52 protein-coding genes and 1 pseudogene (1 of these 53 running past the window's edge) are annotated in these 55,760 nt (G+C 72.2%); 33 read left to right on the top strand and 20 right to left on the bottom strand.

Annotated features, from left to right (window positions below):
* The 4 genes from ACFCV8_RS07800 to ACFCV8_RS07785 all read left to right on the top strand — a co-directional run.
* Nucleotides 1-763 carry the 3' portion of an ABC transporter ATP-binding protein gene (locus tag ACFCV8_RS07800; protein WP_376684381.1) on the top strand. Its footprint begins 188 nt before the window's first position, so 763 of the gene's 951 nt are visible here — the last part of the coding sequence; its start codon lies off the left edge, out of view; it ends in the stop codon at nt 761-763.
* The gene (locus tag ACFCV8_RS07795) at nt 763-1,479 is read left to right on the top strand and encodes an ABC transporter permease (RefSeq protein WP_376684380.1); all 717 of its coding nucleotides are present in this window, start codon (nt 763-765) and stop codon (nt 1,477-1,479) included. Before ACFCV8_RS07800 ends, ACFCV8_RS07795 begins: the two co-directional genes overlap by 1 nt.
* A gap of 20 nt (nt 1,480-1,499) precedes the next feature.
* The gene (locus ACFCV8_RS07790; RefSeq protein WP_376684379.1) at nt 1,500-2,741 is read left to right on the top strand and encodes a sensor histidine kinase; all 1,242 of its coding nucleotides are present in this window, start codon (nt 1,500-1,502) and stop codon (nt 2,739-2,741) included.
* 68 nt (nt 2,742-2,809) lie between these two features.
* Nucleotides 2,810-4,057, top strand: a complete 1,248-nt coding sequence (locus ACFCV8_RS07785) for a hypothetical protein (protein ID WP_376684378.1) — start codon at nt 2,810-2,812, stop codon at nt 4,055-4,057.
* Nucleotides 4,058-4,072: 15 nt separating this feature from the next.
* On the opposite strand, the gene ACFCV8_RS07780 is transcribed toward ACFCV8_RS07785, so the two are convergent.
* Both ACFCV8_RS07780 and ACFCV8_RS07775 read right to left on the bottom strand, forming a co-directional pair.
* On the bottom strand, nt 4,073-4,777 hold the full coding sequence (locus ACFCV8_RS07780; RefSeq protein ID WP_376684388.1) for a response regulator: 705 nt from the start codon (nt 4,775-4,777) through the stop codon (nt 4,073-4,075).
* Nucleotides 4,774-5,988 carry a sensor histidine kinase gene (locus ACFCV8_RS07775; RefSeq protein ID WP_376684377.1) on the bottom strand — a complete coding sequence of 405 codons (1,215 nt, stop codon included), beginning with the start codon at nt 5,986-5,988 and terminating at the stop codon, nt 4,774-4,776. The genes ACFCV8_RS07780 and ACFCV8_RS07775 overlap by 4 nt, the downstream gene beginning before the upstream one ends.
* Nucleotides 5,989-6,163: 175 nt before the next feature.
* Here ACFCV8_RS07775 and ACFCV8_RS07770 point away from each other — a divergent pair, with 175 nt between their 5' ends.
* Together ACFCV8_RS07770 and ACFCV8_RS07765 are read left to right on the top strand one after the other, a co-directional pair.
* A complete protein-coding gene (locus tag ACFCV8_RS07770; protein WP_376684376.1) occupies nt 6,164-6,631 on the top strand; it encodes a hypothetical protein in 468 nt (155 codons plus the stop codon).
* A 19-nt stretch (nt 6,632-6,650) separates the two neighbouring features.
* Nucleotides 6,651-7,283 (top strand): response regulator, encoded by a 633-nt coding sequence (locus tag ACFCV8_RS07765; protein WP_376684387.1) that lies wholly within the window; start codon nt 6,651-6,653, stop codon nt 7,281-7,283.
* Between the two features lie 299 nt (nt 7,284-7,582).
* Here ACFCV8_RS07765 and ACFCV8_RS07760 read toward each other — a convergent pair whose 3' ends face one another.
* Together ACFCV8_RS07760 and ACFCV8_RS07755 are read right to left on the bottom strand one after the other, a co-directional pair.
* Entirely contained in the window at nt 7,583-8,785 is a 1,203-nt protein-coding gene (locus ACFCV8_RS07760) for a lipid-transfer protein (protein WP_376684386.1), read from the bottom strand.
* Between the two features lie 46 nt (nt 8,786-8,831).
* Nucleotides 8,832-11,015: an acyl-CoA dehydrogenase gene (locus tag ACFCV8_RS07755; protein ID WP_376684375.1), complete on the bottom strand. Its 2,184-nt coding sequence runs from the start codon at nt 11,013-11,015 to the stop codon at nt 8,832-8,834.
* A gap of 270 nt (nt 11,016-11,285) precedes the next feature.
* On the opposite strand from ACFCV8_RS07755, the gene ACFCV8_RS07750 reads away from it, so the two are divergent.
* The 3 genes from ACFCV8_RS07750 (at nt 11,286) to ACFCV8_RS07740 (ending at nt 15,466) form a co-directional block, all read left to right on the top strand.
* Complete coding sequence (locus ACFCV8_RS07750) at nt 11,286-13,085, top strand: MFS transporter (RefSeq protein ID WP_376684374.1); 1,800 nt, start codon at nt 11,286-11,288, stop codon at nt 13,083-13,085.
* Nucleotides 13,086-13,445: 360 nt separating this feature from the next.
* The gene (locus ACFCV8_RS07745; RefSeq protein WP_376684373.1) at nt 13,446-14,048 is read left to right on the top strand and encodes a TetR/AcrR family transcriptional regulator; all 603 of its coding nucleotides are present in this window, start codon (nt 13,446-13,448) and stop codon (nt 14,046-14,048) included.
* A gap of 119 nt (nt 14,049-14,167) precedes the next feature.
* The gene (locus ACFCV8_RS07740) at nt 14,168-15,466 is read left to right on the top strand and encodes an MFS transporter (RefSeq protein WP_376684372.1); all 1,299 of its coding nucleotides are present in this window, start codon (nt 14,168-14,170) and stop codon (nt 15,464-15,466) included.
* A 9-nt stretch (nt 15,467-15,475) separates the two neighbouring features.
* Here ACFCV8_RS07740 and pepE read toward each other — a convergent pair whose 3' ends face one another.
* The gene (gene pepE, locus ACFCV8_RS07735) at nt 15,476-16,204 is read right to left on the bottom strand and encodes a dipeptidase PepE (RefSeq protein ID WP_376684371.1); all 729 of its coding nucleotides are present in this window, start codon (nt 16,202-16,204) and stop codon (nt 15,476-15,478) included.
* Between the two features lie 90 nt (nt 16,205-16,294).
* Nucleotides 16,295-17,122, bottom strand: a complete 828-nt coding sequence (locus tag ACFCV8_RS07730) for an IclR family transcriptional regulator (protein WP_376684385.1) — start codon at nt 17,120-17,122, stop codon at nt 16,295-16,297.
* A 165-nt stretch (nt 17,123-17,287) separates the two neighbouring features.
* Between ACFCV8_RS07730 and ACFCV8_RS07725 the strand changes: the two genes are divergently transcribed.
* From ACFCV8_RS07725 to ACFCV8_RS07710, 4 genes are all read left to right on the top strand, one after another.
* On the top strand, nt 17,288-18,244 hold the full coding sequence (locus tag ACFCV8_RS07725; RefSeq protein WP_376684370.1) for a DUF1177 domain-containing protein: 957 nt from the start codon (nt 17,288-17,290) through the stop codon (nt 18,242-18,244).
* The gene (locus ACFCV8_RS07720; protein ID WP_376684369.1) at nt 18,244-19,632 is read left to right on the top strand and encodes a cytosine permease; all 1,389 of its coding nucleotides are present in this window, start codon (nt 18,244-18,246) and stop codon (nt 19,630-19,632) included. Before ACFCV8_RS07725 ends, ACFCV8_RS07720 begins: the two co-directional genes overlap by 1 nt.
* Nucleotides 19,629-20,966 carry a M20/M25/M40 family metallo-hydrolase gene (locus tag ACFCV8_RS07715; protein ID WP_376684368.1) on the top strand — a complete coding sequence of 446 codons (1,338 nt, stop codon included), beginning with the start codon at nt 19,629-19,631 and terminating at the stop codon, nt 20,964-20,966. The genes ACFCV8_RS07720 and ACFCV8_RS07715 overlap by 4 nt, the downstream gene beginning before the upstream one ends.
* Before the next feature lie 196 nt (nt 20,967-21,162).
* Nucleotides 21,163-21,921, top strand: coding sequence for a MerR family transcriptional regulator (locus tag ACFCV8_RS07710; RefSeq protein WP_376684367.1), 759 nt, complete (start codon nt 21,163-21,165; stop codon nt 21,919-21,921).
* Nucleotides 21,922-21,985: 64 nt separating this feature from the next.
* Here the strand turns inward: ACFCV8_RS07710 and ACFCV8_RS07705 are convergent, their stop codons facing one another.
* Nucleotides 21,986-23,209: a thymidylate synthase gene (locus ACFCV8_RS07705; RefSeq protein WP_376684366.1), complete on the bottom strand. Its 1,224-nt coding sequence runs from the start codon at nt 23,207-23,209 to the stop codon at nt 21,986-21,988.
* A gap of 154 nt (nt 23,210-23,363) precedes the next feature.
* On the opposite strand from ACFCV8_RS07705, the gene ACFCV8_RS07700 reads away from it, so the two are divergent.
* Nucleotides 23,364-23,951 (top strand): hypothetical protein, encoded by a 588-nt coding sequence (locus tag ACFCV8_RS07700; protein ID WP_376684365.1) that lies wholly within the window; start codon nt 23,364-23,366, stop codon nt 23,949-23,951.
* 102 nt (nt 23,952-24,053) lie between these two features.
* Here ACFCV8_RS07700 and ACFCV8_RS07695 read toward each other — a convergent pair whose 3' ends face one another.
* Nucleotides 24,054-24,623, bottom strand: a complete 570-nt coding sequence (locus ACFCV8_RS07695) for an SMI1/KNR4 family protein (protein ID WP_376684364.1) — start codon at nt 24,621-24,623, stop codon at nt 24,054-24,056.
* 122 nt (nt 24,624-24,745) lie between these two features.
* Here ACFCV8_RS07695 and ACFCV8_RS07690 point away from each other — a divergent pair, with 122 nt between their 5' ends.
* The 7 genes and pseudogenes from ACFCV8_RS07690 (at nt 24,746) to ACFCV8_RS07660 (ending at nt 31,966) form a co-directional block, all read left to right on the top strand.
* On the top strand, nt 24,746-25,270 hold the full coding sequence (locus ACFCV8_RS07690) for a MepB family protein (protein ID WP_376684363.1): 525 nt from the start codon (nt 24,746-24,748) through the stop codon (nt 25,268-25,270).
* A gap of 183 nt (nt 25,271-25,453) precedes the next feature.
* On the top strand, nt 25,454-26,308 hold the full coding sequence (locus ACFCV8_RS07685) for a 4-hydroxybenzoate octaprenyltransferase (RefSeq protein ID WP_376684362.1): 855 nt from the start codon (nt 25,454-25,456) through the stop codon (nt 26,306-26,308).
* A 27-nt stretch (nt 26,309-26,335) separates the two neighbouring features.
* Nucleotides 26,336-27,226 (top strand): oxygenase MpaB family protein, encoded by an 891-nt coding sequence (locus ACFCV8_RS07680; RefSeq protein ID WP_376684361.1) that lies wholly within the window; start codon nt 26,336-26,338, stop codon nt 27,224-27,226.
* A gap of 163 nt (nt 27,227-27,389) precedes the next feature.
* Nucleotides 27,390-27,581, top strand: coding sequence for a hypothetical protein (locus ACFCV8_RS07675; protein ID WP_376684360.1), 192 nt, complete (start codon nt 27,390-27,392; stop codon nt 27,579-27,581).
* Nucleotides 27,582-28,019: 438 nt separating this feature from the next.
* On the top strand, nt 28,020-28,274 hold the full coding sequence (locus ACFCV8_RS07670) for a hypothetical protein (RefSeq protein WP_376684359.1): 255 nt from the start codon (nt 28,020-28,022) through the stop codon (nt 28,272-28,274).
* Between the two features lie 199 nt (nt 28,275-28,473).
* Nucleotides 28,474-28,620: pseudogene (locus ACFCV8_RS07665) on the top strand (IS481 family transposase); the annotation flags it as partial.
* 166 nt (nt 28,621-28,786) lie between these two features.
* Entirely contained in the window at nt 28,787-31,966 is a 3,180-nt protein-coding gene (locus tag ACFCV8_RS07660; RefSeq protein ID WP_376684358.1) for an NACHT domain-containing protein, read from the top strand.
* A 126-nt stretch (nt 31,967-32,092) separates the two neighbouring features.
* Here the strand turns inward: ACFCV8_RS07660 and ACFCV8_RS07655 are convergent, their stop codons facing one another.
* The 4 genes from ACFCV8_RS07655 to ACFCV8_RS07640 form a co-directional block, all read right to left on the bottom strand.
* Nucleotides 32,093-32,269, bottom strand: a complete 177-nt coding sequence (locus tag ACFCV8_RS07655) for a hypothetical protein (RefSeq protein ID WP_376684357.1) — start codon at nt 32,267-32,269, stop codon at nt 32,093-32,095.
* Nucleotides 32,270-32,428: 159 nt separating this feature from the next.
* A complete protein-coding gene (locus ACFCV8_RS07650; RefSeq protein WP_376684356.1) occupies nt 32,429-32,635 on the bottom strand; it encodes a DUF397 domain-containing protein in 207 nt (68 codons plus the stop codon).
* Nucleotides 32,636-32,690: 55 nt separating this feature from the next.
* The gene (locus ACFCV8_RS07645) at nt 32,691-32,900 is read right to left on the bottom strand and encodes a DUF397 domain-containing protein (RefSeq protein ID WP_376684355.1); all 210 of its coding nucleotides are present in this window, start codon (nt 32,898-32,900) and stop codon (nt 32,691-32,693) included.
* Nucleotides 32,901-32,905: 5 nt separating this feature from the next.
* Nucleotides 32,906-33,778 carry a helix-turn-helix domain-containing protein gene (locus ACFCV8_RS07640; protein ID WP_376684354.1) on the bottom strand — a complete coding sequence of 291 codons (873 nt, stop codon included), beginning with the start codon at nt 33,776-33,778 and terminating at the stop codon, nt 32,906-32,908.
* A gap of 396 nt (nt 33,779-34,174) precedes the next feature.
* Between ACFCV8_RS07640 and ACFCV8_RS07635 the strand changes: the two genes are divergently transcribed.
* From ACFCV8_RS07635 to ACFCV8_RS07620, 4 genes are all read left to right on the top strand, one after another.
* Complete coding sequence (locus ACFCV8_RS07635) at nt 34,175-36,235, top strand: protein kinase (RefSeq protein WP_376684353.1); 2,061 nt, start codon at nt 34,175-34,177, stop codon at nt 36,233-36,235.
* 297 nt (nt 36,236-36,532) lie between these two features.
* On the top strand, nt 36,533-36,928 hold the full coding sequence (locus tag ACFCV8_RS07630; protein WP_376684352.1) for a hypothetical protein: 396 nt from the start codon (nt 36,533-36,535) through the stop codon (nt 36,926-36,928).
* On the top strand, nt 36,925-37,125 hold the full coding sequence (locus ACFCV8_RS07625; protein ID WP_376684351.1) for a hypothetical protein: 201 nt from the start codon (nt 36,925-36,927) through the stop codon (nt 37,123-37,125). The genes ACFCV8_RS07630 and ACFCV8_RS07625 overlap by 4 nt, the downstream gene beginning before the upstream one ends.
* Before the next feature lie 95 nt (nt 37,126-37,220).
* Nucleotides 37,221-38,402 carry a methyltransferase domain-containing protein gene (locus ACFCV8_RS07620; RefSeq protein ID WP_376684350.1) on the top strand — a complete coding sequence of 394 codons (1,182 nt, stop codon included), beginning with the start codon at nt 37,221-37,223 and terminating at the stop codon, nt 38,400-38,402.
* Here the strand turns inward: ACFCV8_RS07620 and ACFCV8_RS07615 are convergent.
* Complete coding sequence (locus ACFCV8_RS07615; RefSeq protein ID WP_376684349.1) at nt 38,395-39,771, bottom strand: MFS transporter; 1,377 nt, start codon at nt 39,769-39,771, stop codon at nt 38,395-38,397. The genes ACFCV8_RS07620 and ACFCV8_RS07615 overlap by 8 nt on opposite strands.
* On the bottom strand, nt 39,768-40,379 hold the full coding sequence (locus tag ACFCV8_RS07610) for an ArsR/SmtB family transcription factor (RefSeq protein ID WP_376684348.1): 612 nt from the start codon (nt 40,377-40,379) through the stop codon (nt 39,768-39,770). Before ACFCV8_RS07610 ends, ACFCV8_RS07615 begins: the two co-directional genes overlap by 4 nt.
* Nucleotides 40,380-40,569: 190 nt before the next feature.
* On the opposite strand from ACFCV8_RS07610, the gene ACFCV8_RS07605 reads away from it, so the two are divergent.
* The 5 genes from ACFCV8_RS07605 (at nt 40,570) to ACFCV8_RS07585 (ending at nt 45,400) form a co-directional block, all read left to right on the top strand.
* Nucleotides 40,570-41,364: an inositol monophosphatase family protein gene (locus ACFCV8_RS07605; protein ID WP_376684347.1), complete on the top strand. Its 795-nt coding sequence runs from the start codon at nt 40,570-40,572 to the stop codon at nt 41,362-41,364.
* A gap of 115 nt (nt 41,365-41,479) precedes the next feature.
* Nucleotides 41,480-42,136, top strand: coding sequence for a class I SAM-dependent methyltransferase (locus tag ACFCV8_RS07600; protein WP_376684346.1), 657 nt, complete (start codon nt 41,480-41,482; stop codon nt 42,134-42,136).
* A gap of 158 nt (nt 42,137-42,294) precedes the next feature.
* Nucleotides 42,295-43,242 carry an N-acetylmuramoyl-L-alanine amidase gene (locus ACFCV8_RS07595; protein WP_376684345.1) on the top strand — a complete coding sequence of 316 codons (948 nt, stop codon included), beginning with the start codon at nt 42,295-42,297 and terminating at the stop codon, nt 43,240-43,242.
* Between the two features lie 192 nt (nt 43,243-43,434).
* Nucleotides 43,435-44,265, top strand: a complete 831-nt coding sequence (locus ACFCV8_RS07590; RefSeq protein WP_376684344.1) for a hypothetical protein — start codon at nt 43,435-43,437, stop codon at nt 44,263-44,265.
* Between the two features lie 124 nt (nt 44,266-44,389).
* Nucleotides 44,390-45,400 carry an LLM class F420-dependent oxidoreductase gene (locus tag ACFCV8_RS07585; protein WP_376684343.1) on the top strand — a complete coding sequence of 337 codons (1,011 nt, stop codon included), beginning with the start codon at nt 44,390-44,392 and terminating at the stop codon, nt 45,398-45,400.
* Nucleotides 45,401-45,424: 24 nt separating this feature from the next.
* Here ACFCV8_RS07585 and ACFCV8_RS07580 read toward each other — a convergent pair whose 3' ends face one another.
* From ACFCV8_RS07580 to ACFCV8_RS07570, 3 genes are all read right to left on the bottom strand, one after another.
* Entirely contained in the window at nt 45,425-46,210 is a 786-nt protein-coding gene (locus ACFCV8_RS07580) for a maleylpyruvate isomerase family mycothiol-dependent enzyme (RefSeq protein ID WP_376684342.1), read from the bottom strand.
* A gap of 40 nt (nt 46,211-46,250) precedes the next feature.
* Complete coding sequence (locus ACFCV8_RS07575; RefSeq protein WP_376684341.1) at nt 46,251-46,817, bottom strand: hypothetical protein; 567 nt, start codon at nt 46,815-46,817, stop codon at nt 46,251-46,253.
* A gap of 147 nt (nt 46,818-46,964) precedes the next feature.
* Nucleotides 46,965-49,949 carry a BTAD domain-containing putative transcriptional regulator gene (locus tag ACFCV8_RS07570; protein WP_376684340.1) on the bottom strand — a complete coding sequence of 995 codons (2,985 nt, stop codon included), beginning with the start codon at nt 49,947-49,949 and terminating at the stop codon, nt 46,965-46,967.
* 353 nt (nt 49,950-50,302) lie between these two features.
* On the opposite strand from ACFCV8_RS07570, the gene ACFCV8_RS07565 reads away from it, so the two are divergent.
* On the top strand, nt 50,303-50,500 hold the full coding sequence (locus tag ACFCV8_RS07565; RefSeq protein WP_376684339.1) for a hypothetical protein: 198 nt from the start codon (nt 50,303-50,305) through the stop codon (nt 50,498-50,500).
* A 112-nt stretch (nt 50,501-50,612) separates the two neighbouring features.
* Here ACFCV8_RS07565 and ACFCV8_RS07560 read toward each other — a convergent pair whose 3' ends face one another.
* The 3 genes from ACFCV8_RS07560 to ACFCV8_RS07550 are packed head-to-tail and all read right to left on the bottom strand — an operon-like array spanning nt 50,613 to nt 53,803.
* Nucleotides 50,613-51,686 carry a prenyltransferase/squalene oxidase repeat-containing protein gene (locus tag ACFCV8_RS07560; protein WP_376684338.1) on the bottom strand — a complete coding sequence of 358 codons (1,074 nt, stop codon included), beginning with the start codon at nt 51,684-51,686 and terminating at the stop codon, nt 50,613-50,615.
* The gene (locus tag ACFCV8_RS07555; RefSeq protein WP_376684337.1) at nt 51,683-52,438 is read right to left on the bottom strand and encodes a class I SAM-dependent methyltransferase; all 756 of its coding nucleotides are present in this window, start codon (nt 52,436-52,438) and stop codon (nt 51,683-51,685) included. Before ACFCV8_RS07555 ends, ACFCV8_RS07560 begins: the two co-directional genes overlap by 4 nt.
* A 60-nt stretch (nt 52,439-52,498) precedes the next feature.
* Nucleotides 52,499-53,803 carry a glycosyltransferase family 4 protein gene (locus ACFCV8_RS07550; protein ID WP_376684336.1) on the bottom strand — a complete coding sequence of 435 codons (1,305 nt, stop codon included), beginning with the start codon at nt 53,801-53,803 and terminating at the stop codon, nt 52,499-52,501.
* A 238-nt stretch (nt 53,804-54,041) separates the two neighbouring features.
* Between ACFCV8_RS07550 and ACFCV8_RS07545 the strand changes: the two genes are divergently transcribed.
* Both ACFCV8_RS07545 and ACFCV8_RS07540 read left to right on the top strand, forming a co-directional pair.
* The gene (locus ACFCV8_RS07545; RefSeq protein WP_376684335.1) at nt 54,042-54,653 is read left to right on the top strand and encodes a TetR family transcriptional regulator; all 612 of its coding nucleotides are present in this window, start codon (nt 54,042-54,044) and stop codon (nt 54,651-54,653) included.
* Between the two features lie 266 nt (nt 54,654-54,919).
* Complete coding sequence (locus ACFCV8_RS07540) at nt 54,920-55,510, top strand: fasciclin domain-containing protein (protein WP_376684334.1); 591 nt, start codon at nt 54,920-54,922, stop codon at nt 55,508-55,510.
* The last annotated feature ends 250 nt before the right edge of the window (nt 55,511-55,760 follow it).

Genomic DNA, 55,760 nt, shown 5'->3' with positions numbered 1-55,760 from the left:
CGACCGGCCGGACTCCGGCACGGTGCGGGTCTTGGGGCGGAGCGCCGAGCACGCGGTGCGGGAGGGGCTGGTCGGCGCCATGCTCCAGGACGGGCGGGCGATCCAGAAGGTCACCGTGCGCGAACTGGTCACCTTCGTCGCCTCGACCTACCCGGAGCCGATGCCGGTCGCCGAGGCACTCGACCTGGCCGGGCTGACCCCGTACGCGAACCGGCGCATCGACAAGCTCTCCGGCGGCCAGACCCAGCGCGTCCGCTTCGCCGTCGCCCTGGCCGGCGATCCGGAGCTGATCGTGCTGGACGAGCCGACCGCCGCGCTGGACGTGGAGGCGCGCCGCGTCCTGTGGGAGTCGATCCGGGCGTACGCCCGGCGCGGCAAGACCGTCCTGTTCTCCACCCACTACCTGGAGGAGGCCGACCGGAACGCGGACCGGATCGTCGTCATCGACCGGGGACGGATCGTCGCGGACGGCACCGCCGACGAGCTCCGGGGCGCGGCGGGCGCGAGCCTCGTCTCCTTCGACCTGGCGGGCGGCCCGGCCGAGGGCCTGGAGCGGCTGCCCGGCGTGGTCCTTGTCGAGGTGTCCGGGGACCGGGCGCTGCTGCGTACGGACGACTCCGACGCCACGGTCAGGGAGCTGGCCCGCCGGGACGCGATCCGCGGCCTCCAGGTCTCCCGGGCCACGCTGGAGGACGCCTTCCTCGCCCTCACCACACCTGCCGACCGGGCCCCCGCCGACGACTCCGAGAGGGAGGCCGTGTGATGTTCCGCTACATCGTGCTCGAAATACGCCGGACCCTGCGCGACGCCTTCTTCCTGGTCTTCGGCACCGGAATGCCGGTGATGATGTATCTGCTCTTCACCAACATCGGCGAGAACGACGGTAGTTGGCGCACGTCCTCGATGGTCGGCATGGCCGCGTACGGGGCGCTGGGCTCGGCGATGTCGATCGGTACGGGAGTGGCGTCCGACCGGTCGCTCGGCTGGCTGGACCAGCTGCGGGTCACCCCGCTCTCCCCCGCGCGGGCGGTCGTGGGCCGTGCGGTCAGCGGTTCGGTGACGGTCCTGCCGACGATCCTGACGGTGCTGCTGTCCGGCCGGCTGGTCAACGGGGTGCGGCTGGACGCCTGGCAGTGGATCGTGCTGGTGCTGCTGCTGTGGATCGGGGCGCTGCCCTTCACCATGCTCGGCCTCGGCAACGGCTACCGGCTGACCCCGCAGGGCACCGGAGTGGTCAACATGACGTGCCTGATGGGCTTCGCGGTCGCCGGCGGGCTGTGGTTCCCGCGGGAGGCGCTGCCGGGGTGGCTCGGCACCATCGGCGGGTACACCCCCGCCAACCGCTTCGCCGAGCTGGGCTGGGCCACCACCGAGGGCCACGCGCCCGGCGCGGGCACGGTCGCGGTGCTCTGCGGGTGGCTGCTGTGCTTCGGGGCGTACGCCGTGGTCTCCTACCGTCGGTCGACCAGGACCGTGTGACGGGATCGGGGGAGACGGTCATGACCGGGAACCGGACGGACGAGGCGTGCGAGGGGCGGCGGTCCCGCCTGCGGCTGCGGCGGGGCGGGAAGGCGGGGCGGCGCCCCGGTCCGCCCGGTCCGTTCGCGCTGCTGCCCTGGCTGCTGCTGGGCCTCGGCTCCTTCTCCAACCTCTTCCAGGGCGACGCGTCCAACCCCTGGCTGGGTGGCCTCGGGCTGCTCCTGTTCAACTCCCTCTACGTGTCGGTGGTGTTCCGGGGCTTCGAGCGGTCGAAGCGGGAGAGCCCGGTGTCGTACGTGCTGCTCGGCGCGATGACCGCCGTCACCCTGGCGCTGGCGATCGGGTACGGCGGGAGCTGGCTGCTGTTCTTCCCGCTGCTCTCGCTGGCCTGCGGGACCATTCTGCGCAAGCGGCGGCTGGGGCTGGGGCTGTTCGCGCTCACCGCGGTCGCCGTGGCGGTGGCGGTGTGGCGCGGCGGCTCGGAGCCGTGGACGATCGGCTACGGCACGTTCATCTCCGGGGCGGTGACCTCCGCGATCCTGGCCCTCTCGGAGACCGTGATGGAGCTGCGGGCCACCCGGCAGGAGCTGGCCCGTACGGCCGTGGAGAAGGAGCGGCTGCGGTTCTCCCGGGATCTGCACGACCTGCTGGGCCACACGCTCTCGGTGATCGTGGTCAAGTCGGAGGCCGCGCGCCGGCTCGCCCCGCGCGATCTGGACGCGGCGCTCTCGCAGGTGTCCGACATCGAGGCGGTCGGCCGTCAGGCACTCACCGAGATCCGGGAGGCGGTCACCGGCTACCGGGAGGGCAGCCTCGCCACCGAGCTGGACCGGGCGCGCTCGGCGCTGACCGCCGCCGGGATCGAGCCGGTGCTCCGCCGCTCGGGGCCGCCGCTCGCCCCGCAGACGGAGGCGCTGCTGGGCTGGGTGGTCCGGGAGGCCGTCACCAACGTCGTACGCCACTCCCGCGCGACGAGCTGCTCGTTCGTCCTGGAGGGCGCGGCCGGCCGGGTCCGGCTGACGGTGACGGACGACGGCCCCGGCCCGGACACCCCACCGGTCACCGGCATCGGCGGCACCGGCCTGACCGGGCTCACCGAACGCCTGGCCGCGGCGGGCGGCAGCCTGCGCGCGGGCCCCGATCCGGGCCGCGGCTTCGTGGTGACGGCGGAGCTCCCGTCGGACGGACCAGAGGCGGGCGGGCCGGATCCGGGCGGGGAGGAGCCGGGCGGGAGCCGGCCGGAGCCGTCCCGGGCCCGGTGAGTCACGAACGGACAACGACTACCCGTTCGAGCAGCACCCATGCCGGGTTCCGCGCAGGATCACATTCCATGACGGACGACTCGGACGCGATCTGCCCCCAGTGCCGCACGACGCTGCCGACGGCGGACGACCGGTTCAGCAGCTGGTGCCCGGCCTGCGACTGGAACGTGGACCCGGCCGGTCCGGTCACCGTCTCCAGGAGTGCCTCCCGCGAACTGGCGCGCCACGAGCGTCTGTACCGGCGGACGGCGGAGCACGGCACGGACACCCCACCCCCGAGCGCCGCCCGGTACGTCGCGTTCGCGTTCGCCACCGTCGTCAATCTGGTCACCGTCGCCCTGGCCGTGACCGGGGTGTGGCTGCTGGCCACCGGCACCCGACCCCAGCAGGTGCTGGGTGTCGTCGAACTCCTCGCCGCCTTCATGCTGTTCCCCCGTCCGGGCCGGCCGCCCCGGCACACCGTCGACCGCGCCACCGCGCCCGCGCTCCACGCGCTCGTCGCACGGATCGGCGCCGAGGTCTCCACCCGCCCGCCCGACCTGATCGCCTTCGACACCCGGTACGGGGCCCACTGGGTGTCCGTGGGCCTGCGCCGCCGCCGGGCTCTCGTGCTGGGCCTGCCCCTCTGGGAGACCCTCACCGACGATCAGCGGCTCGCCCTGCTCGTCCACGAACTCGCCCACGCGGCGGACGAGCGACGGCCGCACGCCCGCACGGTCCGCTCCGCGCTGGAGGCGCTGGCGGGCTGGGAGAACCTGCTCAGGCCGGACCCCGAGCAGCCCCGGGCGCACCACGACCTCGCCGGCGGCGGGCGGGCGGGCAACCTCGCCCGGGCCGGCGAGATGGTCGCCCGCCCGCTGCTGGGGCTGCTCTCCCAGGGCGCGCACCTGCTCCACTCGGGGCTGCGGTGGCTGGACCCCCGGTCCGTCGACCGGACGTACCGGGCGGACCGGACGGCCGCCGCCCTCACCACCGCCGCCGCCACGGAATCCCTGCTGCGGACCCTGCTGCTGCGGGAACCGGCCGCCTTCGCCCTGCACCGCGTCACCCGGGGCAGCGGCGATCCGTGGGAGGCGATGCGCGCCTACTGCGCCTCGGTCCCGGACTCCGAACGGGCGCGCCTGCACCGTCTCTCCGAGCTCCGGGGCGACGCGTCCGGCACCGGGAAGCCCCCCACCCATCTGCGTATCCGGTTCGTCGGCACCCTCCCCCGCACCGGACCGACCCTCGCCCCGGCCGGCGACGAGATGCGGGCGCTCGACCGGGAGCTGTCCGCCGTCCGCGCGGCGATCGCCGCGGAGTGCCGGGTGGCGTAGGGCGTCGCGCCGGGGTCAGTGACCGGGCCGGGCGCCCACCCCCAGGAAACGCAGCACGGCCAGCACCCGGCGGTGGTCGGCGTCGGCCCTGGGGAGGTCGAGCTTGGCGAGGATGCTGTTGATGTGCTTGGCGACGGCGCTCTCACTGACCACGAGCCGGGCGGCGATGCCCGCGTTGGAGCGGCCCTCGGCCATCAGGGCGAGCACCTCCCGTTCACGGGCCGTCAGCCGGTCCAGCGGGTCGCTCGACCGCCGTACGAGGAGTTGCGCGACGACCTGCGGGTCCAGCGCGGTACCGCCGTCCGCCACCCGCCGCAGCGCCTCGATGAACTCCTCCACGTCGGCGACACGTTGCTTCAGCAGATAGCCCACGCCGCTGGTGTTGGCGGCGAGCAGCTCGGCCGCGTAGCGCTCCTCGACGTACTGGGAGAGCAGCAGCAGGGCGGTCGCCGGCCGGTCGCGGCGGATCGACAGGGCCGCGCGCACCCCCTCGTCGGTGAAGCCGGGCGGCATGCGGACGTCCACCACGGCCAGGTCGGGCCGGTGCTCCTCGACGGCGGCCAGCAGCCCCTCCGCGTCGCCCGCCTCGGCAACCACCTCGAAGCCGGCCATTTCCACGACCCTGACCAGCCCCATCCGCAGCAGCACGGAGTCCTCGGCGATGACCGCGCGCCGCCTGCCGGACCCGCCGTCTCCCCGTCCGGCGGTGGCACTCGTCAGCTCTGGCACGGCAACTCCACACTCATCATGGTCGGTCCCCCCAGGGGGCTGCTCAGCCGGAACGTTCCGTCGACCGACCGCACGCGCTGGGCGAGCCCTGTGAGGCCGCTCCCTCCGAGGGGGTCGGCACCGCCCGGACCGTCGTCCACGATCACCACCCGCAGTATCGCGCCCAGCAGCGTGACCGTCACATCCGCCCGGGTCGCCTCCCGCGCGTGCTTGGCGACATTGGCCAGCGCCTCGGACACCACGAAGTAGGCCACCGCCTCCACCGCCGGTGCCGGCCGGCGCGGCAGGTCCGCCAGGAGCCGTACAGGGAGCGGGGCACGGGCCGCGAGCCCGGAGAGCGCGGCGTCCAGGCCGAGTTCGTCCAGTACCGCCGGGTGCAGGCCGCGTACCAGGTCGTTCAGCTCCTCGATCGCCTCCATCGCCTCCCGGTGCGCCGTGTCGATCACCTCGCGCGCCTCCGGCGGCAGATCCGTCAGCGTGGCCCTGGCCAGGCCCAGGTTGAGTGCCAGCGACACCAGCCGCTGCTGCGCGCCGTCGTGCAGGTCCCGTTCGATGCGCCGCCGCTCCGCGTCCGCCGCGTCGACCGCGCCGGCCCGGCTCTCGGTGAGGTCCTGGACGCGGCGCGCCAGGTCCTCCCTGCCGCCCCGGCCGAGCAGTGCGGGGCCCACCCGGCTCTCCAGGCGTACGAGGGCGGCGGCCAGGCCCGGTACGGCGGCCAGCACGGCCAGTCCCACCAGGGACACCGAGACCGTCCACGTCGCGCTGCCGAGGAACCCCGCCCGCCACTGCGCGGGCAGCGCGTACACCCACCCGGGGGCAAGTGCCGCGACCGCCCCGGTCGGCAGCAGCCCGACCACGATCCCTTCGAGCGTGCCGAGCACCGCCCCGGCCAGGCAGTGGTAGCCGATCCGCCGCCACGGCCGGCGCCGTCCCGGGCGCGGTATGTCGACGCCGAGCAGCCGCCGGAAGCGCCGGCGTTGGGCCGCGGTCAGCACCGGCAGGCAGCAGGCCGCCAGCACCAGCGTGATCCCGAGGACCACCGGCGTGCTGTCGTCCCCTCCCTCGACGGTCTCCCACATCAGGCCGAAGGCCATGAACAGCGCGAAACCCAGGACGAGATGGAGCGGCAGCCCCAGGGCGAGGAAGGAGACGTCGCGGGACAGGCGGGCAAGTGCCCGCCGCTGCCGGGGCGGTAGCTGCATCGTCCCACCGTAGAGGCGCGTCTTCACGGCCCGCCATGAACCTCTCGTCCGTTCCGGAGGTGCAACTGGTGCCACCCCAGGACGGAAAGCGGTGTTACTGACTCCGGGCGGCGCGGAACGGAGGGTTGTCCGGGGGTCCAACGGCTGGACCCGCGCTACGGAACGAGGCCCCGACGTGCCCCTTGCCGCCTTCGGCCCGCCGTCCTCCGGCTGGGGTCGCCCCGCGGCCGACAGCACCTGCCGCCCCGGCCGTGTCCGGCGCCGACAGGGGCTCGTGCTCACGGGGGCGGGCCTCGTGCTGCTTCCCTGGCTCGGCTACCTCGCCGGTTCCCTTCCGCCCGCCGAGTCCGCCGCCTGGGTCGTCCTCGACGCCCTGGAGGCCGCCGCGCTGCTCGCCGCCGGGCACCGCCTGCTGCGGGGCGACGCCCGGCACCGTGCTCCCTCGGCCGCCGCGGCGCTGCTGCTCCTCGCCGACGCCTGCGCCGATCTCGCCACCGCCGCCCCCGGGCCGGAGCTGGCCGTCGCCGTCGTCATGGCCGTGGCCGCGGAGCTCCCCCTCGCGGCCCTGTGCGCGGCGGTCGCGGTGCGCGGACACTCCTTCGGCGCGCACGCGGACGGCTCCGAACCGCGGGGCAGCGCCTAATCTGTCCCGCGTGAACGAGATGCCGCAGGACCACCGCCCGGCACGGCTCACCCGGGTGCTCCTCGCCGAGGACCAGGGGATGATGCGGGGCGCGCTCGCGCTGCTGCTCGGGCTGGAGCCGGACATCGAGGTCGTGGCGCAGGTCGGTGCCGGGGACGAGATCGTGGCGGCCGCGTTGCGGTTCCGGCCGGACGTGGCGCTGCTGGACATCGAACTGCCGGGGCGCAGCGGGCTGGACGCCGCCGCGGATCTGCGTACGGAGGTGCCGGACTGCCGGGTGCTGATCCTGACCACGTTCGGCCGCCCCGGCTATCTGCGCCGGGCGATGGAGGCCGGGGCGGCCGGTTTCCTGGTCAAGGACGGTCCGGTCGAGGAGCTGGCGGTGGCGGTGCGGCGGGTGCTGGCCGGGGAGACGGTGATCGATCCGGCTCTGGCCGCCGCCGCGCTCAGCGCCGGGCCCAGCCCGCTCACCGCGCGCGAACGGGACGCGCTGAACGCCTCGGTGGACGGGGCGACGGTCGCCGACATCGCGGCGAAGCTGCATCTTTCGGAGTCCACCGTGCGCAACTATCTGTCCGCTGCGATCGGCAAGACCGGCACCCGCAACCGGATGGAGGCGGTGCGGGCGGCGCGGCAGCAGGGCTGGCTCTGAGGGCCGGCTCCGGAGCGCGGCCGGACGGGACGGCGCGGGCCGCGTCCGGCCCTCCTGCCGCTCCAGATCCGCGAGGGCCTGTGGCGACCGCACGCCACGGGCCGGGCCCACAGCGGCCTTCAAGCCCGCCGGCGTTCTCCCGCAGGACGGTGAAGCCCGGCTCGTCGGCTTCGGCATGGCATGGCATGGCACCGGAGACGGAAGGCACCCATGCCCCCGCCCCCGCCCCCGCGTTCGCCGCGCCCGGCTGCGCGCCCCCGGGCCGCCGTGGGGCCGGTCGGCGAACGCGGGGTGTCCCGTCACCCCTGGCGCCGCAGCAGGGTCACCACGGCGGCGCCGCCGAGGCCGATGTTGTGGGCGAGGCCGGTGCGGGCGCCGTGCACCTGACGGTCGCCCGCCTCGCCCCGCAGCTGCCAGGTGAGTTCGGCGACCTGGGCGATGCCGGTGGCGCCGAGCGGGTGGCCCTTGGAGATCAGCCCGCCGGAGGGGTTGACCACCCAGCGCCCGCCGTACGTGGTGGCGCCGGACTCGACGAGCTTGCCGGACTCGCCCTCGCCGCACAGGCCGAGCGCCTCGTAGGTGAGGAGTTCGTTGATGGAGAAGCAGTCGTGGAGCTCGATGACGTCCAGGTCGGCGGCCGAGAGCCCGGCCGCCTCGTACACCTGGCGGGCGGCGGCCCGCGACATCGGCAGGCCCACCGCGTCGATGCAGGTGCCCGAGGCGAAGGAGTCGCCGGTGTCGGTGGTCATGGCCTGGGCGGCGATCTCCACCGCCCGGTCGCCGAGGTCGTGGCGTTCGACGAAGCGCTCCGACACGACGACGGCGGCGGCCGCGCCGTCGGAGGTGGGTGAGCACTGGAGCTTGGTCAGCGGGCGGTGGATGGTCTTCGCGGCGAGGATCTCCTCGACCGTGTACGGGTCCTGGAACTGGGCGTACGGGTTGTTGACCGAGTGCCGGTGGTTCTTGGCGCCGACGGCGGCGAGCTGCGCCTCGGTGGTCCCGTACCGTGCCATGTGCTCGCGGGCCGCGTTGCCGAAGATCTGGGCGGTGGGCGGGCTCATCTCGAAGCCGTGGGCGGCGGCCATGACCCCGTAGTGCCGGGCGACCGGCGAGGTCTTGAAGTCGGCGGCGCCGCCGTCCGCGCCCCCGCCGCCGAGTGCGCCGCGCGCCATCTTCTCGAAGCCGAGCGCGAGGACGCAGTCGCTGCCGCCGCCCTCGACGAACTGGCGGGCCGCCATCAGGGCGCTGGAGCCGGTGGCGCAGTTGTTGTTGACGTTGTAGACGGGGATGCCGGTCAGGCCCAGTCCGTAGACGGCGCGCTGGCCGGCGGTGGAGGGCTGGAAGCAGTAGCCGACGACGGCCTGCTGGATCCGCTCGTAGTCGAGCGAGGCGTCGGCGAGCGCCGCCGTCCCGGCCTCCTTCGCCATGTCCCAGTACTGCCAGTCGCGGGTCTCGGGCTTCTCGAACTTCGTCATGCCGACGCCGACGACGTACGCCTTCATGAGTTTCATGGGTTTCACGGGGCGGTCCCTTCGGTTTCGATCGCGTTCAGTCGCGCGGGAGGCCGAGGATGCGCTCGGCGACGACATTGAGCTGGACCTGGGTGGTGCCGCCCGCGATGGTCAGGCAGCGGGACATCAGGAAGCCGTGCAGGGCCCGTTCCTGGGGGCCCTCGCCGGTGGCGCCCGCCGGGCCGAGCAGTTCGAGGACGAGTTCGGCGACCTTCTGCTGGTGGGTGGTCTGGACGAGTTTGCGTACGGAGGCCCCGGCGCCGGGTTCGAGTCCGGAGACCTGCCGCAGGGTGGTGCGCAGCCCGATGCAGCCGAGCGCGTGGGCCTCGGCGACGAGTGCCCCGATACGGGCCCGGCAGGCTCCGTCGAGTTCGCCGGAGCGGGCGATCAGCGCTTCGAGGCCGGTGTCGAAGGTCATCTGGTCGGCCATGTGGACGCGTTCGTTGCCCAGGGTGTTGCGGGCGACCCGCCAGCCGTCGTCGGGTGCGCCGACGACGGCGTCGTCGGGCAGCAGGACGTCGTCGAAGTACACCTCGTTGAAGAGGCGGTCGCCGGTGATCTCCCGCAGGGGCCGGATGTCGATGCCGGGGGTGTTCTTCATGTCGACGAGGAAGTAGCCGATGCCCTGGTGCTTGGGGGCGTCGGGGTCGGTCCGGGCGAGCAGGATGCCGTGGTCGGCCCACTGGGCGGCGCTCGTCCACACCTTCTGGCCGTTGATCCGCCAGCCGTCCTCGGTGCGTTCCGCCCTCGTGCGCAGCGAGGCGAGGTCGGAGCCCGCGCCGGGCTCGGAGAAGAGCTGGCACCACAGGAGTTCGCCGCGCAGGGTGGGCAGCAGGTAGCGCTCCTGCTGCTCGGGCGTGCCGTGGGCGATGAGCGAGGGCACCACCCAGGTGGCGATCCCGAGGTCGCTGAGCCGTATCCCCTGCTCGGCCAGTTCCCGCTGGACGGCGAGCTGTTGTACGGGGCCGGCGCCCAGCCCGTGGGGGGCGGGGAGGTGCGGGGCGGCGTAGCCGGTCGGGGCGAGGGCGCGGCGGGCGGCCTTCGGGTCGAGTCCCCGGGCTCCGGCCACGGCCTCGCGGGCCGCGTCCCGGTACGCGGCGGCCCCGGCGGGCAGTTCGACGGTGAGTCCGCGCCGTGCCCCGCCCTCGGCGAGCCGGACGGCGCGCAGCCGGTGGGTGTCGCCGGAGCCGAGCAGCTGGCGGGCCACCAGGGCGCGGCGCAGGTACAGATGGGCGTCGTGCTCCCAGGTGAAGCCGGTGCCGCCGAGGACCTGGATGCAGTCCTTGGCGCAGCCGTACGCGGCTTCGAGGGCCTCGGACGCGGCGAGGGCGGCGGTCATGGACCGTACGTCGGGGCCGGCCCCCTCCTCGTCGGCGGCGCGGGCGGCGTCCCAGACCAGCGCGCGGGCCCGTTCGACCCGTACGAGCATGTCGGCGCAGAGGTGCTTGATGCCCTGGAACTTTCCGATGGGGCGGCCGAACTGTTCGCGGATCCTGGCGTGTTCGGCCGCGAGGTGCAGGGTCTGTGCGGCGGTCCCGCAGACTTCGGCGGCGAACAGGACGGCGGCGAGGTCGCGGACGCGTGCGGTGTCAACCGGGACGAGCCGGGCGGCGGGGACGAGCACTCCGGCGGCGTGCACCTCGGCGGTGGGCCGGGTCGGGTCGGCGCCGTGGTGCGGGCGGACGGTCAGCCCCTCGGTGGCGGTGTCGACGGCGAACCAGAGGGTGCCGGTGGCCGATGCGGCGGGCAGGAGCAGCAGGTCCGCGTCGGCGCCGGAGAGGACCGGGGGTGCGGTGCCGTCGAGCAGGTGGCCGTCGCCGTGTTCGACGGCGGTCAGGCTGCCGGGCCCGAGCGCGACGGCGCCGACGCGCTCGCCCGCCGCGAGGGCGCGTGCCGGGCCGGGCGGCCCGGCTTCGCCCAGGACGGCGGAGGCGAGGGAACTGGCCAGATAGGGGCCGGGCAGGGCGGCCCGTCCGGCCTCCTCGAGGACCACGGCCAGGTCGAGGAGGCGGCCGCCCGCGCCGCCGTGTTCCTCGGGGAGATGGAGGGAGAGCAGGCCCTGTTCGGCGAGCCCGTCCCAGTACCCGGGGCGTACGCCGGGGGTGGCCGGGGCGTCCGCGTCGAGCAGTTTCCGCACCTCCTGCGGCGGTACGGCGCGCGCCAGCCACCCCCGTACGGACTGCGCCAACTCCCTGTGCTCTTCGGTGATTCCGATGCCCATGCGGATCCTCGCCGGTCGCAGCCACTGGAACGGCGCAAGAGTAGAACACGTTCCATTCTGACGGAAGGTCAGATGACAGGTGGATCGCTTCGGGTCCGCCCCCGCGCGCCCAACGAGTGCGCCGCCGTGCTCCGTTCGCGTCGCGTTCATCGGAATACGCCGTACGCCTGAAAGGTTTCACACTGCACACAGTCGGCGGCCGGAGCTGCCCGCCCGCGCCGCCCGTACGCCTCGTTCCGACCTCGACCACGCCGCCCGGAGGCCGCACGCATGCCACAGCCGACGAACGAACAGCACCCCGGGGAGCTCCCCGATCCCCGCCCGCGCAAGGCCGGCCGCGGGATCGTCCCGGTGCTCGCCTTCGCGGGCATCACCGTCGCGGTGATGCAGACCCTGCTCGTACCCGTCATCAAGGACCTGCCCGCGCTGCTGCACACCGACCCGTCGAACGCCACCTGGGTGATGACGGCGACGCTCCTCGCGGGGGCCGTCGCCACCCCGATCATGGGCCGGCTCGGCGACCTCCACGGCAAGCGGAAGATGCTGCTCGCCAGCCTCGCCGTGATGGTGATCGGCTCCCTGATATGCGCCTTCACCGACGACCTGGTCATCATGATCGTGGGGCGCGCGCTCCAGGGCTTCGCCATGGGCGCCATCCCGCTCGGCATCGGCATCATGCGTGACGAACTGCCCCGCGAGCGGCTCGGTTCGGCGATGGCGCTGATGAGTTCCTCGATCGGCGTGGGCGGCGGGCTGGCGCTGCCCGCCGCGGCGCTGGTCGCCCAGCACGCCGACTGGCACACCCTGTTCCTCGGCTCGGCCGGTCTCGGGGTGCTGTCGATGGTGCTCACCGTCCTCGCCGTGCCGGAGACCTCGCTGCGCGCCCCCGGCCGCTTCGACCTGCCCGGTGCGCTGGGGCTCTCGCTCGGACTGGTCTGCCTGCTGCTGCCGATCACCAAGGGCGCCGACTGGGGCTGGACCTCGGCCGCCACGCTCGGCCTGCTCGCCGGCGCGCTGCTGATCCTGCTCCTGTGGGGCCTGTTCGAGCTGCGCAGCCCGACCCCGCTGGTCGATCTGCGTACCAGCGCCCGGCGCGAGGTGCTGCTGACCAACCTCGCCTCGATCATGGTCGGGGTCGCGTTCTACGCGGTCTCGCTGGTGCTCCCGCAGCTGCTCCAGCTCCCGGAGTCCACGGGGTACGGGCTCGGGCGGTCGATGGTGGTCGCCGGGCTGTGCGTGGCGCCGCTCGGCATCACGATGATGCTCGTCGCCCCGGCGTACGCCCGGCTCTCCGCCCGCCGGGGCCCCAAGGTCTCGCTGATGCTCGGCATGCTGATCATGGCCGTCGGCTACGGGGCGGGGATCGGGCTGATGAGCGCCGCCTGGCAGACCGTGGTGATCGCGGTGGTGCTCGGGGCGGGCATCGGGCTGGCCTACTCCTCGCTGCCCGCGCTGATCATCGGCGCGGTGGACCCCTCCGAGACCGGCGCGGCCAACGGGCTGAACACCCTGATGCGGTCGATCGGCACATCGGTGTCGAGCGCCGTGATCGGCATGGTGCTGGCGAACACCTCGGTGCGTACGGGCGGGGCCGTGCTGCCCTCGATGGAGGGGTTCCGCATCTCGTTCCTGATCGCGACGGGCGCGGTGGTGGCGGGGCTGGTGCTGGCCGCGTTCCTGCCGGCCCGGCGCGACGCGGTGCGCCCGACGCTGCTGGCGAGCAGCGAGGACGGGGTCCCGGCGCCCGCGGCCCCCGCCGCCCCGGGTCCGGTGGCCGGTCCGGGGGGCTTCCGGGGGCGGGTGCTGGGCCCGGACGGCGCCCCGGTGGTCCGCGCCAATGTGACGCTGGTCGACCACCGGGGGCGGCAGGCCGGTCTCGCCGTGGCGGACGAGGACGGTCGCTACGTCCTGGCCGCCCCGCGCGGCGGGAGCTATGTGCTGGTCGGCTCGGCCACCGGGTTCTCCCCGTGCGCCCGCCCGGCGGCGTACCCGGGCGACGGGCCGGCGGTGGACGCCGATCTGGTGCTGGAGGTCGGCGCGCAGGAGCGGCGCACCACGGTGTCGTCGTAGGGAGGAGCGGCCGATGCGCGGTGGCGGCGCCGCTCCTCTTCGGCGGATGCCCGTCACCGGACGCCCGTCGGCGAACGCCCGGCACAGGACACCCGTCGGCGAACGCCTGAGCACAGGACACCCGCCGCCAGGGGCCGGCCGTCACCGGACACCCGTCGGCGGATGCCCGGATCTCCTCGGCCGTCCGGCCCGGGACCCCCTGGCCGCGGCCGTTGCGGACGCGTCCGCCGCGCGGACGCGAGCACCCCGTGACGCCGCGCCCGGGGAACGGGTGACCGCAGCCGGCCGAGGCGTACGCACCCCGAAGGGGCCCACCTCCTTTTTGGATTCCTCCATCCAGAACCTGTTAGGGTGCCGTCCATGGGTAGACCACGGATGTTCGACGAGAGCGCGGTGCTCGATGCCGCGGCTGCCGAGTTCCGGGTGCGCGGATTCGCCAACACCTCGACCGAGCAGCTCTGCGAGGCGGCCGACGTCCGGCGCAGCAGTCTCTACAACACCTTCGTCTCCAAGGACGAGTTGTTCGTGCGAGCCCTGGAGCACTACATCGACACCATCCGCGAGCGGCAGACCGCGCTCCTGACGGACGACGGGCTCCGCGGCGCGGACCGGTTGCGGGCCCTGGTCGATCTCGTCGTCGCCGAGGAGCAGGCGGCGGTCCGCCGGGGGCACGCCGCCGGATGCATGGTGGTGCAGAGCTTCATGGACCCCGCCCTGCGCGAACGGGACGAGCGCGTCGCCCGCATGCTCGATCGCGATCTGCGCGAGCGGACCGCACTCCTGGCCGACGCCATCCGCGCCGGGCGGACCGACGGAAGCATTCCCGCGGGCATCGACCCCCATGACGGGGCCCTCCTGGTCAGCACCGTCATCTCCGGCATCCGGGTCACCGCCCAGGCCGGTGTCGACGCCGAAACCCTGCGACGGGTGGCGCTCGCCGGACTCCACGCCCTCCTGGGCTGACCCCCCCCCACCCCATCCCACCTCGCCTCACGCGCGAGGGACCCGTCCGAGGGCCCTCGCGCGGTCGAGGGTTTCCGCATGCCCTCATTTTGGATCCTCCATCACAGAAAGCGGCCGACATGAACACAACCACGCCGACAAGGCTCGCCCCGGCCGGGAAGGTCCCCCTGGCCGTCCACATTCTCGCGGCGGGCATCTTCGCGATGGTGACCAGCGAGTTCGCCGTCGCCGGGCTCATGCCGCAGCTCGCCGAGGGCCTGGGCACCGGGATCGAGCAGATCGGCTACCTCGTCACGGTCTTCGCCGTCGCGATGACGGTCGGCGGGCCGGTCCTGACCCTGTCGCTGCTGCGGATCCCGCCGAGGAACGCGCTGCTGACGATCATCGCGGTCTTCCTCGTCGGCAACGTCGTCGCGGCACTGGCGACGTCGTACCCGGTCATGGTGGCCGCACGCGTCGTCAGCGGCACGGCCTCGCAGGCGTTCTTCGGCATCGCGGTGTCGCTGAGCGCTCGGCTGGTGGACGAGCGGATGCGCGGCCGGGCGAACGGTGTCGCCATGAACGGCCTGATGCTCGGCACCCTGCTCGGGCTTCCGCTGGCGACGTTCGTCGGCGACCGGCTGGGCTGGCGGGCCGCCTTCTGGACCATCTCCCTGCTCACGGTGGCCGCCGCGGTCCTCACCCTCGCGTTCGTCCGCAACCCCGCCGAACCCACCGGAGCCGCCGGAGCAGCCGGTCCCGGCGCGCCCGCGGAAGCGCCGCGCTCGATACGGGACGAGCTCGCGGTCCTGCGCAGGCCGCAGTTCCGGCTGGCGCTCGTCTCCAGCACGCTGATCATCGGGGCGACGTTCTCCGCGTTCAGCTTCTTCACGCCGATCCTCACCGAGGTCACCGGTTTCTCCGCGGGCCTGGTCCCGCTGCTCCTGCTCGCCTACGGCGCCGCGACCCTGGTCGGCAACATGGTGGTCGCCCGCCTGGCGGACCGGCACACCGTCTCGACCCTGCTGACCGGCACCGGCCTGAACGTCGTCTTCCTGACCGGACTCGCGCTCTTCACCGATGTCCCGCCGCTGGCGCTGGTGTTCGTACTGGGCATCGGTCTGGTCGGCGTGACGATGAACCCCGCGATGGCCGTGCGGGTGCAGCGGGCCGGCGGCACCACCCCGCTGGTCAACACCGTCCACGCGTCGTTCATCACCCTCGGCGTCATCCTGGGCTCCGCACTGGGGTCGGCCCTGATCCCGGCGCACGGGCTCCGCGCCCCCATCGTCCTGGGCATCGCCCTGGCCGTCCTCGCCCTTCCGGCGATCCTGCCCGCCCTCACCAGCGCGTACCTGCGCGGCGGACACCGCGGGCAGGTACGCACCGGGGAAGGCGACGGGGCGGAGGAGAGGACCGGGGCGGCCGGGGCGCGGTGAGCCCCGCGGTCAGCGCGCCGGAGTATCGAACCGCGGCGTCGTCGCAAGGAGCGGTGAGACGTCCGAGCCCGCCGCCAGCTCCCGCGGCTGCGCGCCGCGGGTGAACAGCCGGGCCGGGTGGGCGCCGTCCACCCGGGCCCGGTCCCCTTCGACCCGCAGCCAGGAGCCCTCGCGCAGGCCGAGCACCGGTACGTCGTTCTCCTCCAGGAACTCCGTCAGCCGCTCCTCGCGGGTCTCGCCCTTGTGGGTGCTGGCCGGGTCCGGGTCCAGGTAGTGCGGGTTGATCTGGAACGGGACGAGCCCGAGCGCCTCGAAGGACGGCGGCTGCACGATCGGCATGTCGTTGGTGGTCCGCAGGGTCGGCGCCGCCATGTTCGTCCCGGCACTGGCCCCCATGTACGGCAGCCCGTCCCGCACCGCCGCGGTCACGGCCTCGCGCAGACCGGTCCGGTACAGCGCGCTCAGCAGCCGGAAGGAGTTGCCGCCACCGATGAACACGGCGTCGCAAGCGGTGAGTTCGGCGACCGGGTCGGCGTTCTCGTGGACCCCGCGGACGGTGATCCCGGCCGGTTCGAGAGCGGCGCGGACCCGGGCGGTGTACGTGTCGTGGTCGGCGAGCGCGTACGGGACGAAGGCCAGCCGGGCGCCTTCGGGCAGGAACGCGGTGACGGTGTCGAGGGCGTGTTCCAGATAACCCCGGCCGTACTGGGTGGAGTTGGAGAGCAGCAGCAGATTCATCGGGTACCTCTCGGTTCTCTTCCGGTGTGGTGACGGGCCGGTGCGACGACCGGCGCGACGGGCCGTGGTGACGGGCCGTGGTGACGGCCGTCAGGTCGTACGGGGGCGGCGGGCGCGGGACTTCGGGCGCTGCGGCGGGCGGGTGAGCCGCTGCTCCAGCAGCCCGGCCGCGTGGCGCAGCGCGTCGAGCCGGTCGTCCGGCGCCCCCGCGAAGAGCTGCTCGGCGCCGCCGAGGCTGAGGCTGCCGTAGGGCTCGCGGCCGAGGAAGACGGGCACGGCGACGGTGGCGATGCCGGTGTCGTACTCGCCGACCGTCCAGGCGTAGCCCTGGGCCCGGATCCTGAGGAACTCCTCCTCCAGCCGGTCCGGGTCGGTGACCGTCCGCTCGGTGAAGCGGGCCATCGGGCGGCCCCGGAAGAGCCGGTGGCGCTGCTCGTCGGGCAGATAGGCGTAGTACGACTTGCTGGTCGCACCGGCGTGCGCCGGGTAGAGCTCGCCGACCAGCGGGTAGTAGCGCAGCGGCCCGGCCTCGCCCTCCTCGGCGGCGACGCACCGCATGTGGAAGCTGTCCGGCAGGCAGAACAGCACGGTGTCGCCCGTGACGCGGCACAGCTCCTCCAGCACCGGCCCGGCCAGCAGCTCCAGCGAGCCGGAGCGCTCCCAGAGCCTGCCGAGCCGCAGCACGGCGGGGCCGATGCGGTAGCGGCGGGTGGCCGGGTCGGAGACGAGGAAGCCGCGTCCGGCGAGGGTGGCGAGCAGCCGCTGGGCCACCGAGGTGTCCCAGCCGAACTCCTCGGCGACCTCGGTGACGCCCCAGTCCGGCCGGGTCCGCTCGAAGGCGAGCAGCACGAGGAGCGCCCGGTCGACGGTTTGCAGGGCCCCGGCGGGGGTGCGCCGGTCCAGATCGAACTCCGCCATCGTCATCTCACCATTCAGACCTGAATTGCAAATAACGGGAAACTGTTGCGCTCAACGCTATCCGATCCCGAATGTGGCCTCAGCACCCCGCCCCGCGCCTCTCCCCCGTCGAGCGCCGGCCGGGGGCCCCGGTCAGCGGGACCGGATGAGCGAGAAAGGCCCCCCATGTTGAAGTACGTACTGGATGTCGTCGATCTTCTGGACGATCCCCGGGCCAATGGCAAGGCGGTCGTCGGGTACCTCGACTCCGTGAGCGGCGCCGAGGGCTCGTCCGCGCAGGTCACCACGGTCGTCGGCGAGCAGGGCTCGACGGACTTCGTGATGGTCCGCATCCCCGGCTCGCAAGGGCGCTCGTCCGGTGGCGAGGCCCGCACGCTCGGCGTGGTCGGCAGGCTCGGCGGCATCGGCGCCCGTCCCGAGGTGACCGGCATGGTCTCCGACGCCGACGGAGCGGTCGCCGCCATCGCCACCGCCGCCAAGCTGCTCGACATGCGCCGCCGCGGCGACGTGCTGCCCGGCGATGTGATCGTCGCCACCCACATCTGCCCGGACGCGCCGACCGAGCCGCACGACCCGGTGCCGTTCATGGGCTCGCCCGTGGACATCGCCACGATGAACCGCCACGAGGTGACCGACGAGATGGAGGCCGTGCTCTCCATCGACACCACCAAGGGCAACCGCATCATCAACCACAAGGGCCTCGCCCTCTCGCCCACCGTCAAGGAGGGCTGGGTGCTCCGGGTCAGCGAGCGCCTGGGCGAGCTGCTGGCCGTGGTGACGGGTGAGCCGTTGGTCACGTACCCCGTGACCACGCAGGACATCACCCCGTACGGTAACGGTGCACACCACATCAATTCGATTCTCCAGCCCGCCACCGCGACGGCCGCCCCGGTCATCGGCCTGGCCATCACCTCGGCCGCCGCGGTGCCCGGCTGCGGCACGGGCGCGAGCCACGAGACGGACATCGCGTCCGCCGCCCGGTACGCCGTCGAGGTCGCCAAGGCCTTCGGCGGCGGCCACCTGGACTTCCACGACGCGGTGGAGTTCGACAACCTCATCCGTCGCTACGGGTCACTGGCACACCTCCAGACCCTCGGCCGTACCCCCCAGCAGGAGTCCTGATGGCAGCCACCCAGCGGGCCGAGGCCGTGGCCCACGAGACCAAGTCCATCGGCAGCGACGACTACGCGCTCTCCCGCGTCCCGCGCGACAAGCGCTTCGGCTTCTGGTCGATGCTGCTCCAGTGGCTGGCCCAGTCCGGTTCGATCTCGCAGTTCACCCTCGGCGCCACCATCGGCGTCGGCATGACGTTCGGCGACGCGTTCCTCGCCTTCACGCTCGGCGCGGTGATCCTGGAGGTCGTGATCTTCGCGATCGGCCTGGCCGGGATGCGCGAGGGTCTGGCGACCCCGATGCTGACCCGCTGGGTCGGCTTCGGCAGAAACGGTTCTGCACTGGTCAGCTTCGTGATCGCGGTCAGCCTGGTCGGCTGGTTCGGCGTCCAGAACACGATCTTCGGCAACAGCGTCTCGGCACTGGTCGGCGGACCGTCCTGGATGTGGTGCGTGCTGGCCGGTGTCGCCATCACCGCTCTGGTGATCTTCGGCTTCAAGTACATGGCCGTCTTCGCCAAGATCGTCACCCCGCTGTTCTTCGCGATGGTCGCCTGGTCGGTGATCTCCACGCTGAAGGACCACTCCCTGAGCGACCTGATCAGCTCCCCGCCGCCCGGCCAGACCATCCCGCTGGCCGTCGCCGCCACCGCCATCGCGGGCGGCTTCATGACCGGCGCGATCGTGGCCCCGGAGATGACCCGGTACAACAGGAAGGGCTCGCACGTCTTCCTGCAGAGTGCCTCGTCGATGATCCTCTCCGAGTACATCGTCGGCATGACCGGTGTGCTCCTGGGCCACCTGGTGAAGAGCAGCGAGGTGTCGCACATCGTGCTCTCCACCTCGGGCGTCTTCGGCGTGCTGGTGGTCCTGATGTCCACCGCGAAGATCAACGACTGGAACCTGTACGGCTCCTCGCTCGGCGTCGTCAACTTCTTCCAGGTCGTCTTCGGCAAGCGGCTGCACCGCGGTGTGGTCACGATCGTCCTCGGTATCGCCGGCACGGTCCTGTCCGCCGTCGGGATCATGACCCACTTCACCGAGTTCCTCTCCGTCCTCGGCGTCGCCATCCCGCCCATCGGCGGCATCATCGTGGCCGAGTACTGGATCGTGAAGCGGATGCGCAGGCCGCTGGACGAGACCCGCGCCTCGGAGACCCTGCCGGCCTCCTCGCCGACCTGGGTGCCGATGTCCCTGGCCATCTGGATCGCCGCGTTCTGCGTCGGCAAGTTCTACGACGGCGGCATACCGGCCCTCAATTCCCTGGCCACCGCCTTCGTCCTGTACAGCGTCCTCGGCCTGCTGGGCTGGGTGAAGCCGTACGGAACCTCCGCCCTGGACGACGCGGACGACACCGCCCCCGCCGCCCGCACGACAACCTCTGTGGGAGCAGCATGACCACCTCCGGCCCCGCCACCGGCTCCACCCCGCTCGTCCCGGCGTCCGCCGAGGCCCAGGGCGAGGTGATCGGGCTCTGCGCCGAGCTGATCCGCTTCGACACCTCCAACCCCACCAGCGACGAGCGCGCCTGCGCGGACTGGGTGGTGGGCCGCCTCGCCGAGGTGGGCATCGCCTCCGAGCTGGTCGAGTCGGCCCCGGGCCGGGCCAGCGTGATCGCCCGGATCGCGGGCGCCGACCCGGCGCGCGGCGCGCTGCTGGTTCACGGCCACCTCGACGTCGTACCGGCCGACGCCGCCGAATGGCGGGTCCCGCCGTTCTCCGGCGAGATCCGCGACGGCTATCTGTGGGGGCGCGGCGCGATCGACATGAAGGACACGGTGGCCGTCATGCTGGCCACCGCCCGCCACTTCGCCCGCACCGGCACCCGGCCCTCCCGCGACCTGGTCCTGGCCTTCCTGGCCGACGAGGAGGCGGGCGGGAAGTTCGGCGCGCACTGGCTGGTCGAGCACCGCCCCGAGCTGTTCGCCGGGGTCACCGAGGCGATCGGCGAGGGCGGCGGCTTCTCCTTCGCGATCGACGGCACCCGCCGCCTGTACCCGATCGAGAACGCCCAGCGCGGCATGGCCTGGATGGAGCTCACCGCCACCGGCCGGGCCGGGCACGGCTCCTCCCCCAACGACGAGAACGCCGTCACCGACCTCGCCGAGTCGCTGGCCCGCATCGGCCGGGAGACCTTCCCGATCCGGCTGATCGAACCGGTCCGCGCCCTGCTGGAGGAGGCCGCCCGGCTCTACGGCGTCGAGTTCGACGAGGACGACATCGAGGGCAGCCTCGCCAGGCTGGGCCCGGTCTCCGACTTCATGCAGGTGGTGCTCCGCAACTCGGCCAACCCCACCATGTTCACCGCGGGCTACCAGACCAACGTGATCCCCGGAAAGGCGACCGCCCGGGTGGACGGCCGCTTCCTGCCCGGCCACGAGCAGGAGCTGATCGACACGATCGACCGGCTCCTGCTCCCCTCGGTCACCCGGGAATGGGTCAACCACGACATCGCGATGGAGACCACGTTCGACGGCCCGCTCGTCGACGCCATGTGCGCCGCCGTACGCGCCGAGGACCCGGACGGCCACCCCGTCCCGTACTGCAACCCCGGCGGCACCGACGCCAAGGCCTTCACCCACCTCGGCATCCGCTGCTTCGGCTTCAAGGGCCTGAAGCTCCCGCACGACCTGGACTACGGGCGCCTCTTCCACGGCGTGGACGAACGCGTCCCGCTGGAGGGCCTGCGCTTCGGCGTCCGCGTCATGACCCGGCTCTGGCAGAGCTGCTGACCCCCCAGTCGCGCCCTGCCAGGGGCCCCGACCCGGGCCCACCCCACGTACGCCCCCACCGGAACCCATGCCTCCGGCGGGGGCGTACGTATGTGACGGCCCGGATTCCCGGTTCCGGCTTGCGGTTTCCGCTGCGTCAACTCCTACCGTCTTCGGTGTGGCCGGAAAGACCGGCCCGGCGATGTGAGGCGGGGCCATGACCTGGTCGATCGCGGATGTGGCCCGGATGTCCGGCGTGACCTCCCGGACACTGCGGCATTACGACGAGATCGGCCTGCTGCCACCGGCACGGATCGGGAGCAACGGGCACCGCTACTACGAGGAGGCCGATCTGCTGCGGCTGCAGCAGATCCTCCTGATGCGGGAGCTGGGCCTGGGGCTGCGGGAGATCCGGGCGGTCCTGGACAGCCAGCTGGACCAGGTGGCCGCGCTCCGCGAGCACCACCGACGGCTGCTCACGGAACGCGACCGGCTGGAGACGCTCGCCGGCACCGTGAGCCGGACCATCGCCGAACTGGAGGAAGGAAAGGACGACGGCATGACGAAGATCAACAGGCCGGAGAACCTGTTCGAGGGGTTCGAGGCCGGACAGCACGACGCGGAGGCACGCGAGCGGTGGCCCGAGCAGTGGGAGCAGTCCCAGCAGGCCATCGCGGGGATGACCGCCGAGGGCATGGAGCAGTGGCAGCGTGACGTGACGGCGCAGATGATCCGCATGGCGGAGTTCATGACGGCCGGCACACCCGTCACCGACCCGGCGGTGCAGGCCGAGGTGGACACCCTCTACCAGGGCGTGTGCCGGTTCTGGACCCCGTGCGCGGAGGCGTACAAGGGGCTGGCCCGGACCTACGTCGACGACCCCCGGTTCCGGGCGAACTTCGACCGGATCGCCGACGGGCTGGCCGCCTACCAGCGCGACGCGATGGTGGTCTATGCCGACACTCGGCTGAACTGACCGACGGTCCACACTGCCGGGGGGCTGCAGACCCCCGGCGGCAGGCGCCCGCAGGCCGCGGGGCTCAGACCACGCCCACGCCCACGATGACCAGGGCGGGCAGGGCGATGAAGACGGTGCCGAGGTAGGCGGCGAGGACCCACCGGCGTTCGGAGGCGATACGGGCGAGGTTCTCGGCGCAGAACAGCGGTACGGGGCGCAGCAGCGGGATCACATAGATCACGACGATCGCGAAGAGGTTGTAGACCAGGTGGACGAAGGCCGCCTGGAGGCCGATCCTCGCGTCCTGTCCGACGCCCGCGAACGCCGCGAAGACCACCGTGAACGTCGTGCCCAGGTTGGAGCCGACGACGACGGGATACACCTGCGCCGGGGTCAGGATGCCCGTCCCGGCGAACGGGACCAGCACGGACGTGGTGATGGTCGACGACTGGGTGACCACGGTCACGCCCATGCCCGACGCCATGGCGAGGTAGGCGTTGCGGCCGACGGCCTTGATCAGGACGTCACGGGCCCTGCCCACCATGAGCAGTTTGAGCAGCACCCCCAGGTAGCGGACGGCGACCAGGATCAGCACGGCGCCGATCACGATGGTGAACAGCGGACCGAGCGTGCTGCTGATGTGCGAGGTCGCGTGGATCACTCCGTGTTCCACCGGCGCGGTGGCCGCCCGGATGAAGTTGAAGTGGGCCGGGTTCGGCAGCCAGTCCGTGCCGTACAGCGCATCGGTCAGCGCCCTGCTGATCCGCTCCAGCGGATGCCAGATCAGCTCGACGGGGAAGAAGATCAGCAGCGCGAGCCAGTTGTAGAAGTCGTGGACGGTCGAGGCGCCCAGCGCCCTGCGGAACTCCGTGCGGTCGCCGATGAAGGTCAGTGCGACCAGGCTCGTCGTCACGGTGGTGCCGACGTTGGCGCCCAGGATGATGGGGATCGCCCCCTGGATGGGCAGCGCGCCCGACCCCACGGCGGTGACCGCGATGGCCGTCGTCGTGGTCGAGGACTGGATCAGGACCGTACCGAGAACGCCGACGCTCAGCCCGACCCACGGGTTCGCCGCGAAGGCGAACATGGTGTGCGCCGCGTCGCTGCCCAGCCCCGCGAAGCCGCGGCTGATGATGCTCACGGCACAGATCAGCAGGTAGATCAGCCCGGCGACACCGCACCAGCCGAGGGCCTTGGCCCATGCGGGGAGCTGGTCGGCTGCGGCGCCGCCGTCACCCTTCTCACGGCCGCCGTCCGGCTCTTCCTGACCGCGGTCCGGCCCGCTGTCGGATGTGGCTTCCGCCATGGACCAAGGCTACGAGCTCCTGACCAGGGGCGCGCGCGGCTGAGCGCCGTACGTGTGCGGTGGACGGCCGGCGGCGACCGCGCCCCGTACGCCCCTTCCGGAGCCCATGCCTCCGGCGGGGACGCGTCCCTGCCCCGCCGGTAGGGTGCCGGGCATGGCCGCAACGTCCGCCCGGTCCGCCGGGCGTCCCGCTTCGTGGTGGCGCGAACGGTGCCTCGGGCCGCTCGACGCGGGTGACTGGTACGAGCTGTATCGCGCGGCGCAGTCCTGGCGCGTCGGCGGCGGGGGGTCGTTCATCCCGGACGCCTGGCTGATGGATGTGTGCTCGGCCCTGCTGCACCATCAGCCGAAGACCGCGCTGAACTGCTGCGACATGGCGCTGAGCACCTGGATCGAACGGCCCGGTGACCGGGCCGTACTGCGCTTCGTCCGTGGTCTGGTGATCGCCGACCACCTCGAGGATCCGCTGCGCGCCCTGGACGACCTGGAGTCCGCGCTGCACGGCCCGGACTGGCTGGCGGCGCAGGCTGCGCCCGAGCTGGACCGGGTGACGGAACAGGCACGGCGCTCCCGGGTGCGCAGGCCCCGCGCCGGTCCCGCGCCCGAGCTGGACACGGACTACCGTGACCTGATCTCCCGCGACGCCTCGTCCCGCACCCCGGCACCGGCGGAGCCCCTGCCGGCGGACGGAGCGGTCCCCTCGCTCTGGGACCCGGCGATGAGCCGCCTGCGGCGGACCTGACCCGCAACGGCTCCGGCTCTCCGGGGCGAGGACGGTCCGGACGGCCGTGGCGCACACCACGGCACGAGGAATCTCTCCGCTCCGCCCGACGTCCCCGGTCCCTCACCCCCAGCCCGGCGGCAGCAGGTCCCAGGAGCTGCGGCCCAGCCACTCGGCGAACGTCACGGGCCGGGCGCCACCGGTGTGGTCGAGGGAGAGCGGGAGGATCAGGTCGCAGGTGGCCCGGCCGTCCCACCACATCGTGCCCGCCAGCGGGCCGGTGATCGCCAGCAGCGTGGCGAACCCGCAGCCGTGCTCCTGCGCGACCACGGCCCCGGCCGTCTTCCGGTCCTCGAACTCGTCGCGCTCGGCGTTCCAGACGGCCATGGCCCGCGAGAACGCCGCGGCGTCCGGGTGGTCCTCGGCCCGGGGCTCGCGCCGGTCGAACCCGGCGTCGGCCTCCGCGTAGGAGTCGGGGTGGGGGAACGGCACGGACAGCAGGCCGCGATGCCCTTCGTCGTTTCCCGCCCACCACCAGCCGCGCTCCGTCTTCGCGAGCCGGGAGACGGCCCCACCGGCACTCACCTCCGTCAGGTAGCGGCGGTACGCGGGCGGGAGGGCGACGCGGAGCTCGGCCTCGGCTTCGGCCGCCTGCGCCTCGGTCAGCGGCGGGGGCGCGGCGGGAAGGTTCATGGGGCCGAGGCTAGGACGGGCCCCGGACCGGCCGTGGTCCGGGGTCTTCGGCGGCCGCCCGCTCCACGTGGACGACCGGGCATGCGGGGGGGGTGCGTGCCGCGCGATGGCAGGATGACCGCATGGTGACGGGCCAGCCCTGGACGGGGCTTCACGGCGACCTGCTGGCGGCGAAGGCGCTGGTGTACGACCCGGGCGGCTTCGCCTGCTCACGGCCGGTGCCCGAGCCGGAGAGCGCCGAGTACGCGGCCTGCGCGTTCACGCTCGACGGCCGCTCCGTGCGGTTCCGCGTGGCCAGGACCACCCCGAAGAAGGCGGGTCAGTTCGTCACCGTGTGGCAGCGGTCCGAGGAAGGGCCGATCCGGCCCTTCGACGTCGGCGACGGAGTGGACCTCTTCGCCATCAGCTGCCGTGACGAAGTCGGCCACGGGCAGTTCGTGTTCCCGTGCGAGGTGTTGCGCGAGCGCGGCGTCGTCTCCGGCGGCGGTTCCGGCGGGAAACGCGGGTTCCGCGTCTATCCGCCGTGGGTGACCACGGACAACCGGCAGGCCCGCGGCACCCAGGCATGGCAGGTGAACCACTTCCTGCGCCTCGGCCCGGCCGGACCCGCCGACCCCGGGCGGGCGCGTGGCCTCTACCACCCCTGAGCCGGGGCGGGCCGGGCCGGCCCTGTCGGCATGCGATGCCCCTGGAAGGGGACAGGAATCGGTATGACCATCACCCCGCGCGCCCCGGCCGAAGTCCCGGATCACATACCGGATCACATACCGGGTCGGATACCGGCCCGAAGCGGTGCCGCCGCCCGATTAGTGGGCCGGGCCCCTTCCGCGGTGCGGCCGTATCTGGAGTTGCTGCGGCTGGACCGGCCGGTGGGGTCCTGGTTGTTGGTGGTGCCCGGATGGACAGCCCTGGCAGCGGTCGCCGGGCCGCGTGACGGGGTCCTGCTCGGGCTGCTGCTCCTGGTGTACGGGGTGCTGTCGCGAGGGGCCGCCTGCGGGCTCAACGATGTGCTGGACGCGCGGTTCGACGCGCAGGTGCCGCGTACGGCGGGGCGGCCCGTCGCCTCCGGGCGGCTGGCGGCCCGGCGGGCGCTGGTGCTGTGCGTCGCGCTGGGGGCCGCCGCTCCGCTGGTGTTGGGGTTCTGGAGTGTGGAGGCCGTGGTGTGGGCGGCGGCCGGGGCGCCGCTGGCGGCGCTGTATCCGTACATGAAGCGGGTCACCCACTGGCCGCACGTGTGGCTGGGGATCACCATCAACTGGATGGTGCCGCTGGTGTACGTCCTGCTCACCGGAGGACTCGGGGGCGGGGGCGGGGTGCTGTACGGGGCGCTGATCTGCTGGGCCGTGGGTACGGACGTGATCTACGCCTGCCAGGACCGGGAGGCCGATGTGCGGGCCGGGGTGCGGTCGGCCGCCGTGCTGCTGGGGCGGCGGGGCAGCCGGGTGCTGGTGGGCGGTGCGTACGCGGGGTGCGTGGTGCTGCTCGCCGGGCTCGGGGTCGTGGCCGGGTTCGGGCCGTTGTACTGGCCCGGACTGTGCGTGGTCGCGGGGCAGTTGGGGTGGCAGGTACGGCGGGCCGACCCGGCGGACGCCGGAGCCTGCGGGCGGGCGTTCGCCACCAACCCGCTGTGCGGACTGCTCATCCTGCTGGCCGTGCTCGCCGGGCGGGTCGGTACGCTCGGCTGAGGGACACCGACCCTGGAGGTGCTGGCGGTGCTGGCGGGACTGCGGAGACGGATCGCGGCGGAACTCACGGCGACGATGCACGGCGGGGATCTCAAACTGGAGCGGTACGCGGGGCCGCCGGGCGATCGCGGGCTGTTCGGGACCGTGCCGGGCGATCCGGTGTGGCGGGTGCACGGGCACGCGACCGGGATGCTCACCGGCGGGTTCGCCGCGCTCATGCTCCAGTCGCTGCACCCGCTGGCCATGGCGGGGGTCGACCAGCACTCCGATTTCCGCGCCGACCCGGTCGGCAGGCTGAACGGAACCGTACGGTTCATCGCCACGACCACCTTCGGCTCCTCGACCGCCGCCCGCGACGTGATCGGTCTCGTCCGCCACATCCACACCCAGGTGCACGGCACCGCCCCCGACGGCCGCCCGTACCGCGCGGACGATCCCGACCTGCTCACCTGGGTGCACACCGCCGAGGTGCACAGCTTCCTCGCCGGTCACCAGGCCTACGCACCCCGGCCGCTCCGGCTGACCCCCGCCGAATGCGACGCCTACTACGACAAGGTCGCCCCCATGGCCGAGGCGCTGGGCGCACGGAACGTACCGCGCACCTCCCTCGACGTGGAGCACTACCTGACCCGCATACGCCCCCAACTCCGCGCCACCCCGGCCGCGTTGGACTCGGTGCTGTTCCTCCGCCGCTTCGGGCGCACACCGCGCGAGCGGCTGGTCGTGCACCTGTTGATGAACGCCTCGGTCGGGCTTCTCCCCGGCTGGGCCCGTGCCGAACTCGGCATCCGCCGCCCGGCCCTCGTCCGCGCCTGCTGGGACCGGCCCCTGGCGGCGGCCGTCGGACGCACCTTCCAGTGGGCGATCGGCCCTTCGCCGATCCAGGCCGCCGCCCGGGGGCGGCTGGCGGGAAGCTGAAGCCGGTGGTCCAGGTCGGCTTCGGCGGGAACGCCGGACCCGCCGGAGCACCCGTCCGCATAGGATGCGCTCCACGAACCGGCCGTACGGGCGAGGAGTTGGGGGACCGCAGATGTTCGGGGGCAGAAAGAAGGAGGGCGGGCCGCCGAGGATCCCGCGGAGCGTGGATCCACGACGAGCCCGCGTCCTGCCGGTTCCGGCCGAGGCGCAGGCCGACGCGCGCATGTTCATGCAGGGCGGCGACACCTTCCGGGCGCTCAAGGTGATCATCGACGCGACGGGCTACGACCTGCGCCGGGCCCGGGACATCGTGTACGCGCTGGTCTACGACATCGACGTGCCGACGGGGAGCTGAGCCGGGGCGCGACACACGCGGATCCGGCTGCCCGCCGTGCTCGCACGGCCAGGCTGTCGCTCGATCCGGCGCCCGGTCCGGGAGCAGCCGGCACCCGCCCACGTTCGGCCCTCTCCGGGCAGCGGGGGCCCTCGGCGGCTGACAGACGTGGCCATATCCGCTGAAGCCGCGGAATCCGCAACGTCAAGGAAGACCCCCAGGATGAAAGTCCGTCACAGGCTCTCCGCCATCGCGATCACCGCCGCAGTGGGTATCTGTGCCCTGAGCTCCCAGACCGCCTTCGCGCATGGGGGCGGGGACTACGGCCCCTGCCACAAGAACGACGGAGGGTGCCAGGGACCCCCTGGACCCCCTGGGCCGCCGGGACCCCAGGGACCGGCAGGACCCCCCGGACCGACGGGGCCCCCTGGACCGGCAGGCCCTCCCGGCCCGCCCGGCGTGTCCGGACCCAGCATCACGGTGAACGGCCCGTCCGTACCCGCCAACGGCGTGGCCGTGGCCACGGCCGAATGCCCGACCGGCTACACCGTGGTCAGCGGCGGATACACGTCGGACGGCCCCAACACCTACGGAGGAATCGGCGAGAAAGGCCACCCCAACGGCACCAACACGGGCTGGGTGGTCCCCACACCGCTCGACAACACTCCCGGCGCGGCGATCCACGCCTGGGCGATCTGCCTGCCGTTCGGATAGGGCCCGGGACGCAACACGGCAAGCGCGGCCCGGCCCGGCTCACGGAGTGGGCCGGGGCCATGCCTTTGCCATCCGGCGCTAGGTTTTCTGTCCACAGAGGTTGGTGACAGGGTTCACGGTGAAGTGATCTTGAACGAGTGAGGGCCTTCCGGGTTCTGTGTGGATCGCGGCATCAGCATCGAACGACCAGAGGGCCCTCATGCCCCACCGTGATGCACCGCTGACCGGGACCGGACGCCTACGCGCGGCCCGATGCGTCGTCGAGGACGGCTGGCCACTGCGCAGGGCCGCCGAACGCTTCCTGATCTCCCCGACCACGGCCAAACGGTGGACGACGCCCCTACGGCCGGTTCACCGAACATGCCGTCGGCCTCCGAACCACATCGGTATCCGCAGTGCAGGGCCCCCGAGCCCTGGGTGAATTGAAGTCGCAGATCGCGGAACGGCTGACAACTCACCGCGTGCATCGGCAAATGGTGGCGTGGGTAACCGCGTTGGGCCAACCTGTACGCATGAGAAGACCCTCGGGAAGGACGAGGCGCAGGCGGCTCCTCGTCACATTATTCACGCTGCTGGGTTGCACAGCCCTGGTCTTGGCGCTGGCGCAATTCAACTCCGAGGCCAATGGCACAGAACAACTCATGGCCTTCGCCGGCACGTTGTTCGGCCTCTTCTCTCTCGGGGCGGCCGTGTACGAGCTCCTGCCACCGGCCGCACCGCCCCGGGACGCGGGAGAGGTGGCCGACGACCTGGCGAACCAGGTGCACGCCCAGTGGATGGAAGAAGCGCATTCCCGCCGCCTCTGGGAACCACGGCTGATCCCGCTGTCCTGGGCCGCCACCGACCGGCCGGTGGCAGTGCCTCCGGACACCGTTCTCGATTCCCAGGCGCGCCGCGCGGGCCGCATCCTGCGGTTGTCCCTCGACGGCCGCCTGGAGGGTGACTTCTCCACGGCGGCGACTCGACTCGCCGAGGGCTACCGGCAGATCCCCAGCCGACGCCTCGTGGTCCTCGGGGAACCCGGCGCGGGCAAGACCGTCCTGGCCCTCATGCTGACCCTCGGCCTTCTGGAGGAACGCACCCCTCGCACCCCCGTCCCCGTGCTGCTGTCCGTCTCCTCGTGGGATCCGGTCAGTCAGTCGCTCGACGACTGGATCACCGCCACCCTGGCCACCCAGTACTACGGCGGACAGCCCCACTCCCCACGCCTTCTCCTCGGTCAGCAGATGCTGTTGCCCATCCTCGACGGGTTGGACGAGATTCCCGAAGCAGCCCGTCGCAACGCTGTCCGGGGCCTGAACGAGGCATGCCGCGACGGCCGTGGCCTCGTCCTGACCTGCCGCTCGGCCGAGTACCAGGACGTCATCGAAGGCGGCTCGCCCGCCCTGCGCCGCGCGCCCGTCGTCGAGGTGGCGCCCGTCCCCGTCGAGGACGCCGTCGCCTACCTGGATGATGCGGACTGGCCCGACGGTGTGGACTGGGAACCCGTCTACACGCACATGCGCGAGCACCCCGAAGCCGCCGTGGCCACCGCGCTGTCGACCTCCCTGATGCTCTCCCTGGCACGCACGGTCTACCAGCATGACGACACGGCCCCCTCCGAGCTCCTCGACTTCGAGAGTCGGCACGCGGTGGAGGACCACCTCGTCGACCGGCTCATCCCCGCCTCCTACGCCCTCCCGCCCGGATACCGGACCGTACGGGCGGACGGTGCCTCGCAGCAGGACGCCCATGGCCAACAGGAGGCGGCACGGGCGGAGAAGTACCTGACCTTCCTTGCCACCTACCTTCACCGGCACGGGGAGCGAGATCTCGCGTGGTGGCGCATGAGCGGCCGGATTCTTTCACGCTGGACGGGGCTGCTGGTCGGCATCGGATTCGGCCTACTGACCATGATCTCCGTCTCGGTGGCCCAAAGGATCGGAGAGGGCAACGAGAGCCTTGATGATTCGGTGGGGTTCGGAGTGTCGGTCGGCGTTCTGGTAATGCTGACTTGGTATGCGGCCCCGGATCGCGCTCCAGGTCGGATCTCATTCGCCCTGCGTGGCTCTCTGCAACGGCTGCGGGGAGGCTTCCGCATCGGTTTCGCCCTGGCATCTCTCCTGGCGATTACCTCATTCTGCGTCGCCGTGGTCATCACGATGGTCAGTCAGTCTCTTTCGGTCGAGAAATTCATCGACCTCTCCAGGGCATTGGCAACCACCACTGGAGCCGTGCTGTCATTGGGCATAGCCTTCGCCATTCACCAATGGCTCGATACAGCATCCGAAAATTCTGCTCATGCCACCCCCATGCGCTTGCTGCGCCAGGATCGCATTTCCTCCCTGGCGAGTTCAGGAGTCGCCGGATTCGTCCTGGGGGCGATCCTGGTGCCGTTGATCGTCGTTACGGAGTCTCTCGCCTACGTCACCTTTCTGGCACTGACGCACTGGTCGGGCGAGCCCCGGATCACCGACATCGCATCCCAGGCTTCGGACAAGATCGGGATGTACGAATCTCCCCTGACAGTGCTGTCGGCCACCCTGCTGCCGGGTGCCGTCTTCTCCGTACTGGTACTCATCTGCCGTTCCTGGCCAAGATTCCTCCTGCTTCGCGCAGTCCTCGCGGCCAGAGGGCTCGTGCCCTGGCGCTTCACGCGATTCCTGACCGAAGCGCATGGGAAACAACTGCTGCGCCAATCCGGTGGCACGTACCAGTTCCGCCACATCCGACTGCAGGAGCGCCTCGCCAGCCGCTCCCTGGCACGTGACAGCATGCCGGTCCCACGAGCGCGCGTCATCCGTCGACGACGCATCCAATGCGCTGTCACCGGAGTCGTCCTCGCAGCCTGTTGCCTCGTCACCTACCTCGTGGTCCCGTACGACCCCTCACGCCTGACCCTGCCCACCGGCGACGTCGCAGCGATGACCTTCAGCCCGGACGGAACCCTTGTCACTGCCCGCAAGAACGGCCTTCTGCAGCGATGGGACACAAAGACGGGAAAGAAGATCGGGGAGCACAAAGTCGACGATTCACTGATCGGATACCAGGATGAATACGGCTGGGTCGATTCCGCCATCGAGAGCCACGGAAAAGAAACTCTAATTTTCCAGGCAGCAGAGACCCAGAGGGATCCGTCATTTGTCGGACCACTACTGAAGCGCAAAATCAAATTCTGGCGAATCAAGTGGGACAACAGGAGTTCCATCGAGAAGGAATTGATCGTCGCATCGAGGCGCAACGTGCGAAAAGAGCTCACCAACCCGGAACCGGGTGACCACTTTCGCGGTATAAGCAACAGCGACGGGGGAAGCTATCCGGTTGTCCTATGGAACACGAGAGCCGGGGATTACTTCTTCGACGAAAAATACTTCGACACACCTTTCCAAGTGGGCGAGAACGGCGCAACACTCACCCCCGGCAAGGATGAAGATATCTTCACGACACAAAAAGGCAACCAGAGAAAAGAATGCAAGGTCCCCAGTACAGGCGACGTCAAAGTGATCGACCGACGTGGAAAACTGCTCGTCGGCCTTGACGGATCAAATGCCCTCGTATGGGATGAAGACTGCAAGGAAAGGGGGGTGGCCAAAGCTTATAAGTCGATCAAATCCGTTGCAGTGGATTCCGGCGGGAGCGCGCAGACACTGGCACTCTCTTTCGGCGGAATGACGCGCATCTACGATGTATCCGCGCTGAGCGGCGTCGGGTGAACCGGCCGACATGGCGCAGGGTCGGGAGCGGTCCACTGCCTGCCCCTCGGGGAGCGATCCGGTCGGGTCCTGACGGCTGCAATCACTCCTGCGCGGCCTCACCGGGTCGTCGCTGCGGTGTGGTTTTCAGACCTCGGGCATGAACCATTCGGTCGGATTCGCCCAGGCAGTCGATGCACCGGGGCGGCTGAGGGTCTGGATGTGAAGCTTGTCCGCGCGCACGCCGGCGCGCCGTAGCGGGCTTTGAGCGTCAGCACGCCCCGGCGGCGGACGCACCGGGTCATCGATGTCCAGGTAGGTCAACAGCCTCCCGAACCAGGTCTGGCACGCGGCAGGAGAATCGCGACGGACGGTCACCGGAGGACTCCGGACGAGAAGGACCTGGCCCCGGAACTTCCTCGCACAGGTGCAGGACGGAGGTCCCCGCCGGGGCAGGGGCGGGGGCCTTCTCTTGGAGACGGGTCAGGCGGCGGACGCGATCCCGGTGACGAACGCGGTCCAGGTGGCGGCCGGGAAGACGCAGACGCCCTGACCGGGGTCCTTGGAATCCCGGACAGCCATCACCCGCCCGCCCAGCCGAGCGCCCTCGACGCAGTTGCCACCCTGGTCGTTGCTGTAGCTCGACGTGAACCAGTCGGCACCGTGCAAGGTCTCAGCCGTGATGGACATGGGGTTCATAGCTCCTCGATTCCTCGGTCGGCCGCCCCCCGGTTCATCGGGATCGTCAGGCGACGGTGTCGGCGGCCTTCACCTCGGCGACGAACGCGCCCCAGGCGGCGGCCGGGAAGACGCAGACGCCCTGACCGGGGTCCTTGGAATCCCGGACAGCCATCACCCGCCCGTCCAGCCGAGCGCCCTCGACGCAGTTGCCACCCTGATTGTTGCTGTAGCTCGACTTGAACCAGTTGGCATCGACGAGCTGCTGAGTGGTCATGTGAATCAATGCTCCTTGATTGCTTCTCTGATCATGCCGAGGGATTCCTCCGGCCCCACGGCAAGAATCTGGAGGTCGTTGAACGCTTCTTCGTACAGGCCCACATCGGCACGCTTGCGAATGACCGAGGCCCCGCCCAGGTACTCCAGGTAGACGATGGACTCCGCGTCGCCAAGCCGGAACAGCGTGAAGGCACCGTTCATCCCGGGGTGCACGCCCGCCTTGAAGGGAACGACCTGCACCCGCACCGAGGGCCGCTCGGCCACCTCCGCCAGATGCTCTATCTGCGCCCGCATGACAGCCGAGGCTCCGACCCTGCGGCGGAGAACCGCCTCGTTGATGACCGCCGCAAACTTGAGCGGTACGGAGCCTCGGCGAAGCACTTCCTGCCGCGTCATCCGTACGTCGACGAGTCGGTCGATCTCGTCGGCCGAAAGCCGCTCGTGCTCGCGCTGATAGATGGCGCGTACGTACTCCTCGGTCTGGAGGAGGCCGGGGACGAACTCGCCCTCGTAGGTATGCAGGGCCGAAGCCGTGGCCTCCAGGCCCAAGTACGCCTTGAACGTGGGCGCGATGGCCAGCCGATACTCAGGCGACTGCCACCAGTCCTTCTTCGTCTTGGTGACGGCCGCGTACCCCATCAGCAGGGCGCGCTTCTCGGGGGTCGCCTTGTAGATCTCGCAGAGCGCCATCACGTCCACGGCCTCGACGACCAGGTTGTCCCCCGTCTCCAGCCTCGTCAGCTTCGACGGGCTGCAAAGCAGCGTGCGGACGACCTGGGTCGAGGTGAGGCCGGCGTCGTGCCGGAGCTGTCGAAGTTCACGTCCCAACTGAAGACGGCAGAGTGCGGGCGTCGCCGACTCCACATCCGTAATCATCTTCTGCCTCCCAGGACTTGTTACCCAGTGTGACGGAGAATGTTCGGTTGCCGCAAGGAGTGTTCTGCGCCGACGCAGAACACTCCGCCCGGGGGCGCGAACGCGCCGGAGAGGCGCAGAAATTCGCGCAAGAATCTGCACGCAGAATTCCTCTGCGACAGCTCCACATTACCGTCCGCACTGCCACGATTACCAAATGTTGCGGAAATGGGCTCTTCGGTCACCTTGTCCCTCACCCCGGGCAACTGCCTTATCGAGACAGCTGTGTTGACGATCGGGGAGGGCCCTCCCCGGAGGCACGTACTCTTTCCGGGAACCGATTCCGGACCGCTGTGTGCCGCGTACGGCCGACGCCAAGTTCTCCGCGCACGGCGAAACATGGCGAGGTGCGCGAACGTGTGGGGTCGAGGAACACTCATCGGTGACCGGTACGTGCTGGACGGGCGGCTGGGCCGGGGCGCCATGGGGGAGGTATGGCGCGCCGAGGACCAGGTGCTCCACCGCAAGGTCGCCGTGAAGATGCTGCATCCCTCGGGACTCGAGGACAACTCCTTCCTCCCGCGCTTCCGGAGGGAGGCCAAGATCCTCGCCGCCATTCACCACCCGGGGGTGGTCGGCGTCCACGACTACGGCGAGCAGGTGTTTCCGGGGAGCGGCGGGCCCGACGGCACGGCGGCGCATGCCGCGTACATCGTCATGGAGCTCGTCGAGGGGAAGACCCTGGAGGAGGTCCGCGCGGAGTACGGACTCCTTCCGGCCGCCCGGGTGTTCGACCTCGCCGCCCAGGCACTCGACGCGCTGCACACCGTGCACCGGCTCGGCATCGTGCACCGTGACATCAAGCCGTCGAACATGATGCTGCGCGGGGACGGCCGGGTCGCGGTGACCGATTTCGGTATCGCCCGTGCCGAGACCGACACCGGGCTGACCAGCCGGAACGCGGTCATCGGCACATCGCGCTACATGGCCCCCGAGCAGTCCCGGGGCCTGCCCGTGATCCCGGCGTCCGACCTCTACTCCATCGGCGTGGTCTGCTACGAACTACTCACCGGGGAACCGCCGTTCAAGGGCGGCTCGCCGGTCGAGGTCGCCCTCAAGCACATCGAGGAGCCAGTTCCGGACCTTCCCCGCGACGCCTCGGCGGCGACCAGGGAATTCATCGCGAAGGCACTCGCCAAGGACCCCGAGGACCGTTTCGTCAATGCCGCCGTGATGGCCGCCGCCGCCCGCCGGGTGGCCTCCGGCGGTGCAGCGGCCCCGGACCGGGACGCCACCCCCGAAGTACGCGGACGGCCGTCCGGCACGCGGAACGACGCGCGGCCCGATGCCGGGTCCGATCCCGGATCCGATGCGCGGCCCGGTCCACGATCCGACACGCGGTCCGATGCGCGGCCCGGCCGCCGCAGCCGCCCCAGCAGGCGGCGGGTGTTCGTCCTGGCCGCGCTGTCCGTCCCCGCGGTTATCGCCGCGGCCGTGTATCTCGTACCGGAACTCACCGGCTCCGACTTCAAGTCCGACTCCATGCGGTCCATCGACCCCGGCACCGACTCCGCCGCTGCGGCCGCGAGCAAGCTGGGTCCGGGCTGGGTGGACCGCGGCGTCATCCAGGACAAGGAATTCCCGTCGACGAACACTTTCTGGATGGCCGACATCGACGGCGACGGCAAGGAGGATTTCCTCTCGGTCGACAAGGACCAGAACGTGCGGCTCTACCGGAACCACGGCCCCTCGGGCGCGGACTGGAACCCTCTCACCCTGGAGAAGACCTCCTACGAGCCCCGCGACGGCGCCGCCGGCAACACGCTCCGCTTCGCCGACATCGACGGCGACGGCCACGCGGACTGCGTGGACGTCTCCCTGGACGGCCGGATGTCCATCCGCACCTGGAAGAGCGGACTCCCGGACACCTCCGGCATGTGCATGACCCCCCACACCGGCACTTTCGAAGTGCGCTCGCAGGGATCCGCCGGCACGCTGCCGTCCATCGACCCCAGGACCCGCATCCGGCTCGCGGACGTCACCGGAGGCGGACGGGACGACTACCTGCTGATCAAGCCGGACGGCGAGACGACGGCCTGGTACAACAAGGACTTCGTCCCCCAGGACGACCAGGAGCGGCTGGACTGGGAAGTGCCCGCGAAGATCAGCGATGCCCTGTCGGACACCGGGACGGTCCAGGAGATCCGGTACGCGGACCTCAACGGGGACGCGCGCGCCGATCGCATCCTGGTCACCGCCAAGGGCGGCGCCTTCGCCTGGCTCAACGAAGGCGGCAGGGGGGCGGGCGGGGCGTACCGACGGATCGGCAGGATCGCGGAGGACGCGGAAGTACCGCCGAAGGACGTGCAGTTCGCCGATGTCGACGGGGACGGCAGGGCCGATTTCCTCCGTATCGGCTGGACCGGCGTCACCCATGCCTGGCTCAACAGGCTCAAGCCGGACGACTTCCGCTCCTGACCCTCCCGCCCCGACGCGCGACCACCCGACCCGAGGGGGAACGCCCCGCCGCCACCAGAGGTGTTCTGCTCCGGCGCAGAACACGCCGCCCCGGCACCCGAACGTGCCGGAGCGGCACGGACATTCACGCGGAAACCTGCTCGCAGAAAACCGCCGCAAGGGCTCCTGGCTGCCCCCGATGCTGCGACGATTACCAAAGGTTGCCAAATCGGACGCATGCGACAGCACCGTCCGTGCTGCACGTCCGCCTGCCGTCCTCCTCCCCCCCTGCCCAGGACCCGAGCCAGGAGCCCCCACATGACGCACCCCTCCCCCGAGCACCCGCCCCTGGACGTCGAGACCGCGCTGCGGTCCGCCGACGAGGCCCTCGCCCTCCGGCTCGGCACCGTCACCCGCGAGGAGATCGACGTCCGGACCGCCGAACTGTGCGGACGTGTCGGCCTCTTCGCCGACGAGGTGCTCGACCGCGCGGTGACACCCGCGGCGCGCTCCGTACGGTGGGAGGTCGACCGGCTCCTCGCCTCCACGCCCAGGGACGGCGCACTCGTCTTCGCGGCCTACCAGCATCTGCACGACCTCGCCCGGATGCTGCGCCGCCTGGCCGGCTCCGTCGCCGGGCAGGGTTCCGAGCCGGTCGCCCCGGTCGGTCCGGTCGCCCCGGTCGCTCCGGCCGAGGACGGGGTGACGGCGTGAGCATCGACGTACGGCCTTGGGAGTACGCCACGTTCGCACCCGCGGGGCACATCTGCCCGGCCTGTCTGGAGCCGGTCCGGCCGTTCGACCGCTGCCTCCGGGGCGGGCTCCCCCGCCAGGACGGAGGGCCGGTCACGCTCTACCGGCACATCGACTGCGGCAACCCGGAGAGCCCGCCGGTCCGGCGGAGCAGCTGACCGTACGCCTGGACGCGCCCCTGCCCCCGGGAGCGCGTCGGGGTGCTCGTCCCTCGTACCCCTCCCCCAACCGATTCCACCCGCCGGGAGCCCCCGTGAACACTCCGACGCCCCTCGATCAGGCCCGGCCGCACATGGCCGCGCTCGCCGACACGCTGACCCGTGCCGGTGCCGTCCGGACGCCCGCTTGGTCTCAGGCGTTCAGCAGTGTGCCGCGCCATCTGTTCGTGCCCCGCTGGTTCGAGCAGGAACGGGACGAGCGGGGCATCTGCGTGTGGCGCGAGCGCGGCGGCGGGGCGGGCGCCGACGGCCTCGCCGCCGCCTACCGCGACGAGACGCTGGTGACCGGCCTCGATCCGGACACCGCCGAGCGGGTCGACGACACCGCGTGGACCGGCATCCCGACCTCGTCCAGCACCCTGCCCAGCCTGATGGCCGGAATGCTCGAGGACCTCGGTGTCGGGGACGGTCACCGCGTACTCGAGATCGGTACCGGCACCGGCTACAACGCCGCGCTGCTCTGCCACCGGCTCGGGGAACGGCTGGTGTGCTCCGTCGACATCGACCCCGCCCTCGTCGGCACCGCGCGGGACCGGCTGGCGGAGGCGGGCTTCGCGCCACGGCTCGTCCCGGGCGACGGGATCCGGGGCAACCTCACCGGCGACCGGTTCGACCGGATCATCGCGACCTGTTCCGTCCCGGCCGTACCCGCCGCCTGGATCGGGCAGAGCAGGCCCGGCACCATCCTGGTCACCGACATCGCCCTCGGCGTCGAGGGCGGGCTCGTCCGCCTGGAGGTCGACGAACAGGGGCGCGCGCTCGGCCACTTCACGTCGACGGGCGGCCGCTTCATGCCCGCGCGCACCGACGCCCGCACGTATGCGGCGCCGCGACGGCCGAGGCCCGCCCCGGCCGCTGGCGTCCGGCCGTCGCAGGTCACCGCCGCGGACGTACGCGCGCACTACGCCTTCCGCCTGGTCCTGGCGTTCCATCTGCCGGGGGCCGAGATCGTCCACCACCTGGACGACTCCGGGACCATGGCGCTCCAGGTGCAGGGCCGGGACGGCTCGTGGGCGCGTACGCCACTCGTGGGCGAGGGCACGGACACCGTCGTCCACGGCGGCGACCCCGGGCTCTGGTCCCGGGTCGAGGACGCGTGGCGCTGGTGGAACGGTGCGGGCCGCCCCTCCCACGAAAGGTTCGGCTACGCCCGCGAGGCGGACGGCACCGCGCGCGTCTGGCACATCCCCGACGGGACCCGGTGGAACGTCACGTGACGGGCTTCCCCACGTCCGTACCGGCCGCGCCGCCTCCCGTACGGTCCGCGCCGTCTCCGGTACGGTCCGCGCCTTCTCCCGTACGGTCCATCTCCCGCCACTCCCGGCGCAGTCCGGCCAGGTTCGTGGTGAGGAAGTACGCGATCCCGCAGGTCAGCAGCACCGGCGTGAGACCCGCGGCGGCGACCGCGGCCCCGGCGAGCAGGCCACCGAGCGGGATTCCGGCCCAGGCGAGCGAGTCACCGAGGGCGTTGACCCGGCCCAGCATGCGGCGCGGGACCCGTTCGAAGAGGACGGCGCCCAGTACGGGGTTGATGAACCCGGCGCCGAACCCGCTCACCGCGAAGACCGCCAGCACCATCCCCAGCGGGGCATCGGCGGCGAGGACCAGGAACCTCGGCGCCCCGGCCAGCAGGAACCCGGCCAGCACCACCGTCCGGCGGCGCAGCCGGTGCGCGACCGTCGCGGCGATCAGGCTCCCGGCCACCGCCGCCGCGCCCATCGCACTGCCCATGAGACCGATCGCGGCCGGTCCGCTGCCGGACTCCCTGACCCAGACGGGGATGAGCACCGAACCGATCGCCGCGTCGAGCAGGTTGGTGATCCCGACCATGACGATGACGGTGAGCAGCAGCGGCTCGCCCCGGAGGAAGGTGAAGCCCTCGCCGAACCGTTTCCAGTAACCGGGTTCCGCTTCCGCCCCGCCGTTCCGCCCCGGCGGGTCTTCCGCCGCCGCGCGCCCCATGCCGCGCGGCAGCACCAGTGCGACGACCGCCGATCCGCTGACGAGGCAGACCGCGTTGACGACCAGCCCCGTCAACGGGCCGACCAGCGCGACCAGGGCACCACCGGCCGCCGGGCCGATGGTGGAGGCGAGCCGCTCGACCACGCCGGACAGGCCGGTGGCCCGTTCCAGGGGCACCGCGGCACGGTCGGCGGCCTCCGGCACCATGACCTCCTTGGCGAGGTCGCCCGGACCGCGCGCGGCGCCGATGACCGCGACCAGGGCCAGCAGCAGCGGGAACGTCAGCAGGTGCAGGACGTGGAGCAGCGGGACCAGGGCGGCGGCGGTCGCGCTCGCCAGGTCGGTGGTCCAGGAGACGGCCCGGGGGCCCGCCCGGTCCACCACCGGTCCGGTGAACGCCTTGACCAGGACGTAGGGCGCCATCTCGCAGAAGACGACCAGACCGGTCCGGGTGGCGCTGCCCGTCGTGACGAGCACGAACCAGGGCAGGGCCACGAGCGAGATCCGGGTGCCGGTCAGCGACAGGGCCATGGCCGTCAGCACTCCGGCCAGGGGCCGTAAGGACCGCCCTGCGGGTATGCGGGCGGCCTCGGCCTCCGTCGCGCCGTCCCCGCCCGCCGTCACGACTCCTCCGGATCGGGCAGGAGATAGGTGATGACCTCGACCCGCCCGGCGCCCTCGGGGGCGGTCGCCGCCGCTTCCGGGACGTCCCGGCGGTAGCGGCCGACCACGTCCCACAACTCCTGGCGCAGGGCGGCGGCTTCCTCCGGGGTGAGCAGCAGGCCCACGTCGCTCATGTCGAACGTGTTCTGCCAGGCGGGGGCCATCGTCTGGAGCTCGCCCAGGGTCCGCTGGAGCTGAAGGGTGTGCAGGGCGGCGACCGACTGGAGGTACGCCAGGACGGCCTCGGGCTCCTCGACGGCCAGCTCCCGGCCCCGCAGCTCCGTCGTCCGGTGGACCGAGCGCCACCAGCGCTCCCGCGCGTTGCCGCGCTCGGTGTCCTCCTCGACGAATCCGGCCGCGCCGAGCTGGCGCAGGTGGTAGCTGGCGGTGCCGGAGTTCACCCCCAGCCGCTCCGCGAGCCGGGTGGCAGTCGACGGACCGTGCTTCCGCAACAGCCCCACCAGCCGGACCCGCACCGGGTGCGCCAGGGCGCGCAGTCCCTTGGCGTCCAGAACAACCGATTCCGCTTCTACGGCGGGCCCGTCCGGGCCCTCCCACGCATCTGCCATGCCGCACACCCTAGACCGCAAAGAATTCTTCGCAAAGACTTGTCCGCAAAGAGTTCTTCGCGAAGGATTCTTTGTGATCTGGTGCGTGCGCCCGGCCCGCCCCCGATCCGCCGGAAACGCCCCATGGCCACGCGCGCGGACCGGCGGCAACCATGCCCCGGCAGCGTCCGGGTTGCTTAACCTGAACAACATGACCGAATCACAAGCGAGTTCGGACGACGTCTCGGTCGCGACCGCCGGGGCGCGCGCCGGGGCGGCCGTGGTGCGCGAGCTGTACGGCCGGCACCTCGGCCGCATCGACAAGGGCGCCGGGGACTTCGCCACCGCCGCCGACGTGGCGGCCGAGAAGGCGATCCTCGACGTCCTCCGCGCCGCCCGGCCCGACGACGCGGTGCTGGGCGAGGAGGGCGGGCAGCAGGGGGCCGACGGGGCCGTACGCCAGTGGCTGGTCGATCCCCTGTGCGGCACGCTCAACTACGCGGTCGGCAACATGCTGGTCGCCGTCAACGTGGCGCTGCGCGACGGGGCGGCGGCGGTCGCCGACCCGTTCAGCGGTGAGGTCTTCTCCACGGACGGGAAGACCGCCCGGGTCCGGCGCGACGGGGCCGACGACGCCCCGCTGACACCGACGTCCGCCACCCGGCTGGTCGACGTCAACCTCGATCCGCCGTTCCCGAGCGCGCCGGAGTACCGGGCCGTGGAGCTGCTGGCCCATCCCGGGTTCGTCGAGCGTTTCCGGCCGCGCGTCGTGTCCACGACGCTGGCGCTGGCCTGGGTGGCCGCCGGCAAGCGCGCCGCGTACGTCACCGACGGCGGCGACCTCTCCGGGAGCGTGCACTTCGCGGCCGGAATCGCCCTGTGCCGGGCCGCCGGCTGCGTCGTCACCGGCATCGACGGCGGCCCGCTGGGCGGGTCGGGCCGCGGGCTCCTGGCCGCGGCCGACGAGGAGACCCACGCGCTGCTGGTGTCGATGCTGCGCCGCTGAGGCCGGGGCCCGCGTCGGCCTCCCCCGCCCCGCCCGCGCCCCGGCGCGGGGTGTGCGGCACGATGGGGCGCCGTCCCAGGCGTGTAGCCGTACCCGTCGTCACCAGGAGGAATCCGTGTCCGCCGAGTCGTTTGTCGAGCCGTCGCCGGAGGTTCTGGCCGCCTTCCGGGCCGCCAAGGGGTTCATGCCGGTGGGCGAGGGGCTCGCGCTGTACGCGGCCGCCGTGGAGGCCGCCGCGCTGGGGCTGCCGGTCCTGGAGGTCGGAACGTACTGCGGGCGCTCCACGATCCTGCTCGCCGACGCCGCACGGGCGGCCGGGGTCACGGCCCTCACCGTGGACCACCACCGCGGCAGCGAGGAGCAGCAGCCCGGCTGGGAGTACCACGACCCGGCCGTGGTGGACCCGGAGGTGGGCCGGATGGACACGCTGCCCACCTTCCGCCGGACCCTGCACGCGGCCGGTCTCGAGGACCACGTGGTGGCGCTGGTCGGGCGGTCGCCGCAGGTCGCGGCCGTCTGGGGCGGGAAGCTCGGCTTCGTCTTCATCGACGGAGGCCACACCGACGAACACGCCACCGGGGACTACGAGGGCTGGGCGCCGCATGTCGCCGAGGGCGGACTGCTGGTGATCCACGACGTGTTCCCGAACCCGGAGGACGGCGGGCAGGCCCCGTACCGGATCCATCAGCGGGCGCTGGCCTCCGGCGCGTTCACCGAGGTGTCGGTGACGGACTCGCTGCGGGTGCTGCGGCGGACCGGCCCCGGGATCTGAGAACGGCCGGGGCGCCCGGGGCCGGACGGAACGGGCTGCGGGCAGGCGGAACAGGCGGAACGGGCTGCGGCCCGGCCGTCCGGGAACGGTCGCGGGGCACCCGCCCGGGGCCCGGGAGCCGGGGCCGGGCCGTCCGGGAGCCCCGATAGCATCGCGTGATGCCGTACGACGAGAGTGTTCCCCCCACCCGCCGCCGCCGTACCCCGACAGCAGCCGCCGTGCTCGCCACCGTGTGCCTGCTGGGTGCCGCGGGCTGCGGCACGGGCGAGGCGGGCGGGGAGGGGAGCGGCGCGGCCGCCGGGCCGGGGCCGGGTGGTTCCGCCTCCGCCACCCCGCCCCCGTCCGCCGCCGCGTCCTCGCCCGCCGCGCACACCTCGCCGCCCAAGGCACCGCCGCGGAAAGCCGCTTCCGCCTCCGCTCCGCCGCCCTCCGGCCCGCTCTCCGGCCGGACCGTCGTCATCGACCCCGGGCACAACCCCGACAACCACCTGCACACCCGTGAGATCAACCGCCAGGTGGACATCGGCACCACCCGCAAGGAGTGCGACACCACCGGGACATCGACCAACTCCGGCTACGCGGAAGCCCGGTTCACCCTGGACGTCGCACACCGGCTGCGCACATTGCTGCGGGCACAGGGCGCGAAGGTCGTGCTGACGTACGACGACGACCGGGCGTTCGGGCCGTGCGTGGACGAGCGGGCCCGGATCGGGAACCAGGCGCGTGCCGACGCGGTGGTGTCGGTGCACGCGGACGGTTCGGCGGTCGGCAACCGCGGTTTCCATGTGATCGTGCCCGGACCGGTGCGGGGCGGGGCGGCGGACACCTCGAAGATCGTCGCGCCCTCGCGCGATCTCGGCACCCGTATCGCCGGGCTCTTCGTCCGTGCCACCGGAAGCGCTCCCTCCAATTACATCGGCGGCAATACCGGATTGGACACCCGCAAGGATCTGGGCGGGCTGAATTTGTCGACCGTGCCCAAAGTGTTCATCGAATGCGGCAATATGCGAGACCCGAAGGACGCCGCCCTGCTCACCAGTGCGGGTTGGCGCCAGAAGGCGGCCCAGGGCATCGCGGACGGCATCGGCAGCTTTCTCCGCGGGTAGCAAGAGGTAGTTCTGCGGCGAAACCGGGGGGATATGCGTCCGTCTTCCGGGCAAGGGCACAACCCGTCCGGGCAGACGATAGATTCATCCGTACGATGGGGGCCCTCCCCCGAGCTTCGCACCGTGCCTGCCGTGCCCGGACCGGCGGCAGCGACGACCGCCCCGACGAGACGACCGACTAAGGACCTTCACGTGAATATCCGCTCCCTCACTCGAGGCGACGGCGTGGTGATCGGAGCAGCGGTTGTGCTGTTCATCGCCTCTTTCCTCAACCTCTCCAGCTGCACTTCGGGCATCGGCTGCGCCGCCTACCCGAATGCCTGGGACGCGCTCGGGCTCCTGATGAGCGTCTACCTCGCCGGAATCATCGCGGCGGCGCTGATCATCGTGAGCCGTGCCACCCCGGGCCGCAAGGTCGCCGGTTTCGACCTCGGCCAGTTCGGTGCCGCGCTCAGCATCTTCGCGGCGTGGACGGCGTTCTGGACGGTCATCGACTCCAGCGGTTCGGGCGCGGGCAAGATCCTCGGCCTGCTCGCCACGCTCGTGCTCGCGGGCGGCGCGGTCGCCACTCCGCTGGTTCCCGCGCTCAAGGCCCCGCTGGTGAGCGCCTCCGCCCCGCGCGGCGTGCAGCCGCCGTTCGGCGGACAGCCGGGCCAGCCCGGTCAGCCCGGCCAGCCCCAGGGGTACGGCTACCCGGGCGGCCAGCAGCCCTCGTACGGCGGCCAGCCCGGCCAGCCGCAGCAGCCGTCGTACGGCGGCCAGCCGCAGGCCGGTCAGCCGGAGCCGCAGGCCCAGCAGGCGGCGGCCGCGGGCGCCCCGGCCGGTGACTTCACCCCGTTCTGGTTCGCGGTGCCGGTGGCCCGCCCGCTGTACGGGGAGGACGGTTCGCCGGCGCCCATCGCCGAACTGGCGCCGGGCACCTGGTACCTCGCGGTGGAGCAGCGCGGTCCGGGCCTGGTCGCCCAGACCCAGGACGGCCGTCGCGGTGTCCTCCAGGACACGACGGGCATCCAGCGCGGCTGAGCCGACCGCCCCGCAGCAGTACGTCAGCGGCCCCTCGCCCCTTCCGGGCGGGGGGCCGCTGCCGTACCCTCCGTACCGCGTCACATATCTGACACAGCGTCAGACTTCTCGGGAGGCGGCGGACATGAGGCTGGGACTGGCGCTCGGGTACTGGGGCCGCGGCCCGAACCCCGCCCATCTGGAGCTGGCCCGGGAGGCCGAGGCGCTGGGGTACGCGTCGGTGTGGACGGCGGAGGCGTGGGGTTCGGACGCGTTCACCCCGCTGACCTGGATCGCCGCGCACACCTCCCGCATCCGGCTGGGCACGGCGATCGCGCAGATGGCGGCGCGCACCCCGACCGCCACCGCCATGCACGCGCTGACCCTGGACCACCTCTCCGGCGGCCGGATGATGCTGGGCCTCGGACTGTCCGGGCCGCAGGTGGTGGAGGGCTGGTACGGGCGGCCGTTCCCCAGGAGCCCGCTGACCGCGACCCGGGAGTACGTCGATGTCGTCCGGCAGGTGCTGCGCCGCCAGGCCCCCGTCGCGCTGGACGGCCGCTTCCACTCCCACCCGTACACAGGCCCGGACGGCACCGGGCTCGGCAAGCCGCTGAAGCCGATCACCCATCCCCTGCGGGCGGGGCTGCCGGTGCTGCTGGGGGCGGAGGGGCCGAAGAACATCGCGCAGACGACCCGGATCGCCGATGGCTGGCTGCCGCTGTACTGGTCGCCGACGCGCACCGATGTGTACGCGGCCTCGCTCGACGCCCTGCCCGACGGATTCATGATCGCGCCGATGGCGCGGGCCCGGGTCTGCGACGACGTCGCCGAGGGGCTGCTTCCGGTGAAGGCGATGCTCGGCTTCTACATCGGCGGCATGGGGCACGCGGCCCGCAATTTCCACGCCGACCTGATGGCACGGATGGGCTTCGAGGAGGAGGCGCGGCGCATCCAGCGGCTCTTCCTCGAGGGGCGCAAGGAGGAGGCGGTGCTGGCGGTGCCGGATGCCTTCGCGGACGAGATCTCGCTGGTCGGCCCTCGGGAACGGATCGCGGAGCGGCTGGAGCTGTGGCGCCGGGGCCCGGTGACCGACCTGCTCGTGACGGCACCGGACCCCCACACGCTGCGGGTGCTGGCCGAGCTCAACGCGTAGTCGGCCCGCGCCCCGGCCGGGCGCTCAGAACTCGGTGTTCTTCAGCCAGAAGTCCAGCACCGCGCGGTCGCCGATCACCTCCACCCCGTCGTGGTCGACGGGCAGGCGCCGGTTGAAGGCCAGCAGCAGTTCGGTGAGTGGGGCGCGCAGGGTCACGTCCGCCCTGCCGTGCGCGCGGCGCCAGGCGTAGCCGTCCTCGCCGAACTCGACCAGCCACTCGGCGCCGGGCGCGTCGGTGGCGTGGAGGTGGAGGGAGTGCCCGGTTCCGGCGCCGGGACCGGTCAGGCCCGCGATCCGGTCGGTGCCCGCGGTCCGCGCGAAGTCGACGATCTGGAGCCACTCCTCGATCGTGTCGGCGGCCAGCTCCGGGTCCACCTCGAACCCGGTCCCGGCGGTGATCGCGGCGTCGGCGTGGTGGACGATCGTCTCGTGGGCCATCCGGCGCGCCCAGAATCCCGTGCTGCCCTCCCAGGCCCAGGACCACACCTTCACCTCCGTGCCCGCGGCCCGCAGCGCCTCGGCGGTCGCCTCCGCGCCCTCGGCCAGCCAGGCGTCCAGCGCGGCGGCGTCCTCGCTCGCTGGGGAGCCGTTCGGCACCGCATCCGGCTGGATGACGTCGGTGGAGCGGGTGCGTACGATCTCGCCGACCCAGCGATGGGCCCGGCCCACGTGGTGGGCGAGTGCGCGCAGGTCCCAGTCGGGGCAGGTCGGCACGGTGGCGGAGAGGTCGGCGCCGCGGAGTGCGGCCCGGAAGGCTTCGGTCCGGCTGATGATCTCGTCGCAGTAGCGGTCGTGCGTGAGTGAGCTCATACCCGTACCCTAAGCATGACGGAGCGTTGAACACCCGTGATTATCCGCCGAGTTGAGCGGTGGTCGGCACCTTGTCCTTCACCTCGGCGCCCGCGCTGCTGCCGGCCGACTTGATGCCGTTGATCACGCTCTCGAAGGTGCCGATGTCGCCCGCGCCCGCCTGGCCGTTGCGGAGCTTGCTGCCGAGGCCCTTGAGCGATTCGATGCCCGCGGTCAGCGGGGCGACCGCCTTGGAGAGCAGCGGATCGCCCTTGGCGTTGTCCGTCGCCGCCTTCAGCCGGTTGTAGGTGAAACCGCCCGCGAGCCCGGCCTTGACCAGGGCGAAGGTCCGCCCGTCCGCACCCTTCTTGAACTTGCCCGCGCGGTACGGCTTCACGATCCACTGGTACGCCGCCCCCGCCGCGAGCCCCGCGTTGGTGACGAACCGGGTCTTGGCGAACTTCTGCGCCTGGGCGGACGAGGTGGCGCTCGGCGAGGCGGAACCGCTCGCGCTGCCGCCGCCGCTCCCGCCGCAGGCGGTGGCCCCCACGAGCAGGGTGCCGGACAGCAGCAGCGGTACGAACAGACGGCGGACCGGCGCCGGACCGGTCGCGGCGGAACTGGGCACGGCGGGCCTCCCTGGCCGGGGCCTCGGGGCGGCCCCACGACGGGTGGCCGCTGCCGGCCACCTCCGGCCAGGCTCACCCGGCCCGCGGGCCGGTGCCACCCGGGGCGGGCCGTCCGGGTCCCGCGCCGGCCGGGGTTCCGCCCCGGATCAGGCGCCCCCGTGCGTCCGGCACGGCTGCCTTTCGAGGAGCAACGCGCGCACGGTCTCGGCCTCCGCGGCGTTCAGCCGCTCGTAGATGTCGAGCGCCTCGTTCCACGAAGCGACCGCACGGCCGGTCTGGCCCAGTTCCGACAGCGCGTGGCCAAGCACGGTCAGCACCGTGCCCCGACGCCACTCCCCGCCGATTCCGTCCAGCGTGACCAGCGCCTCCTCCGCGTGGGCCGCAGCCTTTGCGAAGTGCCGCGCGGCGAGGTCGACCTCGGCCAGCCGGAACAGGCCCATGCCCTCCCACAACCTCTGGCGACTGTCCCGGAAGACGTCCAGCGCCTCGTGGAGGCATGCGCGCGCGGCGTCCAGCTCACCGCTCCGGGTGAGGGCCAGGGCGAGCGCGTAGCGGCCGTTGGCGCCGCGCAGGGCGCTGCCCATGGCGTCGTGGATGTCGATGCCCCGCCGTGTCAGCGCGATGGCGCTCGCGGTCCGGCCGGTCGCGAGGTGCACGCGCGAGAGGTTGACCAGGGCGGCGGCCTCGCCGGGGCGGTCGCCCAGCGCGCGGAAGTACTCGACGGCCCGGGAGAGATGGGCCTCCGCGTCCCCGTGCCGGTTCTGGTAGAGCGCGATGACGCCTCTGCTGTTGAGCGCGTCGCCCGTGGTCCAGGAGTCGCCAGTCGCACCGCCGAGCCGCACCGCCTCACCCGCTTCGTGGTCCGCCTCCCGGAACCGGCCCACGAGGAGGTACAGATGGGCGAGCGCCGCCCGCACCCGACCTTCGGTCCGCTCGTCACCGGCGGCCACGGCGGCGTCCAGCAGGGCCGTGGCCACCGACTCGTAGCGCGTGAACTCGCTGCCGGACTCGGCGAGGTCCCGCACCGCGAGCAGCAGATCGGCCGCCTTGCGCGACTCGCCCGTCCGGGCGGCCTGCCGGGCCGCGGACAGCAGTCCCCTCGCCTCACCGAACAGCCAGTCCCGCGCCTCGGAGCGGTCGGCGAAGACCAGCCCGTCGCCCTCGGTCGGCGCCAGGTGTTCGATCAGGCGGTCGCCGGGCCGCTCCAGCGCGTACACACCCACCGCGGTGGCCAGGTAGAAGTCGAGCAGCCGGGACAGGGCCGCCGCCCGCTCGCCGGGCGCCTCCTCGTCCCTCTCGGCACAGCCACGTGCGTAGAGGCGGAGCAGGTCGTGGTACCGGTAACGGCCCGGTGCCGCCGACTCCACCATCGACGTGTCGACGAGGGCCTCCAGAAGCTCCTCGGTGTCGTCCTCGGAACGGCCAAGCACGGACGCGGCGGCCGACAGGGAGATGTCCGGTCCGTCGGCCAGTCCCAGCAGACGGAACGCGCGTGCCTGCGCGGGCTCCAGCTGCCCGTAGACCACCTCGAAGACGGCCTTCACCGCCAGGTCCCCGGCCTGCAGCTCGTCCAGTCGCCGCCGCTCGTCCGCCAGCTTCGCGGCCAGTACCGAAACGGTCCAGGTCCGCCGCACCGCCATCCGCGCCGCCGCGATCCTGATCGCCAGGGGCAGGAATCCGCACGCGGCCACGACGTCGAGCGCCGCCGTGCGCTCGCGGGCGACACGTTCGCTGCCGACGATCCTCGTGAACAGGCGCAGTGCCTCCGCCGGACTCAGCACGTCCACGTCCACCAGATGGGCACCCGCCAGGTCGCCCAGGTTCCCCCTGGACGTGATCAGCGCGGCGCATCCCTCCGCGCCCGGCAGCAGCGGCCTCACCTGTGCGGCGTCACGCGCGTTGTCCAGGAGCACCAGCACCCGCCGGCCGTTCAGGACCGAGCGGTACAGCGCCGCCCTGTCCTCCAGGGAGTCGGGGATCGCCGCGTCCGGCGTACCCAGGGCGCGCAGGAAGGAACCCAGGACCGTCCCGGGCTCCGCCCCTCTCGCCTGCGGGCCCTGGAGATCGATGTAGAGCTGGCCGTCGGGGAACTCCCGGCGTGCCCGGTGAGCGACGTGGACCGCCAGCGTCGTCTTGCCGACGCCCGCGATTCCCGACAGCGCCGCGACCGCCATGACCCGGCCGTTGGCCGATGCCAGCACCTCCCCCAGCTCCTCCACGCACGCCGCATGACCCGTGAAGTCGGGCACCGTGGCCGGGAGTTGGGCGGGACGGACGGGGACCACCGGCGAGGCGGGCTCCGGAGCGGCAGGCTCCGCCAAGGTCGGGTCCGCCCGCAGGATCCGGTGCTGCAGCTCCGTCAGCTCGGGGCGGGGGTCCACACCCAGCTCGTCCGCCAGCAGCCGCCGGGTGTCGGCGTACACCGCGAGCGCCTCCGCCTGGCGGCCGCTGCGGTACAACGCCAGCATCAGCAGCTCCCGCAGCCGCTCCCGCAGCGGATGCGCGGCCGTCAGCGACGTGAGTTCCGAGACGACTTCCGCGTGGTGGCCCTGCACGAGCTCCATGTCCAGCCGGAACTCGATCAGTTGCAGGCGCCACTCCTCCAGACGGCCGCGCTGGGATTCCGCGTACGGGCCCGGCACCCCCGACAGCGACTCGCCGTCCCACAGGGCCAGTGCCTCACGGAGCAGATCACGCGCCCGGCCCGGCTCCCCGTCGGCCCTGGCCCGCTCCGCGAGATCCACGAGGTCCAGCGCCACCGTCAGGTCCAAGGATCCGTCGGGCAGGCCGCGGATCGCGTAGCCGCCCGATTCGCTGACCAGGACACCGGGGTCAAGGATCTTGCGCAGCCGGGAGGCATAGGTCCGTACGGCGGCCAGCCCCTGCGACGGGGGCTCGTCGCCCCACAACGCGTCGATCAGCTCGGCCGCGGTCGCCGTGCTGCCGTCGCGCAGCAGCAGGGCGGTCAACAGGCCACGCTGCTGTGGCGATCCGGTCGGCAGTGCCTCGGTTCCCCGCCACACGCGCACCGGGCCGAGTACGCTGAAACGCAGTGCCGCCACGCCCTCGGGCGCCGCGCTCCCGGACGACGCGACGGGACGATGCTCCAGCACCTGTCGCACGACGTCCATGGCTGCCCCCCTTTCGGCAGCCTACCAAGTCGTTTAGCAGACGTGTATGGATCGTTTATCGACATCTGCGACCATCGACGCATCGCACTCTGTGACTTGCCCAGTCCGGGGCTGCGCCGAGGCAGGGCCCCCGGGAGTGGCATCCCGGGCCCTGCCCGCCCGGCGTGACGGCCGATCGATTCGTGCTGCGATTTCCGCCAACTCTAGCTCGGTCAAGTGACTTTGAGCTACCGTCGTCCCGTTGCTACGGACGGCGGACGGGTCGGCCCCTGCCAAGGGCCGCCTATGGCCTGCCTGTTGGTCCGCGCAGCAGATCCGGACTGGGCACCGTCATAGGGAGAACGAGCATTGTCATGCAATCAATCAGTGCACCCATGTTGTGGGCCGGAGTCGTGGTCACTCTGGCCTATTTCGTACTGGTCGGATACCTCATCAGGTCACTGAGGTCCAACAGGCGACTGCCTTCGGCGATCGCGGCCGTGACAGGGCTCGTGGGTGCGCTCCCCGTAGTGCTCTACGCCCTGTACGCCGTGCTCAGCACCCCGGCGTAGGCGTGTCCGCGCGAAGGTAGGCGTCGGCGCGGGGAAGCGGTGGAACGCGCGCCGCTTCCCCGTACGCCGCCGGGACCGGTGCGGGACGGCCGTCCGGGTCGCCGGACCCGGCTCAGCGGCAGCAGTCCGGCTCCAGGCCGCGCGGGAGGTGTTCGCCGCCGAAGACCGCCGTGGTCGCCTCGTGTCCGCCGAGCGCGGCCACCGCGAGGAGCAGGGAACCGGCCGTCCAGGTGGTGAGCTCCTGGGGCCAGAAGGCCCGGTCGCCCTCGAAGACGTACCCCGTCCAGTACATACCGCCCTCGGCGCGCAGGTGCTGGACCGACTGGAGGATCTCCAGCGCCCGGTCGGACTCCCCCACCGCCCAGAGCGCCAGGGCGAGTTCGCAGCTCTCGCCGCCGGTCACCCAGGGGTTGGGCACGACGCAGCGCACCCCGAGGCCGGGGACCACGAAGCGGTCCCAGCCGGCGTCGATGCGCTCCTTGGCGGCCTCGCCGGTGATCGCGCCGCCGAGGACCGGGTAGTACCAGTCCATCGAGTAGCGGCTCTTGTCCAGGAAGCGTTCCGGATGCTCGCGGATCGCGTGGGCCAGCGCCCCGGCGGCCAGCTCCCAGTCCGGCTGGGGTTCCTCGCGGCGCTCGGCCAGGGCCAGGGCGCAGCGCAGCGCGTGGTGGACGGAGGAGCAGCCGGTCAGCAGCGCGTCGTGGACGGGGGTGCCGTCGGGCTCGCGCTTCCAGCCGATCTGGCCGCCGGGCCGCTGGAGCCCGAGGACGAACTCGACGGCGGCGTAGACGGTCGGCCACATCCGGTCGACGAAGGCGTCGTCGCCGGTGGCGAGGTAGTGGTGCCAGACGCCGACGGCCACGTACGCGCAGAAGTTGGACTCCAGCGAGCGGTCGGTGGGCCGGTCCGGGTCCCCGTCGTCGTAGGCGGCGTACCAGGAGCCGTCCGGGTTCTGGTGCCGGGCCAGCCAGTCGTAGGCGCGGGCGGCGGCCCCGTGCTCACCGGCCGCGTCCAGGGCCATGGCGGCCTCGGTGTGGTCCCAGGGGTCGAGGTGGTGGCCGCGGAACCAGGGCAGGGCGCCGTCCTCGCGCTGCGCGGCGAGGAGCGCGGCGACGGTCTCGGTGGCCTGCTCGGCAGTGAGGACGCCGGGCAGGACGAGGTGTTCGGTCTGCTCGGGTACGGTCACGCCTCGGCCTCGGTCGGGTCCTGGGCGGCGGCCGCGGGGAGGTGGGGCTTGGTCGCGTACGCGACGAAGCTCTTGCCGACGACGGGGTTGAGCAGCTGCTCGGTGACCCGGGTGACCGCGGGCTTCTTCATGATGTCCCAGACCAGCAGCTTGTGGTACGCGCGCACCGGCAACGCCTTGTCGTTGTCCACTCCGAAGGCGCACTTGAGCCACCAGTAGGGCGAGTGCAGGGCGTGGGCGTGGTGGGTGCCGTACGGCTTGAGCCCGGCGCCGCGCATCTTACCGAGGAGCTCGTCGGCCCGGTAGATGCGGATGTGGCCGCCCTCGACCTCGTGGTAGGCGTCGGAGAGCGTCCAGCAGACCTTCTCGGGGCCGTAGCGCGGGACGGTGATCGCGATCCGGCCGCCGGGCCTGAGGACCCGGACCATCTCGGCGAGGACGCCCTTGTCGTCGGGGATGTGCTCCATCACCTCGGAGATGATCACGACGTCGAAGGAGGCGTCGGGGAACGGCAGGTTGAGCGCGTCGCCCTCCATCGCGGTGGCGGTGGCGCCCGCGGGGGCCTCCCCGGCCTCCTTCATCGCCGCGAACCACTTGGCGACCTCGCGGATCTCCTCGCCGTTGCGGTCGAGGGCCACGACCTGGGCGCCGCGCCGGTAGCACTCGAAGGCGTGGCGTCCGGCGCCGCAGCCCAGGTCGAGCACTCGGTCACCTGCGGCGAGCGGGAAGCGGGTGAAGTCCACGGTCAGCACGGGTGCCTGCTTTCGCGGTCGAGGGGGTGGGTCGGGGTGGGCGGGCGGTACGGGGCCGGGTCAGCGACGGCCGCCGGAGCGGGCGGCGATCGCCTCGCGGTACAGGGCGGCGGTGCCGATGGCGGCCTGCTTCCAGGTGAAGCGGGCGAGCACCCGGTCACGGCCCGCGGCGCCGAGCCGGGCGCGCAGCTCCGCGTCGCCGAGCAGCCGGCCGAGCGCGTCGGCCAGGGCACCGGCGTCGGCGGGCGGGACCGCCAGGCAGGTCTCGCCGTCGGGGCCGGCGACCTCGGGGATGGCGCCGCCGGTGGTGGCGACGAGCGGGGTGCCGGTGGCCATGGCCTCGGCGGCGGGCAGCGAGAAGCCCTCGTACAGGGAGGGGACGCAGGCGATCTGGGCGCCGCGCACGAGGTCGACGAGCTCGGCGTCGGTGATGCCCTTGACGAACTCGACGGCGTCGCCGAGGCCGTGCCGTTCGATGGCCCGGGCGACCGGCCCGTCCTCGGCCCGCCTGCCGACGACGACGAGGTGCGCCCGCGGGTTGCCGGCGCGGAGCTTGGCGAGCGCCTCGACGAGGTGGACCAGGCCCTTGAGCGGTACGTCGGCGCTGGAGGTGGTGACGATCCGGCCGGGCACCTCGGCGACCGAGGGGTCGGGCGACCAGAGGTCGGTGTCCGCGCCGATGTGCACGACGTGGATGCGGTCCGGGCGTACCCCGAGGTGGTCGACGATCTCCTGCCGGGAGGAGCCGGAGACGGTGAGTACCGAGGGCAGCCGGCGGGCGACCCGCTTCTGCATGCGGGTGAAGGCGTACCAGCGGCGCACCGAGGCCCGGCGGCGGCGGTCCGCCGCGGCGTCGAGCTCCAGCTGACGGTCGACGGTGATGGGGTGGTGGATCGTGGTGACGAGCGGGGCGCCGAGGTCGGCCAGCAGCCCGTAGCCGAGCGTCTGGTTGTCGTGGACGACGTCGAACTCGCCGCGCCGGGCGGCGAGATGGCGGCGGGCGCGCAGGCTGAAGGTGAGCGGTTCGGGGAAGCCGCCGGTCCACATGGTGGCGACCTCGGCCAGGTCGATCCAGTCCCGGTACTCACCGCGGCCCGGGGTGCGGAAGGGATCGGGCTGGCGGTAGAGGTCCAGGCTGGGCAGCTCGGTGAGCGGGACGCCCTCGTCGAGCACCGGGTAGGGCTGGGCGCCGATCACCTCGACGTGGTGGCCGAGCCGGGCGAGTTCGCGGGAGAGGTGGCGTACGTAGACGCCCTGGCCGCCGCAGAAAGGATTGCCCTTGTAGGTGAGGAGCGCGATGCGCAACGGGCGGTCACCGGACCCGCCGCCTGTGCGGGGGCCCGATTCTATGGCCTCAGCGGTCACACCCGGCCCCCTTCATCACTGCGTTTCTGCCGGAGCGTAGCCGCTCGCGCTAATCTAGAACAAGTTTCAGACTGGATCGTTCAATGAGCTACGAATCTACCGGCAGGTAGCGTCGGTGCAACGGCCGGATCAGGTGATTCGCGCCACGACCGGGCGCGCTGGCATGCTGTGCGCCCCCGGGGACCGATAGCGTCTCCCGCCGGTCGCGGACAGAAGCCAGGGATGGGGACGGGGACACATGACAGCGGAAGCCAGGCCTGCCTCGCCGCCCCTGACCGAACGCCAGGAGGCCCGTCGCCGCCGCATCCTGCACGCCAGCGCCCGGCTCGCCGGCCGGGGCGGGTTCGAGGCGGTGCAGATGCGCGAGGTCGCGGAGGACGCCGGGGTCGCCCTGGGCACGCTGTACCGCTACTTCCCGTCCAAGATCCATCTACTGGTCGCCACCATGCAGGACCAGCTCCAGCACCTGCACGCCACGCTGCACCAGCGCCCACCGGCCGGGCAGGCCCCGGCACAGCGGGTCGCGGACACGCTGATGCGGGCGTTCCGCGCGCTCCAGCGCGAGCCGCACCTGGCGGACGCGATGGTGCGGGCGCTGACCTTCGCGGACCGCAGCGTCAGCCCGGAGGTGGACACCGTCTCGCGGATCACGACGGCGATCATCCTGGACGCGATGGAGCTGGAGGACCCGACGCCGGAGCAGCTCTCCGCGGTCCGGGTCATCGAGCACACCTGGCACTCGGCACTGATCACCTGGCTGTCGGGGCGGGCGTCGATCGCCCAGGTGAAGATAGACATCGAGACGGTGTGCCGCCTGATCGACGTGACCCGGCCGGAGGACGCCTCCTGAGGCCACCTTGCGGGAACCGGGCGCGGGCCCGCCCGGGATGCGGTCCCCGGGGAGGGCTGCCAACCTGGTGAAGGTGCGCGCCACGCCCCGGCCCGACGAGCGGCCGGGCACCACGGGCCCGAGGGGAAGAGGCCCGAAGCGCCGTCCCGCGGCCGGGCCGTGCGGACTCCCCGCAGCGCCGCCCGCCCCGCCGTACGCATACGGGACGTGACGGACGGCGTACCGGGCGCCACCTCCACCCGACCCCTCCAGAAGGGTCCACCGTCATGCAGATCCGCCGTTCGCACGCCCTCGTCGCCGCAGCCGCCGCCCTGCCGCTGATCCTGGCCGGTACGGCACCGCTGGCCTCCGCCGACGCCTCGCCGACGCCCGCCCACTCGCCCAAGACCTTCGGGACCGGCTGCTCGGCCCTGCCCACCTCGGGCAAGGGCAGTGCCGCCGAGGCCGCCAAGAAGAAGACGGGCGACGCCATCGCCGGCAGCAAGGACCTCTCCAAGTTCCACGACGCCCTGAAGAAGGCCGGTCTGGACAAGAAGCTGAACGACACCAAGCACGTCACGGTGTTCGCCCCGACCGACGCGGCCTTCGGCAAGCTCTCCAAGACCCAGCTCGACTCGCTGATGAAGAACACCGGCCAGCTCAAGAAGGCACTCGAGTACCACGTGGTCGACAAGTCCCTCACCCGCACCGACCTCGCCAAGGGGTCCTTCACCACCGTCGAGGGGTCCAAGCTCACGACCACGGGCTCCGGCGAGCAGTACAAGGTCAACGGCACCGCCACCATCACCTGTGGCGACATCGAGACCGCGAACGGTCACATCAATCTCATCGACACCGTTCTGATGCCGCCGTCCTGACGGGGCGTCAGTATGTGCGGTCCGGCCTTCCATAGCATGGGAAGTGACCGGACCGCAGCTCTTTCGTCACATTCCCCTCACCGTTCTGTCCGAAAGGATCACAGGCCGCCTCCTACCATGGCCATGACCAGCACCGATGGAGAGGAAGACATGGCTTACCGGGACTCTTGCAGAAAGCCCTGGCGTTCACGCCGGGGATGAATGCATCTCAAGGCTGCTCTGGCGTGCACTTCAGAGCGGACGTTTTTGC

The organism is Streptomyces sp. NPDC056347, assembly GCF_042262625.1.
Classification (GTDB): Bacteria; Actinomycetota; Actinomycetes; order Streptomycetales; family Streptomycetaceae; genus Streptomyces.
The sequence above is the reverse complement of the archived record's forward strand: the minus strand, read 5'-3'. Positions and strand labels throughout refer to the sequence as shown.

Excerpts from the sequence above, each read along its gene's own strand:
- ACFCV8_RS07795 (WP_376684380.1), top strand. The coding sequence starts at position 763 with ATGTTCCGCTACATCGTGCTCGAAATACGCCGGACCCTGCGCGACGCC.
- ACFCV8_RS07790 (WP_376684379.1), top strand. The coding sequence starts at position 1,500 with ATGACCGGGAACCGGACGGACGAGGCGTGCGAGGGGCGGCGGTCCCGC.
- ACFCV8_RS07785 (WP_376684378.1), top strand. The coding sequence starts at position 2,810 with ATGACGGACGACTCGGACGCGATCTGCCCCCAGTGCCGCACGACGCTG.
- ACFCV8_RS07775 (WP_376684377.1), bottom strand. The coding sequence starts at position 5,988 with ATGCAGCTACCGCCCCGGCAGCGGCGGGCACTTGCCCGCCTGTCCCGC.
- ACFCV8_RS07765 (WP_376684387.1), top strand. The coding sequence starts at position 6,651 with ATGCCGCAGGACCACCGCCCGGCACGGCTCACCCGGGTGCTCCTCGCC.
- ACFCV8_RS07760 (WP_376684386.1), bottom strand. The coding sequence starts at position 8,785 with ATGAAGGCGTACGTCGTCGGCGTCGGCATGACGAAGTTCGAGAAGCCC.
- ACFCV8_RS07755 (WP_376684375.1), bottom strand. The coding sequence starts at position 11,015 with ATGGGCATCGGAATCACCGAAGAGCACAGGGAGTTGGCGCAGTCCGTA.
- ACFCV8_RS07750 (WP_376684374.1), top strand. The coding sequence starts at position 11,286 with ATGCCACAGCCGACGAACGAACAGCACCCCGGGGAGCTCCCCGATCCC.
- ACFCV8_RS07745 (WP_376684373.1), top strand. The coding sequence starts at position 13,446 with ATGGGTAGACCACGGATGTTCGACGAGAGCGCGGTGCTCGATGCCGCG.
- ACFCV8_RS07740 (WP_376684372.1), top strand. The coding sequence starts at position 14,168 with ATGAACACAACCACGCCGACAAGGCTCGCCCCGGCCGGGAAGGTCCCC.
- pepE (WP_376684371.1), bottom strand. The coding sequence starts at position 16,204 with ATGAATCTGCTGCTGCTCTCCAACTCCACCCAGTACGGCCGGGGTTAT.
- ACFCV8_RS07730 (WP_376684385.1), bottom strand. The coding sequence starts at position 17,122 with ATGGCGGAGTTCGATCTGGACCGGCGCACCCCCGCCGGGGCCCTGCAA.
- ACFCV8_RS07725 (WP_376684370.1), top strand. The coding sequence starts at position 17,288 with ATGTTGAAGTACGTACTGGATGTCGTCGATCTTCTGGACGATCCCCGG.
- ACFCV8_RS07720 (WP_376684369.1), top strand. The coding sequence starts at position 18,244 with ATGGCAGCCACCCAGCGGGCCGAGGCCGTGGCCCACGAGACCAAGTCC.
- ACFCV8_RS07715 (WP_376684368.1), top strand. The coding sequence starts at position 19,629 with ATGACCACCTCCGGCCCCGCCACCGGCTCCACCCCGCTCGTCCCGGCG.
- ACFCV8_RS07710 (WP_376684367.1), top strand. The coding sequence starts at position 21,163 with ATGACCTGGTCGATCGCGGATGTGGCCCGGATGTCCGGCGTGACCTCC.
- ACFCV8_RS07705 (WP_376684366.1), bottom strand. The coding sequence starts at position 23,209 with ATGGCGGAAGCCACATCCGACAGCGGGCCGGACCGCGGTCAGGAAGAG.
- ACFCV8_RS07700 (WP_376684365.1), top strand. The coding sequence starts at position 23,364 with ATGGCCGCAACGTCCGCCCGGTCCGCCGGGCGTCCCGCTTCGTGGTGG.
- ACFCV8_RS07695 (WP_376684364.1), bottom strand. The coding sequence starts at position 24,623 with ATGAACCTTCCCGCCGCGCCCCCGCCGCTGACCGAGGCGCAGGCGGCC.
- ACFCV8_RS07690 (WP_376684363.1), top strand. The coding sequence starts at position 24,746 with ATGGTGACGGGCCAGCCCTGGACGGGGCTTCACGGCGACCTGCTGGCG.
- ACFCV8_RS07660 (WP_376684358.1), top strand. The coding sequence starts at position 28,787 with ATGAGAAGACCCTCGGGAAGGACGAGGCGCAGGCGGCTCCTCGTCACA.
- ACFCV8_RS07650 (WP_376684356.1), bottom strand. The coding sequence starts at position 32,635 with ATGTCCATCACGGCTGAGACCTTGCACGGTGCCGACTGGTTCACGTCG.
- ACFCV8_RS07645 (WP_376684355.1), bottom strand. The coding sequence starts at position 32,900 with ATGACCACTCAGCAGCTCGTCGATGCCAACTGGTTCAAGTCGAGCTAC.
- ACFCV8_RS07640 (WP_376684354.1), bottom strand. The coding sequence starts at position 33,778 with ATGATTACGGATGTGGAGTCGGCGACGCCCGCACTCTGCCGTCTTCAG.
- ACFCV8_RS07630 (WP_376684352.1), top strand. The coding sequence starts at position 36,533 with ATGACGCACCCCTCCCCCGAGCACCCGCCCCTGGACGTCGAGACCGCG.
- ACFCV8_RS07610 (WP_376684348.1), bottom strand. The coding sequence starts at position 40,379 with ATGGCAGATGCGTGGGAGGGCCCGGACGGGCCCGCCGTAGAAGCGGAA.
- ACFCV8_RS07605 (WP_376684347.1), top strand. The coding sequence starts at position 40,570 with ATGACCGAATCACAAGCGAGTTCGGACGACGTCTCGGTCGCGACCGCC.
- ACFCV8_RS07595 (WP_376684345.1), top strand. The coding sequence starts at position 42,295 with ATGCCGTACGACGAGAGTGTTCCCCCCACCCGCCGCCGCCGTACCCCG.
- ACFCV8_RS07585 (WP_376684343.1), top strand. The coding sequence starts at position 44,390 with ATGAGGCTGGGACTGGCGCTCGGGTACTGGGGCCGCGGCCCGAACCCC.
- ACFCV8_RS07580 (WP_376684342.1), bottom strand. The coding sequence starts at position 46,210 with ATGAGCTCACTCACGCACGACCGCTACTGCGACGAGATCATCAGCCGG.
- ACFCV8_RS07570 (WP_376684340.1), bottom strand. The coding sequence starts at position 49,949 with ATGGACGTCGTGCGACAGGTGCTGGAGCATCGTCCCGTCGCGTCGTCC.
- ACFCV8_RS07565 (WP_376684339.1), top strand. The coding sequence starts at position 50,303 with ATGCAATCAATCAGTGCACCCATGTTGTGGGCCGGAGTCGTGGTCACT.
- ACFCV8_RS07545 (WP_376684335.1), top strand. The coding sequence starts at position 54,042 with ATGACAGCGGAAGCCAGGCCTGCCTCGCCGCCCCTGACCGAACGCCAG.
- ACFCV8_RS07540 (WP_376684334.1), top strand. The coding sequence starts at position 54,920 with ATGCAGATCCGCCGTTCGCACGCCCTCGTCGCCGCAGCCGCCGCCCTG.